The 56,509-nt window shown below is 70.0% G+C and carries 50 protein-coding genes (2 of these 50 running past the window's edge); 16 read left to right on the forward strand and 34 right to left on the reverse strand.

The window, feature by feature from the left end:
* Nucleotides 1-64: the end of a nuclear transport factor 2 family protein gene (locus AC6JA9_RS41960; protein ID WP_141331158.1), read on the forward strand. Its footprint begins 419 nt before the window's first position; 64 of the gene's 483 nt are visible here — the last part of the coding sequence; its start codon lies off the left edge, out of view; it ends in the stop codon at nt 62-64.
* A gap of 53 nt (nt 65-117) precedes the next feature.
* Here the strand turns inward: AC6JA9_RS41960 and AC6JA9_RS41965 are convergent, their stop codons facing one another.
* The 5 genes from AC6JA9_RS41965 to AC6JA9_RS41985 all read right to left on the reverse strand — a co-directional run bounded on the left by AC6JA9_RS41965 (nt 118) and on the right by AC6JA9_RS41985 (nt 3,595).
* Nucleotides 118-546, reverse strand: a complete 429-nt coding sequence (locus tag AC6JA9_RS41965; protein ID WP_426748743.1) for a hypothetical protein — start codon at nt 544-546, stop codon at nt 118-120.
* Nucleotides 543-1,013, reverse strand: coding sequence for a MarR family winged helix-turn-helix transcriptional regulator (locus AC6JA9_RS41970; protein ID WP_223751023.1), 471 nt, complete (start codon nt 1,011-1,013; stop codon nt 543-545). The genes AC6JA9_RS41965 and AC6JA9_RS41970 overlap by 4 nt, the downstream gene beginning before the upstream one ends.
* A gap of 167 nt (nt 1,014-1,180) precedes the next feature.
* Entirely contained in the window at nt 1,181-1,756 is a 576-nt protein-coding gene (locus tag AC6JA9_RS41975; RefSeq protein ID WP_497958835.1) for a hypothetical protein, read from the reverse strand.
* 68 nt (nt 1,757-1,824) lie between these two features.
* Complete coding sequence (locus AC6JA9_RS41980; RefSeq protein WP_370640428.1) at nt 1,825-2,442, reverse strand: DUF2378 family protein; 618 nt, start codon at nt 2,440-2,442, stop codon at nt 1,825-1,827.
* A gap of 40 nt (nt 2,443-2,482) precedes the next feature.
* Nucleotides 2,483-3,595, reverse strand: a complete 1,113-nt coding sequence (locus AC6JA9_RS41985; RefSeq protein WP_483579187.1) for a 3-oxoacyl-ACP synthase III family protein — start codon at nt 3,593-3,595, stop codon at nt 2,483-2,485.
* A gap of 507 nt (nt 3,596-4,102) precedes the next feature.
* Here AC6JA9_RS41985 and AC6JA9_RS41990 point away from each other — a divergent pair.
* Nucleotides 4,103-5,800: an MASE1 domain-containing protein gene (locus AC6JA9_RS41990; protein WP_497958836.1), complete on the forward strand. Its 1,698-nt coding sequence runs from the start codon at nt 4,103-4,105 to the stop codon at nt 5,798-5,800.
* A gap of 92 nt (nt 5,801-5,892) precedes the next feature.
* Here the strand turns inward: AC6JA9_RS41990 and AC6JA9_RS41995 are convergent, their stop codons facing one another.
* The 3 genes from AC6JA9_RS41995 to AC6JA9_RS42005 form a co-directional block, all read right to left on the reverse strand.
* Nucleotides 5,893-6,417, reverse strand: coding sequence for a hypothetical protein (locus tag AC6JA9_RS41995; protein ID WP_223751019.1), 525 nt, complete (start codon nt 6,415-6,417; stop codon nt 5,893-5,895).
* An 801-nt stretch (nt 6,418-7,218) separates the two neighbouring features.
* Nucleotides 7,219-7,779, reverse strand: coding sequence for a vegetative protein (locus AC6JA9_RS42000; RefSeq protein ID WP_245772630.1), 561 nt, complete (start codon nt 7,777-7,779; stop codon nt 7,219-7,221).
* Nucleotides 7,780-7,975: 196 nt separating this feature from the next.
* Nucleotides 7,976-8,140 carry a hypothetical protein gene (locus AC6JA9_RS42005; protein ID WP_254042161.1) on the reverse strand — a complete coding sequence of 55 codons (165 nt, stop codon included), beginning with the start codon at nt 8,138-8,140 and terminating at the stop codon, nt 7,976-7,978.
* A 173-nt stretch (nt 8,141-8,313) separates the two neighbouring features.
* On the opposite strand from AC6JA9_RS42005, the gene AC6JA9_RS42010 reads away from it, so the two are divergent.
* Both AC6JA9_RS42010 and AC6JA9_RS42015 read left to right on the forward strand, forming a co-directional pair.
* Complete coding sequence (locus AC6JA9_RS42010) at nt 8,314-9,162, forward strand: AAA family ATPase (RefSeq protein WP_141331140.1); 849 nt, start codon at nt 8,314-8,316, stop codon at nt 9,160-9,162.
* A gap of 13 nt (nt 9,163-9,175) precedes the next feature.
* Entirely contained in the window at nt 9,176-10,384 is a 1,209-nt protein-coding gene (locus tag AC6JA9_RS42015) for a vWA domain-containing protein (protein WP_497958837.1), read from the forward strand.
* A 4-nt stretch (nt 10,385-10,388) separates the two neighbouring features.
* On the opposite strand, the gene AC6JA9_RS42020 is transcribed toward AC6JA9_RS42015, so the two are convergent.
* The 6 genes from AC6JA9_RS42020 to AC6JA9_RS42045 all read right to left on the reverse strand — a co-directional run bounded on the left by AC6JA9_RS42020 (nt 10,389) and on the right by AC6JA9_RS42045 (nt 17,242).
* The gene (locus AC6JA9_RS42020; protein ID WP_074958616.1) at nt 10,389-10,703 is read right to left on the reverse strand and encodes a hypothetical protein; all 315 of its coding nucleotides are present in this window, start codon (nt 10,701-10,703) and stop codon (nt 10,389-10,391) included.
* Nucleotides 10,704-10,908: 205 nt separating this feature from the next.
* Nucleotides 10,909-12,318, reverse strand: coding sequence for a sigma-54-dependent transcriptional regulator (locus tag AC6JA9_RS42025; RefSeq protein ID WP_483579188.1), 1,410 nt, complete (start codon nt 12,316-12,318; stop codon nt 10,909-10,911).
* Entirely contained in the window at nt 12,315-14,654 is a 2,340-nt protein-coding gene (locus AC6JA9_RS42030) for a sensor histidine kinase (RefSeq protein WP_483579189.1), read from the reverse strand. Before AC6JA9_RS42030 ends, AC6JA9_RS42025 begins: the two co-directional genes overlap by 4 nt.
* 20 nt (nt 14,655-14,674) lie before the next feature.
* Nucleotides 14,675-15,598: a hypothetical protein gene (locus tag AC6JA9_RS42035; RefSeq protein WP_483579190.1), complete on the reverse strand. Its 924-nt coding sequence runs from the start codon at nt 15,596-15,598 to the stop codon at nt 14,675-14,677.
* Between the two features lie 9 nt (nt 15,599-15,607).
* On the reverse strand, nt 15,608-16,318 hold the full coding sequence (locus AC6JA9_RS42040; protein ID WP_483579191.1) for a hypothetical protein: 711 nt from the start codon (nt 16,316-16,318) through the stop codon (nt 15,608-15,610).
* 45 nt (nt 16,319-16,363) lie between these two features.
* Nucleotides 16,364-17,242: a trypsin-like serine peptidase gene (locus tag AC6JA9_RS42045; protein WP_497958838.1), complete on the reverse strand. Its 879-nt coding sequence runs from the start codon at nt 17,240-17,242 to the stop codon at nt 16,364-16,366.
* A gap of 464 nt (nt 17,243-17,706) precedes the next feature.
* Between AC6JA9_RS42045 and AC6JA9_RS42050 the strand changes: the two genes are divergently transcribed.
* The 3 genes from AC6JA9_RS42050 (at nt 17,707) to tkt (ending at nt 21,722) form a co-directional block, all read left to right on the forward strand.
* Complete coding sequence (locus AC6JA9_RS42050; protein ID WP_074958632.1) at nt 17,707-18,027, forward strand: hypothetical protein; 321 nt, start codon at nt 17,707-17,709, stop codon at nt 18,025-18,027.
* A 50-nt stretch (nt 18,028-18,077) separates the two neighbouring features.
* Nucleotides 18,078-19,493: a hypothetical protein gene (locus tag AC6JA9_RS42055; protein ID WP_483579193.1), complete on the forward strand. Its 1,416-nt coding sequence runs from the start codon at nt 18,078-18,080 to the stop codon at nt 19,491-19,493.
* A gap of 168 nt (nt 19,494-19,661) precedes the next feature.
* Nucleotides 19,662-21,722 carry a transketolase gene (tkt, locus tag AC6JA9_RS42060; protein ID WP_497958839.1) on the forward strand — a complete coding sequence of 687 codons (2,061 nt, stop codon included), beginning with the start codon at nt 19,662-19,664 and terminating at the stop codon, nt 21,720-21,722.
* A gap of 283 nt (nt 21,723-22,005) precedes the next feature.
* On the opposite strand, the gene AC6JA9_RS42065 is transcribed toward tkt, so the two are convergent.
* From AC6JA9_RS42065 to AC6JA9_RS42080, 4 genes are all read right to left on the reverse strand, one after another.
* Nucleotides 22,006-23,457: a hypothetical protein gene (locus AC6JA9_RS42065; RefSeq protein ID WP_497958840.1), complete on the reverse strand. Its 1,452-nt coding sequence runs from the start codon at nt 23,455-23,457 to the stop codon at nt 22,006-22,008.
* Between the two features lie 303 nt (nt 23,458-23,760).
* Nucleotides 23,761-24,654, reverse strand: coding sequence for a tRNA pseudouridine(55) synthase TruB (gene truB, locus AC6JA9_RS42070; protein ID WP_497958841.1), 894 nt, complete (start codon nt 24,652-24,654; stop codon nt 23,761-23,763).
* A gap of 132 nt (nt 24,655-24,786) precedes the next feature.
* The gene (locus AC6JA9_RS42075) at nt 24,787-25,968 is read right to left on the reverse strand and encodes an FAD-dependent monooxygenase (RefSeq protein ID WP_473571243.1); all 1,182 of its coding nucleotides are present in this window, start codon (nt 25,966-25,968) and stop codon (nt 24,787-24,789) included.
* 205 nt (nt 25,969-26,173) lie between these two features.
* On the reverse strand, nt 26,174-27,295 hold the full coding sequence (locus AC6JA9_RS42080; RefSeq protein ID WP_223784144.1) for an AAA family ATPase: 1,122 nt from the start codon (nt 27,293-27,295) through the stop codon (nt 26,174-26,176).
* Nucleotides 27,296-27,537: 242 nt separating this feature from the next.
* Between AC6JA9_RS42080 and AC6JA9_RS42085 the strand changes: the two genes are divergently transcribed.
* A complete protein-coding gene (locus AC6JA9_RS42085) occupies nt 27,538-29,196 on the forward strand; it encodes an LVIVD repeat-containing protein (protein ID WP_497958842.1) in 1,659 nt (552 codons plus the stop codon).
* A 13-nt stretch (nt 29,197-29,209) separates the two neighbouring features.
* Here AC6JA9_RS42085 and AC6JA9_RS42090 read toward each other — a convergent pair whose 3' ends face one another.
* The 4 genes from AC6JA9_RS42090 to AC6JA9_RS42105 form a co-directional block, all read right to left on the reverse strand.
* Entirely contained in the window at nt 29,210-30,640 is a 1,431-nt protein-coding gene (locus AC6JA9_RS42090) for a S28 family serine protease (protein ID WP_497958843.1), read from the reverse strand.
* Between the two features lie 122 nt (nt 30,641-30,762).
* A complete protein-coding gene (locus tag AC6JA9_RS42095) occupies nt 30,763-32,631 on the reverse strand; it encodes a M36 family metallopeptidase (protein WP_497960836.1) in 1,869 nt (622 codons plus the stop codon).
* Nucleotides 32,632-32,971: 340 nt separating this feature from the next.
* Nucleotides 32,972-33,709 carry a hypothetical protein gene (locus AC6JA9_RS42100; protein WP_223751008.1) on the reverse strand — a complete coding sequence of 246 codons (738 nt, stop codon included), beginning with the start codon at nt 33,707-33,709 and terminating at the stop codon, nt 32,972-32,974.
* 67 nt (nt 33,710-33,776) lie between these two features.
* The gene (locus AC6JA9_RS42105) at nt 33,777-36,002 is read right to left on the reverse strand and encodes a S9 family peptidase (RefSeq protein ID WP_497958844.1); all 2,226 of its coding nucleotides are present in this window, start codon (nt 36,000-36,002) and stop codon (nt 33,777-33,779) included.
* Nucleotides 36,003-36,078: 76 nt separating this feature from the next.
* Here AC6JA9_RS42105 and AC6JA9_RS42110 point away from each other — a divergent pair, with 76 nt between their 5' ends.
* On the forward strand, nt 36,079-36,984 hold the full coding sequence (locus tag AC6JA9_RS42110) for a LysR family transcriptional regulator (protein ID WP_223751006.1): 906 nt from the start codon (nt 36,079-36,081) through the stop codon (nt 36,982-36,984).
* Nucleotides 36,985-36,988: 4 nt separating this feature from the next.
* Here AC6JA9_RS42110 and AC6JA9_RS42115 read toward each other — a convergent pair whose 3' ends face one another.
* The 3 genes from AC6JA9_RS42115 to AC6JA9_RS42125 form a co-directional block, all read right to left on the reverse strand.
* Nucleotides 36,989-37,198: a hypothetical protein gene (locus AC6JA9_RS42115; RefSeq protein ID WP_223784150.1), complete on the reverse strand. Its 210-nt coding sequence runs from the start codon at nt 37,196-37,198 to the stop codon at nt 36,989-36,991.
* Between the two features lie 183 nt (nt 37,199-37,381).
* Nucleotides 37,382-38,263: an AraC family transcriptional regulator gene (locus tag AC6JA9_RS42120; RefSeq protein WP_141332502.1), complete on the reverse strand. Its 882-nt coding sequence runs from the start codon at nt 38,261-38,263 to the stop codon at nt 37,382-37,384.
* Nucleotides 38,264-38,308: 45 nt separating this feature from the next.
* The gene (locus AC6JA9_RS42125; protein ID WP_223751005.1) at nt 38,309-39,247 is read right to left on the reverse strand and encodes an NAD(P)/FAD-dependent oxidoreductase; all 939 of its coding nucleotides are present in this window, start codon (nt 39,245-39,247) and stop codon (nt 38,309-38,311) included.
* Between the two features lie 326 nt (nt 39,248-39,573).
* Between AC6JA9_RS42125 and AC6JA9_RS42130 the strand changes: the two genes are divergently transcribed.
* Complete coding sequence (locus AC6JA9_RS42130; RefSeq protein WP_223751004.1) at nt 39,574-41,151, forward strand: LVIVD repeat-containing protein; 1,578 nt, start codon at nt 39,574-39,576, stop codon at nt 41,149-41,151.
* A gap of 6 nt (nt 41,152-41,157) precedes the next feature.
* On the opposite strand, the gene AC6JA9_RS42135 is transcribed toward AC6JA9_RS42130, so the two are convergent.
* From AC6JA9_RS42135 to AC6JA9_RS42155, 5 genes are all read right to left on the reverse strand, one after another.
* Nucleotides 41,158-43,173 carry a response regulator gene (locus AC6JA9_RS42135; protein ID WP_426748727.1) on the reverse strand — a complete coding sequence of 672 codons (2,016 nt, stop codon included), beginning with the start codon at nt 43,171-43,173 and terminating at the stop codon, nt 41,158-41,160.
* Nucleotides 43,170-45,731 carry an ATP-binding protein gene (locus AC6JA9_RS42140; protein WP_497958845.1) on the reverse strand — a complete coding sequence of 854 codons (2,562 nt, stop codon included), beginning with the start codon at nt 45,729-45,731 and terminating at the stop codon, nt 43,170-43,172. The genes AC6JA9_RS42135 and AC6JA9_RS42140 overlap by 4 nt, the downstream gene beginning before the upstream one ends.
* The gene (locus AC6JA9_RS42145; protein ID WP_223751001.1) at nt 45,728-46,105 is read right to left on the reverse strand and encodes a response regulator; all 378 of its coding nucleotides are present in this window, start codon (nt 46,103-46,105) and stop codon (nt 45,728-45,730) included. Before AC6JA9_RS42145 ends, AC6JA9_RS42140 begins: the two co-directional genes overlap by 4 nt.
* A 139-nt stretch (nt 46,106-46,244) precedes the next feature.
* Nucleotides 46,245-46,682, reverse strand: a complete 438-nt coding sequence (locus AC6JA9_RS42150; protein ID WP_497958846.1) for a helix-turn-helix domain-containing protein — start codon at nt 46,680-46,682, stop codon at nt 46,245-46,247.
* A gap of 50 nt (nt 46,683-46,732) precedes the next feature.
* Nucleotides 46,733-47,104 (reverse strand): helix-turn-helix transcriptional regulator, encoded by a 372-nt coding sequence (locus AC6JA9_RS42155; protein ID WP_223751000.1) that lies wholly within the window; start codon nt 47,102-47,104, stop codon nt 46,733-46,735.
* Nucleotides 47,105-47,335: 231 nt separating this feature from the next.
* On the opposite strand from AC6JA9_RS42155, the gene AC6JA9_RS42160 reads away from it, so the two are divergent.
* Entirely contained in the window at nt 47,336-48,511 is a 1,176-nt protein-coding gene (locus tag AC6JA9_RS42160; protein WP_141332395.1) for a serine/threonine-protein kinase, read from the forward strand.
* Between the two features lie 121 nt (nt 48,512-48,632).
* Nucleotides 48,633-50,042: a serine/threonine-protein kinase gene (locus tag AC6JA9_RS42165; RefSeq protein WP_497958847.1), complete on the forward strand. Its 1,410-nt coding sequence runs from the start codon at nt 48,633-48,635 to the stop codon at nt 50,040-50,042.
* Between the two features lie 9 nt (nt 50,043-50,051).
* Here the strand turns inward: AC6JA9_RS42165 and AC6JA9_RS42170 are convergent, their stop codons facing one another.
* On the reverse strand, nt 50,052-51,023 hold the full coding sequence (locus AC6JA9_RS42170; protein WP_223750998.1) for a zinc ribbon domain-containing protein: 972 nt from the start codon (nt 51,021-51,023) through the stop codon (nt 50,052-50,054).
* On the reverse strand, nt 51,020-51,973 hold the full coding sequence (locus tag AC6JA9_RS42175) for a TFIIB-type zinc ribbon-containing protein (protein ID WP_223750997.1): 954 nt from the start codon (nt 51,971-51,973) through the stop codon (nt 51,020-51,022). Before AC6JA9_RS42175 ends, AC6JA9_RS42170 begins: the two co-directional genes overlap by 4 nt.
* A gap of 135 nt (nt 51,974-52,108) precedes the next feature.
* Between AC6JA9_RS42175 and AC6JA9_RS42180 the strand changes: the two genes are divergently transcribed.
* The 4 genes from AC6JA9_RS42180 to AC6JA9_RS42195 all read left to right on the forward strand — a co-directional run bounded on the left by AC6JA9_RS42180 (nt 52,109) and on the right by AC6JA9_RS42195 (nt 55,404).
* Complete coding sequence (locus tag AC6JA9_RS42180) at nt 52,109-52,423, forward strand: hypothetical protein (RefSeq protein WP_223750996.1); 315 nt, start codon at nt 52,109-52,111, stop codon at nt 52,421-52,423.
* 176 nt (nt 52,424-52,599) lie between these two features.
* Entirely contained in the window at nt 52,600-53,283 is a 684-nt protein-coding gene (locus AC6JA9_RS42185; RefSeq protein ID WP_141332498.1) for a hypothetical protein, read from the forward strand.
* A 183-nt stretch (nt 53,284-53,466) separates the two neighbouring features.
* Complete coding sequence (locus AC6JA9_RS42190; protein WP_170300510.1) at nt 53,467-53,640, forward strand: hypothetical protein; 174 nt, start codon at nt 53,467-53,469, stop codon at nt 53,638-53,640.
* Between the two features lie 183 nt (nt 53,641-53,823).
* The gene (locus AC6JA9_RS42195) at nt 53,824-55,404 is read left to right on the forward strand and encodes a CBS domain-containing protein (protein WP_223750995.1); all 1,581 of its coding nucleotides are present in this window, start codon (nt 53,824-53,826) and stop codon (nt 55,402-55,404) included.
* A 22-nt stretch (nt 55,405-55,426) separates the two neighbouring features.
* Here the strand turns inward: AC6JA9_RS42195 and AC6JA9_RS42200 are convergent, their stop codons facing one another.
* Entirely contained in the window at nt 55,427-55,966 is a 540-nt protein-coding gene (locus AC6JA9_RS42200; protein WP_223750994.1) for a hypothetical protein, read from the reverse strand.
* A gap of 18 nt (nt 55,967-55,984) precedes the next feature.
* Nucleotides 55,985-56,509 carry the 3' portion of a Kelch repeat-containing protein gene (locus tag AC6JA9_RS42205; RefSeq protein WP_223750993.1) on the reverse strand. It continues 804 nt past the right edge of the window, so the window shows 525 of its 1,329 coding nt (coding positions 805-1,329); its start codon lies off the right edge, out of view; its stop codon occupies nt 55,985-55,987.

The following is a 56,509-nucleotide window of genomic DNA, read 5'->3' on the forward strand; positions in this document are numbered from 1 at the left end:
CCGCGCCCAGGCCCGGAAGACGCTCGACAAGTACATGCGCGAGCGGGGCACCGCCGCTCCCTGAGCAGCCCACCTCACCGGCCCCGCTCCGGCGCGCCGCTCGACCCAGGGCGCGCCTCACACCGCCGGTGGCCTCAGGGGCGTGACGTCGGGCGCCACCCACGCCGTCCTCGCCTCGGCGGAGTCGAGCGTCTGCTTCCGGTAGTGCCTCGCCAGGAGCGTCGCGTCCAGCAGGTGCGGATTCTCCTCCAGCAGCTGCTCGAGCGACCGGGCCTCGGGGGTGAGCTCCATCGCCACCTGGACCAGCTCCATCCACGCCCGGGTGAGCGTCTCATGGTACTTGCCCGCGGCTCCAAGCGCGGCCGCATAGCGCTGGATGAGCGCTCGCACCTGTTGGAGTCCACGGTCGAACCCCTGCTCCTCGCGCAGGCAGCTCCAGGCCAACCTCAGGTGCTCGCGGTGCCCGAACCGCTCGCCCGGATACGTGGCCGAGGCCACCGCCGCCACGAAGGCCGCGTCCTCCAGCTGATTCCAATCCTCGCTCATGTCGACCGGGTCCTCGTCCGCATTCGCCTCGGGCTCTCGGACGGGTGCTCCTCCCGGTCGACCTCGGCGATGGCCTCGAGCCCCGCTCGCAAGCTCTCCACGTCCTCTTCTCCCAGCTGCCCCAGCACCACCGCCTCCAGGGCCTCCAGGCGCCGGTGCACCCGCGTCGCCAATGTCCGCCCCGGCCCCGTCAGGGAGACCTGGAACGAGCGCCGGTCCTCCGGCCGCGCCTCCCGCTTCACCAGCCGCTTCGCCTCCAACCGGTCCATGTAGCTGGTCAGCGTGGAGCGCTTGTGGCCGAAGGCCGCGTGCAGCTCGCTCAACGACGTGTCCCCCGCCTCCAACAGGTACGCCAGCAGGTGGGCCTCCCCCTGCGAGAGCCCCAGCGGCGGCGCCGCCCCCTCCAGGAACAGGCCGATGCGATGCGTGGCCCGGTGCACCTCGAGAACGAATCTGAGCCGCTTCATGATGCTCGCGCAACAATCATTCCGGTTTCGGAATTTCCGAAATCGGAACGAATGTGCCTCCCGGTCCATGCCGGGGCCCGCAGAGGGTACACGGGGTACTCGAGCCGGGACGGCGCTCCCGGGCGCGGGGAGCCATCACCGCGGGAGGCTCCTCCGTGCTCCAGGACTCAGGGCGTGGGGGCCTTGGCTCCCGCCGCCTTGGGCGGTGAGCCCCGGTAGGCGAGGAGCGTGTAGTACGAGCCCGTCGCATACCCCGGCAGCTTCTTCGGGTTGAACGAGCTGGTGCTCGACACCGTGCCGCCCACGTAGCCCGCGGGCATCTCCACCAGCTTCAGCGCACACCCGGCGAGCACCAGGCCCGCGACGGGGACGTCGTTCGACACCACGTTGCAGGTGCCCGTGGCCGCGAAGGTCCCTTCCGGGAGGACGAAGCGCATGTGGGCCGGCACCTGGTTGCCCGGCGCCAGCGGCGTGCCCGGCGTGATTCGCAGACAGGCCGTGGCCGTGCCCACGCTCTTCTGCCCCAGGTCCACCCACTTGCCATCCTGCTCGCGAGCGCGCGGCACGTAGATGCCCGCCCCCAGCTTCACCGTCGCCTCGAACGGCGCCGCCGCGCAGGCCGCCGCATCCGCGGGCTTCGTCGCGTCCTCCTGCGTGCGGAACTGGAAGACCTCCGACTCCGCCCGCGCCTCGAACGCACCCGCGAACATCAACGCCACCACTGCGTCGTGCCACCGCGCCATCGGCACCTCCGTCGAGAGTCCACCCTCCTAACGGCGCCCGGCCCTCCCGTCCGGACGCGCCAGGACGGCTACTGCCAGGACAGCGTGTACTCAGCGTCGAGCGGCCCCGTCTTCTTGCCGCTCACCCGCACCTGCTTGCCACCGACGGCCTCGATGACCGCCTGGAGCACGCCCTCGTGATAGGCCGGCGTCATGAAGTCGCGCTTCATGGAGAAGACACCACTGGTGTCTCCCGTCCACGTCACGCCACGCTCACCGTAGCTCACCGCCGCCTTGTAGCCCGAGTGCAGGTTGCCCAACATGCGCTTCGGGCTGTTCGACGCCAGCAGGAGCAACGTCTTGCCCGCCGCGGAGGACAGGAAGTCCGTCGTCGCCTGCACGCCCATCCGCCGCAGCGCCGCGTCGAAGCCACCCAGCTTGGGCCCCATCACCTGCGCCGCCGTGAAGGCCAGCCTCAGGTACGCCTCCACCGGGTAGTTGAAGAAATCGACGTACTTCTTTTCTCCCGCAGCGGCGAGGCAACGCTGCACCGCGGCCTCGCCATCGAGCACCCTGACCGCGCCAAGTACGCCATTGAAAAACAGTCCTCGCGCGGTGTCGTCGCGCGTCGCCAACGAGACGCGCTCCTCCAGCTCTCGTGCGAGTTGGGGTTCGAGCACGTCCAACTTCAAAGCCATGTCTGCCATCAAACGGTGTCTCCATGGGGGGGAAGGAGGCACCCGAAGTCTACAGCCGAATGAGCTGCGCGCCGTAGTGGATGTTCGCGCCAACGGCCGCCACCAACACGAGGTCCCCTCCTCCGAGGCGAACCCGCCCGCACGCCAGGTCCTCGGCCAACAGGATGAGCATCCCCGCGGCCGACGTATTGCCATACAAGTCGACATTGCAGGCCACCGCCTCCGCGGGTAGCCCCGCGCGCGCCACGAACGCGTCCATCACCCGCTTGTTCGGTTGATGAAAGTAGTACCGCTTCACCTCACCCTTCAGGTCGGGTCGGGGACTCAACACCGCGTCCAGGCACTTCTGCATGTACTCCGGATAGCTGCGCGCCACGCGGAAGCCATCCACCACGAAGGCCATGTCCGCCGGACGCGAGCGCCCCGGCTGGTAGGGCAGCTTCAGCGTCCCGCCGCCCTTGCGGATGACCAGGTCCCCATGCGCGTTGCCGGAGAACGAGGCGAGGATGCCCGCACCTCCCGGCGCGTCCTCCTTCGTCTGGAGCACCACCGCGCCCGCCCCGTCTCCGAACACGTACATGGACAGATAGCCCTGCAGCGTCTTCGCCCGCCCGGGGCCCGGTGGCAGCTCGTCCTGGTACACTTCCCGGTTCACCAGCGGCGAGGTGAAGGCCGACGCCACCACCGCCACCGTGCGGAAGCGGCCCCCGTCCATCATCTTCTTCACCAGGTCCAACACGTACGTCGTGCCGCCGCAGCCATCGTCCACCAGCAGCGCGAACGCGTCCTCGCGCAGCCCCAGGCGCTGGTGCACCGCCATGGCGTCGTGGTTGAAGTGCGGCGCGTCCGGCGTGCACGTCACCACGAACAGCGCGTCGAGCTGCTTCGCGTCCACGCCCGAGCTCTCGAGCGCCTTGCGCAGCGCCACCTCACACATGTCCGTGTTCGTCGCGGGGTAGAAGTGGCCGTCGTCCTCCGGCGGAGGCACCGCGCGCCCCGTCGCCTCGTCGAAGTCCCACAAGAACCGCCGCTCACGGATGCCCAGCTTCTCCTCGATGCGCTCCGCCGGCCACCCGGGGATGGCCTTCGCGATGCGCACGTTGCTCACCCGCCGCGAAGGAACAAATGCTCCGGCACCGACGACACAGACATTGGGTGTCATTCCATGGCCTCGTTTTTTCACAGCCACGCCGGATGGGAGGGATTCCCTGGCCCACTGCATCGAGCAGGATTCACGCCAGATACGAAGCCCTTGAAATGACGGCCTCTCAACCCGGAAGCCGCTTCACTCTTGAAGAGCTTCATGGAGCCACGCGCGCTCAAACCACCGGATTTACAAGGAGGACCGTGATGCTTCAGAAATGAAGCGCCTTGCTGCGGAATTGAAGCAGCGCCGGCGATACATTGACTTCAGGTGCGGCGCCACTCCACTCGACGCGGCATCCCGGAGACCAGCAACGCCAGGGTTGCGAGTGATTGCGCACTCCGAGTGCCGAGACATCTTGGACCCATGGCACTGGACACGCCAGGGCCTCCTGGGGTTCCCGGCGGAGGCCCGGGGATTTCCCGGATACTTCCCGGGGCGCGTGGGAGCATGCCAGTGTGCGCCTCCGAAAGGCGTCGCGGGACCGCGCACTCCCAGAGCGGAGGCCCGGTCGACGAATGGGTCGTGCCCTCGCTCGAGTCCCTCCCCCGCCGCTGGCAGCCCGTCCTCCGGCTGGTGCTCTTCACGGCCGCGTATGCGCTGGGGGCACGGCTGGGCGCGGTGCTGGCGTTTCCTCCCGAGCACGTCTCCGCCATGTGGCCCCCCAGCGGCGTGGCGCTCGCGGGGCTGCTGCTCACCCGGCACCGCGAGTGGCCCGCGCTCGTGCTGGCCGCCATCCTGGTCGAGCCCTTCGCCGTGGGCGCCTCACACGGGCCCGTCACGTCCACCGGGTTCGTCATCGCCGCGGGCAACCTGCTGGAGGCCATGGTGGGGGCGCTGCTGCTGCGCCGGGTAGTCCGCTTCCACCCGTCGATGGACCGCGTGCGCGACGTGCTGGGGCTGGTGGGGCTGGGCGCCCTGGGCGCCACCCTGCTCAGCGCGAGCCTGGGCATGAGCATGCTGCTGTCCGCGCAGCGCCTGGCCCCCGCGGACTTCTGGCCCGCGTGGCGCGTGTTCTGGGTGGGCAACGCCATGGGCGTGCTGCTCGTCGCGCCCCTGCTGCTCACCTGGACCGCGCGAGGGACCAGCGGCTGGAACCGGCAGCGACGACTGGAGCTGGTGGCGCTCCTGCTGCTGCTCGGCGTGGCCACCCACTGGGTGTTCCGCATGCCGCCGTCAGCCGCGCCTCCAGCCACCTTCCATCCAGTGACGTACCTGACGTTCCCCTTCCTGCTGTGGGCCGCGCTGCGCTTCGAGGCCCGGGGCATCACCATGGCCGCCGCGGTGATGTCCTCGGTGTCCCTGCTGCACACCGCCCTGGGCAACGGCCCGTTCGCCCAGTTCGCGTGGCACAACGACAGCCTCACCTTCCTCCAGTCCTTCCTCGCCGTGGCCAGCGTGTCCGGACTGCTGCTCGCCAGCGCCCTCAGCGAGCGGCGCCGCGCCCAGGAGGAGGTCAGCCACCTCAACCAGGAGCTGCGTCAGTCGCTGCAGACGCTCGCCGCCACCCAGGCCACCCTGGTGCAACGCGAGCGCATGGCCGCGCTCGGCGAGCTGAGCGCCACCGTGGCCCACGAGGTCCGCAATCCGCTGGGCGCCATCTCCAACGCGCTCGCCGCCATCCGACGCCTGACGCCCCAGATGGCCACCGGCCCCACGGGCTCCCTGATGGACATCATGGACGAGGAGGTCGAACGGCTGGCCCTGCTCGTCAATGACCTGCTCGACTTCACCCGCCCCGTCGAGCCCCGGCTGCGCAGCCAGTCACTCGGCCCCGTGGTGGAGGGCGCGCTCGTGGCGTCGCTGCGCTCGGGGGCCTCGGGCATCAACGTGTCGCGAGATCTGGACGAGTCCCTGCCGCCCATCGCGCTCGACGCGCACCTGCTCCACGTGGCGCTCACCAACCTGTTCACCAACGCCGTGCAGGCCATGCCCGCTGGTGGCAGCCTGGTCACCCGCATCGAGACGGATGTGCGCTCGGGCACGCCGCACGCCCGGCTCACCATCTCCGACACCGGTCATGGGATGACGGACGAGCTGCAACAGCGCATCTTCGAGCCGTTCTTCACCACGCGCGCCAGCGGCACCGGGCTGGGGCTCGCCATCGTCCGACGCATCGTCGACGGACACCACGGCGAGGTCATCGTCCACAGCACCGTCGGACAGGGCACCACCTTCACCGTGTGGTTGCCCTATGCGGGGGAGGTTCGCGCCGTGGCTTGAGGGTGCGGCTCTCGGGGCGGTCGACCTCACGCCTCCTGGGTTGCTTCACACGGGCACCGCGCTCGACGGTGCCCGCGAGGACCGCTCGACGCTCAGAACGGGATGTTGTCGTCGTCGTTGGGCGGCGGGACGTCGTCCTGGTAGCCACCACCACCGCGGCCACCGTAGCTGTCGCCACCACCGCGACCGCCACCATAGCCGCCGCCCTCGTTGCCACCGCCGCCGCCCTGCTGACGCGCCATCTCCGCCTCGATGGCGGAGAGCAGCTGGCGCTCCTTGTCGTGCCAGCGCGACTTGCTCGGGTCGTTCAGCGAACGACGCGCGCCATTCGCGTAGAACTCCAGGTCCTGCATGCTCGCTCCCGCGACGGGCGCGCCCTTGCTGCGGCCGTAGTTCGGGAACACCATTCCGTCCCCGCCACCGCCGCCACCACCCGCGCTCGGCGCAGACCGACGGGGCGCCGCGGAGGCCGCGTCCGGCGTCGAGCCGATGGACAACTCTCCCATCCGCAGCGTGAAGCCTTCCTCGCTCCTGAACGCCGTGCCCACGCGCACCTGCTCCACGCGACCATCGGGGCGCCGCACCGCCACCGTGACTGGATAGCCTTGCTCACTCATGGCGCCCGAATCCCATCCCTCCCCCCAACCTGTCAACGGCGGCGAAATCGCCCTGTCCGCCAGCCACATGCCCGCCTGGTGAACGCCCTCCCACCTCCGCGTCCCAGGCACCTGCTCGCCGGCTGAACACCCCTCAGCGCGCACCTCGGACTCCATGCTCGGACCGGGGACCGCAGCCGTTCCGAAGGACCTCGGTCTCACGTCGCCACCGTCCCCGCGGCCGTCGCGAGCGCGCCCCTGCTCAGGTTTCGTGGAGACAGGCTCGGGGGGGTGCCCACGTGGAGGGGAGTCCCCCCGGAGTCAGCGCCTCCGCGGGATTCGAGAACCTCGACACATCGTGCGCCCGGAAGCAGCCGTGCTCGCGCTGACCTGGGGCCACTGGGGCGAGGGCGACGCGCGCCTTTCACCCTGCCTCTCGCGGCTCGGGCTTCTCGCCCTGGCGTCCCGGGCCGTGACGAGGTCGGGGCGCGCCACGCTCGTCCCGCCGCGGCGCGTGCGCGTATTCCGCGCTCGGGATTCAGGGCACCCGGGCTCGGCCTTCTGCCCTGGACTCCTTGGCCGTGACGAGGTCGGGGCGGTCCACGCTCGTCCCGCCGCAGCGCGTGTGCGCATTCCGCGCTCGGGATATGGGGCGCCCGGCTCGGGCTCATCGCCCTCGCTGCCGCTGGCACGCTCGGGACACACGGCTCGCATGGCGGCTCATCCGAAGAGCCGCTCGATGCCGTGAAACAAGGCTCCCCTCTCGAGGAGCCCGGTCACCGGGAACTTGTGTGGGAGCCGCGAGACGTCCGCGGCGGGACTTCAGACCAGCGACGCCTGCGCGCCCCTGCCGCCCTTCTTGCGACCGCGCTTGCCCTTCGCCGGCTGGGCCTCGCGCAGCGCCTTGCTCGCCGCACGGCCGCGCGGCAGCTTCACGTCCTGCACCGACTGCGGCTTCGCGTCATCCACCCACGCCGTCGGCCGACGGTCCGTGCGCATCAGGAGCCGCAGCTTCTGATAGTGCGCCGAGCAGTAGCCCTTGGAACGGCTGGGACGCTTGCACCCGATGATGGCGCACGAGCGGGAACCCTCCGCCACCCGGGCCCGCGTCGCCGCGCCCTTCGTCGCCACCAGCGGCAGCTCCACCTGCGCCGCCGGCTTACGACCCGGCTTGCGGCCCCGCTTCGCCGCGGGCGCCGGCAACACCGACGACTGCCGCGCCGCCACCGGCCGCACACCCGCGACCGCACCCAGACGGCTCGTCAGCGGCGCCAGCCGGAAGGTCACCGAGCGCAGCATGTCCAGGGCCTCGAGGCCCTCTTCCAACCGGCTCACCGCCTGCTGCAAGGGCACGAGCTGCGTCTGCAACTCGCGCCGGAACATCTCTCCAAGCTCATTCGCAATGGACATGTGACGGGAGGATATACGCCGTCCTGGGTTCCCGGCGGGAAATCCGCTGCACGGCACGCGCCAAGCGTCGCCTCCGAGCGGATTTCCGCCTCCGGACCCTCCAGGAGGTCCTGCTCCGAGCGAAACCCTCCGACTCCAGGGCCTGGTGAAACGTCTCCCTGAAACAGTTTCAACCCTGGGCGCAGGTCAACGGCTCGGGCCGCGGCGTCACCGGGTCCACCTTGCGCACCGACGTCGGGAGCTCGAACAGCGAGGCCCCTGCCCTGGGGCAGCCCCCCGCCAACGACGCGAGCGCCCACACCAACAACACCGTCAGCACCACCGGGTGACCCACGACACGTGCCTCCTCAGGCTCGGATACCCACCCAGAACGCGGCGGACCGTATTCCTTGGCCTCCTGGGGATACGAACGAGCCTAGCCCAAGGGTCTGACCCGCCCTGGAGGGAGGGGGAGCGAGCGGCCCGGGTCCCCCGCGCGGCCACTCCGGATGTTAAAGGAGGCCCAACATGACCTTGGCCCCTCCTCCCGTCCGCTTCCGAGGCACTGACTCCTACCTCACCCACGAGGGCCTCCAGGCCGCCGTCAATTGTGCCCTCACGCTCCAGCGCCCCCTGTTGGTGAAGGGCGAGCCGGGCACCGGCAAGACGCTCCTGGCGGAGGCCATCGCCGAGGCCCTGGGACTGAAGCTGCTCACCTGGCACGTCAAGAGCACCACGCGCGCCCAGGACGGCCTGTACATCTACGACACCGTGCAGCGCCTGTATGACTCGCGCTTCGGCGACGGGGACGTGAAGGACATCCGGCGATACATCCGCATGGGCCCTTTGGGCGAGGCCTTCGCGTCCCCCGAGCGCGTGGTGCTGCTCATCGACGAGGTGGACAAGGCGGACCTGGAGTTCCCCAATGACTTGCTCCACGAGCTGGACCGGATGCGCTTCCGCGTCACTGAAACCAACGACGAGGTGGCCGCGAAGCACCGCCCCATCGTGGTGATTACGTCCAACAACGAGAAGGAGCTGCCCGACGCGTTCCTGCGCCGGTGCGTGTTCCACTTCATCGACTTCCCGGACGCGGACCTCATGCGCCGCATCGTCGACGTGCACCACCCGGGGCTCGACGCCGCGCTCGCGGAGCAGGCCCTCAAGGTGTTCTACGAGCTGCGCGCCCTCTCCCGCCTGCGCAAGCGGCCCTCCACCAGCGAGCTCATCGACTGGATCACCGTGCTCAAGGCGCAGGGCGTGACGGACCTGAAGCTGGACGAGCAGCTTCCATTCCTCGGGGCGCTCCTGAAGAAGGAGCAGGACCTGGTCTCCGTGGCGGAGGCCTTCGGGCGCGGCCGGCGCACGCGCGCCTGAGCCAGGAGACGGCATGTTCCTGCCATTCTTCTACGAGCTGCGGCGACGAGGCGTGAAGGTGGGCGCGCAGGAGGCGCTCGCCCTGGCCGGCGCGCTGAAGGCGGGGCTGCACGACAGCAGCCTCGACGGCTTCTACCACGTGGGCCGCGCGCTCCTCGTCCACTCGGAGACGCAGCTGGATGCGTTCGACCAGGCGTTCCTCGCGCACTTCCAGGGCGTGGAGACCGCGGGCCTGGAGCTGACGCAGGAGCTGATGCAGTGGCTGGAGGACGCGCGCGAGCGGCCCCAGCTCACGCCCGAGGAGCAGGCGCTGCTCGAGGCGCTGGACCCGGAGGAGATTCGCCGCCTGTTCGAGGAGCGCCTGCGCGAACAGAAGGAGCGCCACGACGGTGGCAACCGGTGGATCGGCACCGGGGGGACTTCACCGTTCGGGAACAATGGCTTCTCGCGCGGTGGCATGCGCGTGGGTGGCAAGGCCGGCGGCAAGCAGGGCATGGCGCTGATGCAGGCGGGGGCGCGCAAGTACGCGGGCTACCGCGATGACCTGGTGCTCGACACGCGGCAGCTGGCCGTGGCGCTGCGCAAGCTGCGCGCGTTCGCTCGCGAGGGCGCGGCGGAGGAGCTGGACGTGGACGAGAGCATCTCCGCCACCGCGCGCAACGCGGGCGAGCTGGAGGTGGTGACGCGTCCTCCGCGCAGGCCCAACACGCGCGTGGTGCTGGCAATGGACGTGGGCGGCTCCATGGACCCGTACGCTGCCACCATGAGCCGGCTGTTCTCCGTGGCGAGCCAGGCGACGAACTTCAAGGAACTGCGAACGTATTACTTCCACAACTGCGTCTACGGAAAGCTCTACGCCACGCCGCAGCTCACCGGCGGCATGACGGTGCCGGAGCTGGTGGCGCAGGTGGGAAGACATCACAAGCTCATCATGGTGGGTGATGCCTCCATGGCCCCGTACGAGCTGGGCATCCGCACCGACGCGGAGGGGCGCTACAAGGCGGACGGGCTGGAGGGGCTGACGTGGCTGATGCAGCTGGCCCAGCACTTCGAGCGCAATGTCTGGCTCAACCCCGAGCCCATGGGCGCGTGGCGCACGGGCTCCATCGCCACCATCGCCCGCGTGTTCCCCATGTTCTCCCTCACCGTGGAGGGCCTGGGTGAGGCCGTGGCCCACCTGACGCGTGGACGCACGGTGAAGGGCGCGATGGCGCGGCGCTGAGGCGTCAGCGGTCACGAGGTGGGGGCGCGAGCAGACCGGCGAGCGCGCCCACCGCCGTGGAGCCCAGCGCCACCAGCATCTGGGGCATGGCCCAGTTCGGCCAGAGCCCGGTCAGCACCACGCCTCCGACGAGGGACGTCAACGCGATGATTCCGAGGAAGATGACCACGAGCCGGTAGATCCATCGGTCCGAGGTCAGCGGCCCCTCGGTGATGCTCCTGGCCGCCTCCTTCGGTGCCTGCTTCGCGAGCTGGAGGAAGTGCTCGTCCGTCAGGTGCTTGCTCAGCACCTCCACGTCGATGATGCGTCGGGCTTCCATGCGGGGCTCCTTGGGGGCCGCGACTTGGGCAGCCGTCTTGTGCCCATCCGCGTGCGCCCATACTGAGCAACCCATATGCCAGCATCACCCTGGGCCTGGACACGGGAGAGCGCCATCCCTGAGTCACTCGTGGAGGCCGAAAACCACCATTCCCGTGGACGATTCCGGGCAGACCTCGCCAGACGAGCGCCTGCGGCAAAGGCGCTCAGTCGTCGACGGAGGTGTCACCCGAGGTGCTCTCGGCACGCCCCGTCAGCCTGCGCTCGATGGCCTTGCGGTGCACACCGAGCAACCGCGCCGCTCCGCTCTTGTTCCCCTCGGCAAGGAGCATCGCCTCCGTGATGAGGGCCTGTTCGACGTGCGCCAATCGGTCACCCTGCTCCGGCAATCGGAGGATGGCCCTGGCGAGCTGCTTGACCGGATCCTCCGTAGCCACGTCTCGCCGCTCCCGCCCCGGAAGCTGGGACAAGGCCTCGGGTGTCACCAGGTCGTCTTCCGCGAAGACCGTGAGCCGGTCCACCAGCGTTCGGAGCTGACGCACGTTGCCGGGCCAGCTTGCTCGCACCAGCACGTCCATGGCCTCCGGTGTGAACCGGAGCTGACGCGACTGCCGTCCCACGAAGTGGGCCAGGAGCGCGGGAATGTCCTCGCGCCGCTCCTCCAGCGAAGGAACCTGCACCTCCAGCACGGCCAGCCGGTAGTACAGGTCCTCGCGAAACGCGCGTTGCTGCACCCGTTCCTCCAGGTCCGCATGGGTCGCCGCGACGACGCGCCCCTGGAAGCGCAGCTCCTCTGCCGCCGGGCCCACTCGCCGGAAGACACCGGTCTCCAGGACTCGCAGCAGCTTGGCCTGAAGACTGAGGGGCAGCTCGGCGATTTCGTCCAGGAAGAGCGTTCCGGTTCCCACCGCGGTGAGCAGGCCATCCTGTCGCCTGTCCGCCCCGGTGAAGGCACCTCGCTCATGACCGAAGAGCTGTGACTCCATGAGGGACTCGGGAATGGCGCCGCAGTTGACGTCCAGCCAGGGCTCCGCGGGCCTTGGTCCCAGGGTATGGAGCGCCCGGGCCACGAGTTCCTTACCCGCCCCCGTACGTCCGGTGACGAGCGCGGGCCGGTCCGAGAGCGCCACCCGGCGCACCACGGAGAGCAGTCGCGTCATCGCCGCCGACGCTCCCACCATCCCCGCTGGAAGTCCTTCCAGCGCCCCGCGAGCCCGGAGAACCTGGACCTCGCGCTCCAGCTTCCTACGGTCCCTCAACCCCTCGAGGATGGGCAGGATGAGCTCCTCGCAGAGCTCGTCCTTGAGGACGTAGTCGTATGCCCCCAGCCGCATCGCGGCTCGAATCTCAGCCATCTCGTTGGAGACCGTCACCACGATGGGCACCGTCTCCGTATCCCGACGAATGTCGCCGATGAGCGTGAGCCCATCGCGATTGCGGGAGTCGGCGTCCAACCGGATGTCGACCAGCGCCACGTCCACCGGGGCCTCCGTGAGCACCTTCCGTGCCTCGGCGAGGCTCGCGGCCTCGCACAGCTCCACGCCCACCATGGGAGACAACACGGAGGTCAGCACCCGACGCGCGCTGCGCTGGTCATCGACGATGAGGATCCTCATGCGACCTCCTGTGTGGCCACGGCCTGGATGCTGCCATCCAGCGGGGTGTGGACCCGGAAGCAGGTCCGGTCGTCCTCGCGATGCACGGTGATGCTCCAGCCGAAGCGACGGACGATGCGTTGGGTGACGGCGAGGCCCAGTCCCAGGCCTCCTTGTCTCGTGGTGACCCAGGGGTCGAAGAGCGTGTCGCGCGCGGCATCAGGCACACCCGGCCCCGAGTCCCAGACCTCGAGGACCCGCTCCGTGTCCGCCCTCCAGGCCCTCACCCCGATGTGCCCCGCGGGTCCCGCCGCCTGCACGGCGTTGCGCAGCAGGTTGGCGAAGAGCTGCACCATGGCATCGGGCTCCGCGAGGAGTGTGAGCTCCGGCAAGACATCGACCTCGATTCCCACCCGTCCCTCCTGGACCTGGTCACGGATGAGGTCCAGTGCTCGGCGGACCCGAGGAAGCACGGGTACGGGCTCGAGTCTGGGCGGCGGGAGCGACAGGCGGCGCAGGGAGGTGAGCATCCGCTCGAGCCGTTCGATCTCCTCCCGGCCGATGTCGATGTCCTCTCCGTCGAGTACCTGCCCCTTGCCGCCCTGGCGCAGCAGATGCCGGAAGAAGTTCAGGGGGTAGGCCATCTCATGTGAGATTTCGGCGCTCAGCAGGGCCAGGGCCAGCCGCTTCTCCTCGTGCGCCGCGTCCACCTGCGTCTGACGGAGTTGCTCCAGCTCGCGCAGCACCTGCGTGTTGTGCAGCGCCACCCCCGCGAGGCTCGCGATGGTGTGGAGCAACTCCAGGTCTTCCGACGTGTAGAGGGCCTGTTGCTCCTTGGGCGCCAGGAGCAGGACTCCGCGGAGTTCGCCGAGCGAGCGCATCGGGACAAGCAGCTTGCGCTCCCATGCGCCCTCCTGCGTCCAGAGATGGGCGCCGGCGCTCAAGCGGGGCCTTGCGTCCTCGGGGAGATGCGGCACGGTGTCGAGCTCGGTGGTATCGAGCACCTGGGCTCGGCTGGTGGACAGCCAGCGCAGGACGACCCGCTCCACCGTGTCGCGGATGGCCTCCGGGTTCCTGGGCGCGGCCAGCTCGTCGCTGAGCTGCTCGACGGTGGGGCGGAACTGGAGGGTGGCGGGGAAGAAGAGCCGGTCCACCCAGGGCTTGCCCACGAGGACCAGCGCCATGAAGACGCCCACGGCGGTCGCTCCCGGGAGTACGTCCGGGACACCATAGGTCGCGAGGAGCTGGGCCATTCCGCGCCAGGTGAAGGCGGCCGCGAGCAGGCCCGCGAGGACCAGGGGCACGGCCATCAGCCGACGCGTGAGCACCGCCGTCACCTCGAGCACGTTCTGGCGGATGAGGCCATGCCCGATGGACAGCGGCAGCGTGGCGATGAGGCAGGGGACCATCAAGTAGAGCCCGCGGCCGAAGAAGACGAAGAACGCGACGAGCACCGGCAGCAGCGCCAGACCCCAGGCCGCCGAGAGGAGCTCCGCGCGCTGGCGGCCCGCGCTCCCTCGGATTCGAGCGAGGATGGAGAGGCCGCAGACGAGCAGCGAGACCTGGGAGAAGTCGTTGACGCGGGCACGCATCCACGCGGTCTCGAGCCCCGCGTGAGGCGCGACGAGCAACCAGACGGCGACACCGAGCGCCCCCGCGCTCAGGGCCGCGAGCGCCGTGCGCCAGAAGCGGCGGAAACGGACAGGACGCTCGGGAAAGGCATAGCCGAGCCAGATGAGCCCCACGCCCGTGCCCAACCGCGAGACGATGAACAGCGGCATGAACACGGCGCGCGTGTGGTAGTCGAACAGGGTGAGCAGGAAGACGAAGCTGGAGATGCACAGCACGCCGTAGGCCACGGCGCCGTCCCTGCGCCCCGCCAGCAGCAGGACGAGCAGGCCGGACCACAGGAGGAACGCGCCCACCACGGCGTAGACGCCGTAGAGGAAGAGCACCTCCTCCGCGCCGAAGAGGCGGAGAGGTTGTTGAAGGGTGAGGGACTGGCCTTGCTGGAGGAAGACCAGCGAGACGTGCGTGCGTCCGGCGTCGTGTGCTCGTTGGATGCAGTCGTGGAGCTGCTGTCCGGGGAAGCGGCCTTGTCGGGCCAGGGCTACGTCGATGGGGACGCCGTCACAGGCGACGACGGGATTGGGATGCCGCAGGGGAAGGCGCTGCTCATTCCACCGAGGCAGGTAGACGGAGGAGAACGCGCCATAGGGGTCCACCAGGAGCGCGGCGAAGGGGGTGCCCCAGGTGCGCCATGCGCTGGAAGTGACGGCGGCCCCCAGGCAGAGCGACACCATGGCCAACAGGGCCACGACGAGGCGCAGTGAGGAACTGGGGCCCGCGGTCATCATTCGTCTCCCCCCACACGACATCAGCCTGTCGCTTCGGCGCGAGTGTCCCTGGCGAGCCCATACAGCGCGGCCACGGACTCTCCGAGGACCAGCGCCGCCAGCTCATTCTGGAACGAATGGCTGTCGGGACGCACGTCGTCGAGGTGCTGAGCACGCTCTGCGAGCCAGGTCCCCAGGTGTGAAAATCCACCCGCCCCCGCGACCTCGGCTCCGAGCCGGGCCACCCTGGGCGCGGCGCGGAGCAGTCCACCCGGTGGTACTCCGAGCGCGGTGGGGAAGCTGACGCCGTGGAGTCGTGCGTCCTCTTCGTGGTCCACCGCATCGTCGAGGCACTGCGAGCTGAGCAGGAGCAGGTCGAAGGCGCGGCGGAAGGTGGGGAGCCGCTCCGGTCTGCCGTGGGCCAGGACGAGGCAGAAGGAGGCCGTTCCCAGCCAAGCCACCTTGCTGCTCACGAGGTCCACGTACTGGGCGATGCTCAGGGTCCGTCGCTCAAGGCAGGCGCGCTCGAGGTCCAGCCCTGTCTCCCATGCACCCAGGACGGCCCGAGTCATGTGGTCCGCGAGTGTCGTGCTCCCCGTGGCCTCCGTGAGGGATTCGCGCCACTGGTCGAAGAGGCACTCCCCCAGCCTGGGCCATTCAGGTCGCTCGGCAACCTGACCGTCCGCGAGACGGTCCATGAAGAGACCGAAGAAGCCTCCGCGCCGGTGGGCTCGGAGATACAGACGCCGTTGCGCCTCGGATACGGAGGGATTGTTCGGACACGTGGTGTCCTCGGAGGCGAAGTCCGGGAGCGACTGGAAGGGCCTGAGCGCGGCGTAGTCCTCCCAGCCTCCGTCGGAGCGCGGTGTCAGTCCCAGGTGGAAAGGGAGCTCCGCGGCCAGTGAGCGCAGGTCCGTCGGGATTGCCAGGACAGACTCGCGGTATTCGAGGTCACATTCGCCCATGGCGGCAGCTCAGTAGCAATTCGGCCGCCTCAAGTGCCTGTGCAGCGGCATCACGCACAACGCAAGATCACCATCGCCATAGGGCTCAAGCTTCACGAGCTGGTTTGGTGCAATCAACCTCTGAAGCTGCGCGATGAAGTCGTCCCCGAAAATCAGTTTGACTCCCGAATGGAGCCTGTCCTGGGAGTCCAGGAGCACATCCGAGTCATAGGCCTCCTGCAGCACGGCACGGATTTTGTCGGGCTCGTCGAAAATGGCGGCCCGCTTCAGCCGCGTAAGCAGCTCATGAGCCAACATACCCGCTTCACTCTGCGCATTCGTATGACTGAGCAAGGCATGATAGGTCAACTGAAGCTCATACGGCCCCACATCAAGAACCAACACGCCACCCAACCGTCGCGGCGTATTGGTTTTGTCGCCCTGGGTATTTCGCAAGGCGACATACGCGGGGTCCACGAGCGCCATCCTGAGTGGAACGAGCTGCGCGCTGAAATCCAGGACAAGATTCTCGCCAGCATGGGCCGACAACACCGAATTGACATCTCCCCATACCGACGGCGGAATACTCCCCATGTTCGTGGGGGCGAGCATTCGACAAAGCTCCTGACGCCGCTCGATTCCAGCAGGCTTCCCGTCCGCCGTCCTCTCTCTTGGCGAGGGAAAAATCCTACTGTAGATGCGCTGAAGCAACTCCTGCCTCACCATCACGTTCTCACTCATTCATCCATCCTCTCCGAGAGCGAAAAACTCAAGACATCCTCATGGCTACCCAGCCAGGCGGCTTCCTCCTAAGTAGACCAAGTGTCCGCCAAACGCCTCGCTGTACGCGGAATCATCTTCGAGAAGAGCTGAGGCCAGGGCATTGGGACTCCCCTCCATCCGCCTCCGGAGGTCTTCGAGAATCGCGCCAATCACAACCCCTTCATTTGCGAGGATGTTGGGATTCCCTGGCTGAGGGAGCTCTCCACCGTTTGCTCCGGACACCACCTCCACCGGAGGAAAGTCAGGATCACGGAACAACTCGCCGCTGTGAAGCGCAACAACCCGCCATGCGTCATCGAAGACCGGGGCTCCCGAAGTACCTCCAGCCGTGTCACAGAGGTACCAAAGGCGGGTCGCCATGTTCTCAAGACCTGACGCAGCCGGATTGCTCAACGTGACGACCTTGTTCTCGCGCAGGGTGACGCGCTTGGACGCGCCCAGCGGGTGTTGGATGATGGCAACCGAGTCTCCCGGATTGAGCCTCAATCCCGCCCTGAGCCTCAACCAGCCCTGGCGACGGAGTTCCACCCCATCACTCGAGCGAGGAGCCACCGCGACCAGGGCATAATCCAAATCAGGGTCCGTGATGAAGCACCGCTCGGGTTCGAGAGCAAAGCTTGCCATCACGCGCGTGGAGCGTTCCCCAAGCTCGACCTGCTCGAAGTCAGCCTGATAGCGCCGCGCCATTTCTTTTGTCTGCAGGACGTGATGATTCGTCAGGAGAAGCTCCGGCCCTACCAGGAACGCTGTCGCGCCATTTGCCATCCAGCCGGGCTGTCCCTGCCGCCGGAGCCTGGCGACAGATTCCGCCGCCCGGAGTCCCCTGGCGAGATAGGAGAGTTCCAGGAAGTCCGCCTTACCGAATCTAGCCTTGGTTGACACAGTGTTTGCCTCCGTCGAGCAGGCTACGAGCCCTGGATTCAAATGCCGCGAGAGGCCTGGGCCCATTGAATCCAGGCATCCCGTCGCGGCGTGACCCAACGCATCAGCCATCACGTTTGTCGTCGAAGCAGCAAAAGCAACCCGCATGCCGCTGTCTTCCGGCAACTCAAGAACCGGATTGACGTGACGTCGCGCCCCAGTCCTCACGAGTGAGGCTCGAGCTGGAGGCCGATGTCCACACCGGGAGCTCCCTGTGGTCGAAATCGTCCATGGCCCTGGCCGTGAATGGACGCAAGCGACCAGTCAAGGCGCCGCCAGCAATCCACGACGGAAGAACAGCAAGGCACACGGCTTGCTCTGTGTCTCAGACGACGAAGCACCTGCCGCTGGGGCGCACCTCACCCGGCCTTCGCTCTCACCACGCTCAGAGAAAAGACAGTCTCGCCCCTCAGGGAGCCACGACCATGCCCACCGAGAAACTGACGTTCAAGATTGAGTGGAAAGAGTCCTCGCCCGCCAAGCTCACCTATCTCATCGACAATGGCTCCATCATCATCAGTCCCGCCGAAGCGGGCGATGACATCTCCGGCACGCGAGAAATCACCTTCACCTACGACGCCCCCAGGTCCGACATCCACATCATCCGGTGGCTGCTCTGGTTTCCCGAGCGCTCACTGTCGAAGCTCGTCGCCACGGCCCGCCGCAACACCGGGAAGAAGTTCGTTCCCCTCAACAGCGAGCCCGGAGAGCAGGCGATTCGCTGGGAAAGCTCGGGTGCGCTGTGACTCGCGGCTGGACGTACCATCTCGTATGGCTCTGGCTCGGCTGGAGCGGAATGGCCGCGGCCCAGCCCGCGCTCGAGCAGCTCAAGCAGGCCAGCCTCCGGGAGCAGGCCTGCCTCTGCAAGAAGCTCGACGCCCAGGTGGAGTTCACACGCATCCGAGAGAGCACTTCTCCCGTGGACGCTGCTTCCTCCGCAGGAGAGGTCCTCTCCCGAGCGGAGGCAGCCATCCAGACCTCCGTGGAGGATACACAGGCAGGATTCACCATCGCGCCCCTTCGATTCATCCTGGACCAGTACAGCCCCATCGACCCACAACTGACGCTCGCCGCGCTGGATGATGGCAGGACGCGGCTGGGCGTCGCCCTCAATGGAGTCTTCAGCCACGCCGATACGTCATCACCCGGCGCCGCCGGGATTTCATTCTGCAGCTATGACGAAGTGGGCTATCGGAAGACGCTCGATGACCTGGGCCGGGCACTGAGTCGCGCTTGTCACCTGGTCGCGACACTCCCGCCTCCACCCTTGGATTCTCCTCCCGACGAGGAAGCCGCCCTCAAACACGAGACCTGGCGAATCGCGCGTCATCTCTGCGGAGTCCCAGGCGCCCGCCCGGTAGCGCCCCCCGAAGCCTCCGAGAACTCCTGCAAAGCAGCATGGACGTTCGAGGATGCCGCCCATCGCGTCATCGGGGCTGCCCGCAACGAAGAAGTGCGCCTCGACAAGAGCAGAGCGGCGGACGAGGAGGAGCGGACCCGATTCCGGGAGCGACTGGCGGCGGTCTCCGATGAGCGCGATGAGCTGGTGCAGCACCGGGTGCCCAACTTCCTTCCCAGTGACAACAGTCTCGCACAGGCCCTCCGTCGGAATGCGTGGGCACGCTCCCGCTTCGTGGTCGGCATCGATGGGCGCATGGACTTCTTCCCCTGGAAGGAAGGCTTCAACCCCGCGCCCAATCCCGAGGAGGAGCCGCTTCCAAAATCCCAGCTCGCCGCCTGGCAGGTCAATCTTGCTGGCTCCTGGGGCCACCAGCGCACCTTCATCAAATTGGGCCTTCGCCTGGAACAAGAGCGCAGCGCACCTACCGATGAACTCCCACCGCTGAGCCCCGGACTGTCCTTCAAGCTCACGTACACCCTGGGCGCTCTCGCCGGCTCGCTCACGGACCCTGCCGGTGAGTTGCTCCCCATCGAAGGCAAGATCCCGCCCCATGTGCTCCTCGGCGTGGAAGGCGCCATCGCCTTCGTCAACAAGCGCACCGCCGTGCATCCCTACCTGGTGGACAACGCCAACGCCGCCCTCTGGCTCGAGTTCCGCTTCACCGAGAAGCTCGCCGTGCGCACGGGCTTCCAGCTCGACGCGAAGACGGTGACCCGGGCCGAGGACACCACCACCACGCCTCCCACGCCCGAGCTCAGCAAGCTCCAGTACTCCGTCCCCGCCTTCGTCCTCACCGCGCTCCAATTCTGAAGGTCCCACCCTCACGGGAAGTCCTCGGAGCCCCCAGCAAGGGCCAGAAAATCCAGGGGCTCGTGGACTGCCGGACGGCGAGCGGGCGGGCCTGGTCCTTTCGTGCGGCGCACCGGCGCGAGTTCCGGCATGGTGCGCCCCACGATTCGCCGGAAGCTCGAGGACCTTATGACCACCGATACGCAGGACCTGCTGAGCATCAACACCATCCGCACCCTCGCCATGGATGCGGTCCAGCAAGCCCACTCGGGTCACCCGGGGGCCCCCATGTCCCTGGCCCCCGTCGCCTACCAGCTCTGGCAACAGGAGCTCCGGTACGACCCGTCCCACCCCATCTGGCCGGACCGCGACCGCTTCATCCTCTCCAACGGCCACGCGTCCATGCTCCTGTACGCCCTGCTCCACCTGGCAGGCGTCAAGCGCGTCACCCGCGACTACAAGGTCGAGGACGCCCTCAGCGTCTCGCTCGAGGACATCCAGAAGTTCCGCCAGCTCGACTCGTCCACCCCCGGCCACCCCGAGTACCGGTGGACCAGCGGCGTGGAGACCACGACGGGCCCCCTGGGCCAGGGCGTCGCCAACAGCGTGGGCATGGCCATCGCCAGCCGCTGGATGGGCGAGCACTTCAACAAGCCCGGCTTCGACATGTTCACCCATGACGTCTACGCCATCTGCGGCGATGGAGACCTCATGGAAGGTGTCGCCTCCGAGGCCGCGTCCATCGCCGGCCACCTCAAGCTCGGCAACCTCTGCTGGCTCTACGACTCCAACCACATCTCCATCGACGGCAGCACCGACCTGGCCTTCACCGAGGACGTCGGCAAGCGCTTCGAGGGCTACGGCTGGCGCGTCCTCCACGTCCCCGACGCCAACGATTTGACGGTCCTGGGCGAGGCGCTCCACACCTTCAAGACGCTGCGCAACAACCAGCCCACCCTCATCATCGTCACCACCCAGATTGCCTTCGGCGCCCCCAAGCTCCAGGGCTCCTCCAAGGCCCACGGCGAGCCGCTCGGCGACGAGGAGATCAAGGGCACCAAGCGCAACTACGGCTGGCCCGAGGACGCGAAGTTCCTGGTCCCCGACGGCGTGCGCGAGCGCTTCCAGGAGCGCGTGGGCGCCCGCGGCAAGAAGCTGCGCGAGGCGTGGGACGCGCGCTTCGTCGAGTACCAGAAGCAGTTCCCCGAGCTCGCCGATGAGCTGACGCGCATGCAGCGCCGCGAGGCCCCCAAGGGCTGGGACTCCGAGCTGCCCACCTTCCCCGCCGACGCCAAGGGCATGGCCACCCGCGAGTCCAGCGGCAAGGTGCTCAACGCCGTGGCGAAGAACCATCCGTGGCTCGTGGGTGGCTCGGCCGACCTGAACCCGTCCACGAAGACGTACATCACCACGTCCGAGTCCATGAAGCCCGGCGAGTTCAAGGGCCGCAACATCCACTTCGGCGTGCGCGAACACGCGATGGGCTCCATCGTCAACGGCCTGTGCCTCAGCAAGGTGCGCGGCTACGGCGCCACGTTCCTCATCTTCAGTGAGTACGAGCGCCCCGCCATCCGCCTGTCCTCGCTGATGGAGCTGCCCGCGCTCCACATCTTCACCCACGACTCCATCGGCCTGGGCGAGGACGGCCCCACCCACCAGCCCGTGGAGCAGCTGGCCAGCCTGCGCGCGATTCCGGGCCTCATCGTCCTGCGCCCCGGCGACGCCAACGAAGTCGTGGAGGCGTGGCGGGTCATCGGCCAGCAGAAGAGCCACCCCGTGGTGCTGGTGCTCACGCGCCAGGCGGTGCCCACGCTGGACCGCACGAAGTACGGCGCGGCGTCGGGTGTGGCCAAGGGCGGCTACGTGCTGGCGGACGCGGCGGGCGGCAAGCCGGAGGTGGTGCTCATCGGCACGGGCAGCGAGGTGCAGCTGTGCCTGGACGCGCACGACAAGCTCACCGCCGAGGGCATCGCCTCGCGCGTGGTGAGCCTGCCCTCGTGGGAGCTGTTCGAGCAGCAGTCGCAGGAGTACCGCGACAGCGTGCTGCCGCCGAACGTGCGCGCCCGCGTCGCCGTGGAGAAGGGCGCCGCCTTCGGGTGGGAGCGCTGGGTGGGCTTCCAGGGCGGCATCGTCGCCATGCGCAGCTTCGGCGCGTCCGCGCCCATCAAGGCGCTCCAGCAGAAGTTCGGCTTCACCGTGGACAACGTGGTGAAGGTGGCCAAGGACACGCTCGCCAAGAACAAGGCGTGAGCCACCGCGCGCCCCACGCGCGCGCCTGAAGAAACGAAGGGCCCGGACCATCCCCCAACGGTCCGGGCCCTTCTTGCTTCTGTCCCTCGGTACCGCATCAAGAATGGGGCTCGGGCCATCCCCCAACAGTCCGAGCTCCCGCTGCCCCCCTTAAAGAGGGGCGCTCCCACAAGAAAAGGCTCCCGAACCATCCCCCAACGATTCGGGGAGCCCGAGGGCTGGCTCCCCCTATGTCGGAGCCGCCCGTTTCAAAGTCATCGCCAGGCCGCGCGGTGTTCGTGAATCAGGCGGCGATGATGCGCGGCGGGAGGACGGGCGTGCTGGCGCGCTCCATCTCCTTGAGCATCTTCTGGAACTCCGTGTTCGCGATGCCCGTCTCGCCCTTGGCCAGCGCGTCCGAGGCGTACTTCCCGTAGAGGTCCACGACCTTCTTCGCCTCGGGCGAGAGGCGGTCGTAGTTCTGCATCGCCCACTTCTGGAAGTCCGCGTGCTCCACGCCCGCGCCCTGCCCGTCGAAGTCACCCGCGCCCTGGTTGATGGCGTCGGTCAGGTCCTTGCCGGAGATCTTCCCGCTCTTGCCGTCCAGGCCCTCGAGCGCGGTGCGCATGGAGTCGTCGCGGAAGGTCTTGTGCTGGGACGCCTCCTTCACCGCCGCGTCCAGCTCGGCCTTGTCGAGGCCACCGGTGCCCGACTTCATGGCGTGCTGCTGGAACGTCTCCAGCACCTTCTGCGCCTCGGGCGTCATGCGGTCCTTGTTCTTCTCCGCCCACTTCTGGACCTCGGCCAGCTCCTTGGGCGTGGCGCGGCCACCGTCGGACACACCCTTCTGGATGGCGCCCAGCATGTCCTCGCCGGAGATGGGGCCGCTCTCCTTGTCCAGCTCCCCCATCGCCTTCTTCGCGCTCACGTCACCGACGCTCTTGAAGTCCTTGAGCATCTTGTCCAGCTCGCCGCGCGACAGGTCCTTGTCCCCGGAGGCCATCGCCTTCTTGGCGTGCTTCTCGAACTTGCCCAGCACCTCCTTGGCCTCGGGCGACAGCTTGTCCTGGTTCTTCTTCGCCCAGTCCTGGAAGGCCTTGAGCTCGTCGCCGGTGTTGTTGTCGCGGTCCTTCACGCCGCGCTCGATGGCGCTCGACATCTGCTCACCGGAGATGGGCTTGGGCAGCGAGTCCAGCTTCGCCAGCTGCTTCTCGGCGCCCTTGTCGCCGATGCCCTTCATGTCCTTCATCATGTCGCGCCAGTCGCCGTCCTTGTGGCCGTTGGCCTGGCGCTCGGCGGCGAACTTGGAGTAGCGGTCCATCACCTGCTTCGCCTCGGGCGTGAGGCGGGCCTGGTTCTTCTCCGCCCACTCCGAGAACGCGCGGTACTCGCCTCGCGCCGCGTTGCCGTCACGGTCTCCCGTGCCGCGACGGATGGCCTCGGTGAGCTGGTCCGCGGTGATGGGGCCCTTGGTCTTGTCCAGCTTGTTCGTCTCGCGCAGCGCCCCCGTGTCCAGCGGGCTCCACTCGTTCGGCAGCGGGCGGTTGGCGACCCCACCGCGCGAGGAGCCCGCGTCGAAGCTGTCACCCCCGGCGCGCCCGTTCTGGCCCTGCTGCTTCATCGCGTTGCGCAGCTCCTTGAGGAGCTTGTGCTCGCGCTCGAGGACGCGCTCGAGCTTGCCTTCGAGCTTCTCCAGCTTCGCCTCGGTGCGGTTGAGCTTCTGCAGCGCGGGCTTGAACGTGGTAGCGATGGCCATTTGGGGTCTCCGTCGTGTGCCGTGGTGAGCACCCCTATTGCGCGTCCCGTGCCACAGACGCCTACCTTCACTTCTTCTTTATTTTCAGGGAGTTACGGCGCACCTCGGTGGAGGTGGGGGGTGGTGACACCTGTCACCACCGGTGACAACAGTCACCAGCTGGAGGCCCGTTGGGTGGTGACTGGAGTCACCGGATCCTCGCCCTGCCTGTCAAAGAGCCGCACCCGCCCCCGTGTCCCGGGACGCACAGGACATACGGACGACCCTCGAAAGCAGTTTCATGTGCCGGACAGCGAGCCCTGCTCACAGGCCGCCGCGCAGCTCCGACTCGCTCCACAGCGCGCCGTCCCGCTCACGCAGCAGGAACACGAGCCGGCCCTGGTGGAAGCCCCGCACCGGCGCCTCCGGGTCCGGGAAGCCCGTGGGGAGACGCCAGTCCGGTGGGTTCGTGCCGATGAGCGGAATGGAGCGCTCGCGACGCAGCTCGCCGACCTCGTGGTCCGTGAGCGGACGCACTCGCGCCCAGGGGAGCAGCTCGCGGCCCGTGGTCAGCACCCGCGTTCCGGGCTCGGGGTCGGCCCAGGGGCCGATTCGTGTGCGGCGCAGCGTGGACAGGTGCGCGCCACAGCCGAGTGCTCGACCGAGGTCTCTCGCGAGGGAGCGCACGTAGTAGCCGCCCCGGCAGGTCAGCGTGAGGCGGCTGGTGCGCGGCAGGTCGTGCGAGAGCCAGCTCGCGGAGTGGAGGTACACGCGCGATGGAGGCAGCTCGACCACTTCACCCCGGTGTGCCTTGCGATACGCGGGCTCGCCGCCGACCTTCTTGGCGCTCGTGGCGGGCGGGACCTGCGCTCTCCAGCCGAGGAACGGGGCGAGCGCGGCGTCGAGCTTCTCGGGCGTCAGGGATGATGTGTCCCCCTGGGAGACGGGGCGGCCATGCAGGTCCCCCGTGTCCATCTCCGTGCCCCAGATGACGTCCGCTTCGTAGGTCTTGGGCACGGCGTGCAGCAGCTCGAACAAGCGCGTGGACTGTCCCACGAGGATGAGCAGCAGCCCTTCCGCGAACGGGTCCAGCGTGCCGCCGTGACACACCGGCACGCGCTTGCCGGGGACGGCCCGGGTCTCCTCGAGGAACGACTGCACCACCGAGAAGCTCGTGGGGCCCACCGGCTTGTGCACGCGATAGAGGCCCGGCGTCATGAAGCCACCCTGCACGGAGGATTGCGCTTGCGCGGAGTGAGGGCTGACACGCTCGGAGACCCGGGGAGGTGGGCAGCATCGCGCCTGCCGGTGGGGTGTGTCACCGGAGAACGGCGCCGCCGTGGACTGGGGCTATGCAAGGAAGTCGTGGGCGACCACGGAGCGCAGGTGCTGGAGCGCCACCGCGTGCGGGAGGGCCTGCATCAACACGTCTCTCGACCATCGTGCCACGGGGTTGCGGAGGTAACGGAGTGACCCGGCTCGCCGGCTCATGTCGGCGACGTGCTTCGTGCGGGGCCGGCGCGTGGCCTCATAGGCCCGCAGGGCTCCGCGCAAGTCGCCGCCTTCGCGCAGGTGCTTCGCCAGGACCAGCGCATCCTCGATGGCCTGACAGGCCCCCTGCGCCAGGTCGGTCACCATCGCGTGCGCGGAGTCTCCCAGCAGCGTGACGGGCCCTTCTCCCCAGCGCGACAGCGTCTCCAGGTCATGGATGTCCGTGCGGAGGATGTCCGACTCGCGCGTGGCCTGGACCAGGGACTCGACGGGCGCCATCCAGCCGCGCACGTGGCGCAGCACCGCTTCGCGATGGCCGCCCTCCTCGTCACGTCCACCCTCGGGGGCTCGGGCCATGAGGAACCAGTACATCCGCCACGTCCCCTCCGGACCCCGGCCGAGATGACAGATGCCGAAGCGGGTTCCCTGGCCGTAGAACTCGAACTGACTGCCCTCGGGAATCATCTCCGTCGGGACAGTCACGATGCCGCGCCATGAGGTCCGACCGCTGTAGCGGACTCGCGACTCCGGGCGCAGTTGTTGGCGGATGACGGAGCGCAGGCCATCCGCTCCGACGAGGCAGTCGCCCCGCGCCTGCTGACCGTCCGCGAACTCGACGCGGACCTCGTCGCCCTCCACGTGGAAGCCCGTGCATGCCGCCGCCATCCGGACGTTCTCCGGTCCGAGCGCTCGCAACAGCACCTGCTGGAGGTCCGCGCGGAGCAGCGTCACCGTCGGCTGCCCCAACTCCTCGCAGAGCGCGTTCACGTCGAGTCGCGAGAGCACCTTGCCGTCCCACCGGTGCATCACCGTCTGTCGCCACCGGGCTCCCATTCGAGCCACCTCGTCGGACAGCCCCAAGAGAGAGAGGGCCCACATCGCGTTCGGCCAGAGGGAGAGCCCCGCACCGAGCGCCTGGTAGTCCTCGGCGCGCTCGTACACCTTCACCCGGAGCCCTGCTCGACGGAGCGCGAGGGCCGCGCACAGCCCACCCACGCCGCCACCCACGATGATGACTTCACGCGCTGGCACGAGCGACATGCCTCCTTCTCAGGAACGGTTCCGAAGCGGCTCGACTCTATCGCCCACGTGGACTTGTGGCTGGCCAGGACATCAGGCGCGCTGATTGACGGTGTCACTCACGGATGAGGGATGTCCGCGCGGGACTCGCGGCTGGTCATGGCCTCGGGCGCACGCACGGACTGATGGAGTGTCCACGAGCGCGGCGGGTGGAATGAGGATGGGCTCACGCATCATCGTCGGGCTCGTCCTCATCATCCTCCGAGCGTCCCTCCACCTGCGTGGCGCCGTCCTTCTTCACCAGGTACACGGGCTCGCAGCGAGTGGCGCTCGCCACGGTGCGCGCCAGCAGTTCCGCGTGCGTCGTCACCCAGACCTGGGAGGTCTTCGACGCCTTCGCGAGCAGTCGGCCCAGTGGCTCCAGCAGGTCCGGGTGCAGGCTCGTCTCGGGCTCGTTGAGCGCGAGGAACGCGGGAGGACGCGGGCTGAGCAACGCGGCCAGCAGGCAGAGGTAGCGCAGCGTGCCGTCGGACAGCTCGGCCGCCGCCATGGGGCGACTCAGTCCGGGCATGTGCAGGAACAGGCTGAAGCGGCCCTCCTCCGAGCGGACATCGAGCCTGGCGCCCGGGAACGCATCGTCGATGCCTTGGTCCAGGGCTCGGTCGTCCCCGATGTCGAGGATGGTCATCAGCGCCGCCGCCAGGTCCGCGCCGTCATGCGCCAGCACCGGCGTCCTCACACCCACGCGAGGATGACGCATGGGCGCGTCCGGGTCCGTGCGGAAGTGATGGTAGAAGCGCCACGAGGCGAAGGTGCGCTGAACCTCCGACAACCGAGGGAAGCGGTGCGGCTCACCCAGTTGGTCCAGCACCGACTCCGCGCTCCAGAGGTGGGTGGGAAACACCACCCGCTTCCCATCGGCGTCCCGCATGAAGGCCGTGCGGTCCTTGCGCTCCATCAGCACCACCTTGCGCCCTCCGGAGAGGGCCCACAGGTGCTCCGTCTTCACCTCAGGGTCCAGGCGGAAGGGGTCCGGCATCTTCGGGACAGGAGGAACGATTCCGCAGGTCAGCTCGTACGCAAGCTCGCCCAGTTCCACCTGCACCGACAATCGCACGGGCTTCTTCGCCATGCGCGGCCCAGCCCATAGCACGCTCGGCGTCCCGCCCTCCTCCGCGAGCGTCCGCGCCAGCCTTCCCTCCGCGGCCACCGACAGCAGATACAGCGCGCGGTACAGGTTCGTCTTGCCGCTCCCATTGGCGCCGACAATGACATTCATCGGCCCGAGTTCCATCGAGAGCCGGCGCACCGAGCGGTAGCCCGATATCTGCAAACGCGTGATGGGCATCGAGCGCCCACCCTACCGCGCCCGCCTCGCGCCGCAACCCGAACACTCCGCCGGGGCGGCTCGCACTTCGAAGTCTCGACACACCGCGCACATCCTCGCGCCACCCACCACCACGAGCCACTCGTGGCGCCGAGTCCACATCACACGGCAACCACTTTCCCATCCAGGCGCCATGCCCCTCGCACCGCGACGTATCCGCGAAAGGTCGCCTCGCGCGACCTCTCCCCGGCCGAGGTCCACGGATGACTCACCCTCCCCGCTCACATCGAATCCTGGCGTCCCTCTGCGTCCTCACCCTCGCCCTGTGCTCCGGCTGCGACGACGACGACAAGCCCCGCCGCGCGGCTCCTCCCGACGCGAGCGAGTCGTCCCAGGACGACGCGGGAACTCCCGACGCGGGCACGCCCTGGGACGGCACCGCCACCCCACTCGAGGAGCGCGGCAACTGGGTGGACCCGGGCCGCGCCTCCGCCTGCGACTTCGACACCGCCGACGCCTCCACCTCCCCGTGCCAGGAGCCGTCCCGCTTCGACGTGTCCTCGTGCGACCCCACCGCGCTCGCCGCCCTGGAGCAACACGGCATCTACATGGTCGACCTGCGCACCGAGCGCACCCTCGGCGATGGCGGTACCCTGGCCACGGGCGCCTTCACCTCGTTCCGACTCAGCGAGGACGGCACCCAGGACACGATGATGGGTCAGCCCCTCCTCACCCGCGACACGCGGGACGGCGGGTTCTCCCTCGTCTCGCGCACCGTGACGAACACCACCACCACGCTGAGGGGCTGCGACACGCTCGCGCCGGACCGCATCACCGGCTGCTTCGCCCGCTGCTTCGGCGCCGGCGCCATCCAGAAGGGCACCTTCACCGCCCACCGCGTCGCGAAGTGGTCCGGTGAACCCGAGTCCTCCGGCGGACTCACGCTCCTCTCCGAGACCCACGTCGCCACCGGCGAGCCCGTGGACGTGTACGTCGCCAAATCCCACGCCTACGTCGTCTCCATGCGACGCCTGGGCCGCAACGGCGGCCTGTCCGTCTACGACGTCAGCGACCCGCAACACCCCGTCTTCAAGACCTCCATCAGCCTGCCCCAGGACAACCTGTGGAACGCCGCCTGGGCCCACGGGGACGCGCTCTACATCGCCAGCGCCGACTCGGGCACCGTCGTCTACGACATCTCCAACCCCGCCGCGCCCGGCTTCGTGCGCAACCTGCCCTCCGGCACCTACGGCGTGCACACCCTGCTCGTCGATGGCCAGCGGCTCTACGCGATGGCTCCGGAGAGCGGCACCTTCGTCTACGACGTGACGAACCCGCTCGACCCGGTGCTCCTCACCAACATCTCCCTGCCCGAGCCCCTCTCCCTCGCCGGGCCCCATGACGCCTTCGCCTACCAGGGACGCCTGTACATCAGCAACGCGAACGGCGGTTACTCCATCATGGACGTCACGGACCTCGAGGACGTGCGGCACCTGGGCCAGTTCGTCCACGGCAACAAGGCCTTCGCGCACCACAGCGCGGTGGGCACCTTCGCCGGTCGCACCATCGCCTTCGAGGGCGGTGAGGGTCCCGGCGCCCACCTGCGCGTGCTCGACGTCACCGACCCTGCGCACATCGTGAAGATTGGCGAGGTACGCAAGCGCAACATCACCTCCATCCACAACCTCATCCTCCGCGGCCAGACGCTCTACGTCGCCTGGTACCAGGAGGGCCTGCGCGTGTTCGACGTGAGCAACCCCACGAGCCCCCGACAGGTGGCGCACCACAACACCTATCGGGAGACCGACCCCGAGCGCACCGACAGCCCCTTCACCGGCGCCTACGGCGTGCGCGTGCCCGGGGACGGGCACGTCTACGTGGTCGACTCCTCGCGCGGGTTGCTCATCTTCGACGAGCCCTGAGCCCCCTCCGGACTCAGCGCCCGCGGACGTGACGCAGCAGCTTCTGGTACCGCGCGCCCTGCTTCTGCTCGGAGACCTCCGGCACCTGCACGGGCGCGCCGGCCCAGTCGGACAGCCGCTCGAAGAAGAACGCGCGCTGCGGCTCGGGCAGCGCCGTCAGCGTCCCGTAGAAGCCGATGCCCTCCGGGTCCACGATGCGGTACGCGTCGTTCCACGGGCTCACGTGGAACGCGGAGGCGCTCCACGGGCTGAGCGCGCCATCCAGGATGAGCACCTGCTTCGCGTGCAGCCGCGCCCACACCTCCAGCGACAACAGCGGCACCGGGTTGTAGAACTTCGTCACGCCCAGGGGCGGCAGGAACGTGGGCACCTGTCCGCCCGGGTAGCGCAGCAGGTCGCGCAGCTCCGCCTCCGGATACAGCGGCGCGCCCAGCTCCGTGGCGCTCTGGTAGCTCTCCGGCTCACCGAACGTCGCCAGCGCCTGGTCCGAGAAGACGTACGCCGGGCCCGCCACCAGGTCCACGAAGCCGAACAGCTCCTCCGCCGACACCGTGGGCTCCGGGATGCTGTCGCAGTCGTACGGCGCCAGCCCCAGGTACTCCCAGAAGTTGAACGACAGCCGCACCACGCTGAACTCCAGCGACTTGTCCACGCCCAGCGTGTCGAAGGTGAAGCCCCACTCCACCTGCGCCGCCAGCAGCGGCGCCAGCTCCTCGCGCCGAGCCAGCGCCGCGCGCTGCACCGCCGTCAGCTTCGCGCGGCACGTCGCATCCCCCACGTTGCGCAGGAAGTGCGCGGCCCGCGCGTCCTGCAGGCCCAGGCTGTGCCGCTCCGCGTACGCCAGCGTCCCCTGCACGTCGTTCGGGAAGTAGTAGCGGTGCAGCAGCGCCGCCGTGCCGCCGCGGAACACGCCCGTGGACAGCCACCGCCCCGTGTAGAGCGTCTTGAACACCTCCACCACCCGGTGCGCGTCCGCCGCGGACTGCCACACGTCCAACAGGCGCCAGTCCCGCGAGGCCGGCGTCGAGGTGCCGTAGAAGCGGTGCTCCACCGTCACCTGGTTGCCCTTGAGCAGGTCCACCGGCTCCGCGGCGATGGGCTCCGTGAAGAGCTCCGCGCCCTCCGTGTCGATGACCATCGGCGCCGTCGTCGACCGGTGGAACAACGTCATGCGCTGCAGGAACTTCTCCCCCCGCGGACGGCGATGGTCCGCCGGCTGCTCGAAGTCGAGCGTGAAGAAGCGGAAGTCCTCGAACCGCTCATCCCCCAGAATCGTCACCCCCGGCAGCGCCTCCAGCCGCGCGCGGATGTCGTCGTCGATGGCGCGCCCCGCCTGCCCCACGTCCTCGGGCGCGCCCGCGGGCCCCGCGTCACCACACGCCCCCGCCAACGACACCACCAGCGCGCCCACCACGCCCCGAAGCCGATGCCTCCGTGCCAACATGTCTTGCTCCTCTCGATGGAAACCCTCACAGGGGTGCCTCAAACCCTGCCCCGGAGTTTTCCTGGGATCGACACTGTTTCTCGAATCAAGAGGACCACCGTCCAGGACGTGTCGGGTGGTGCTCAGCGCGGGGTGCGCGAAGGAGCGTCGTCGCGGCCCCTGACGAAGTCGCACGAGGACGGCACGGCATGGCCGTTGACGGCGACGGCGTTGAAGGCGGTGGCGTTGGAGCCCAGGCCGAAGCCCGCGAAGGCGCGCCACATGCGGCAGACGTCCTCGCCTCCGTGCAGCGTGTGCGCCGCGCTGATGATGGCGTCGCGCGTCTGGAGGAAGGAGGGGTTGCAGGGGGCGCGCTTCAGGCCCTCGATGAAGTACAGCAGCATGCGCTGGTTGCCCGCGCCGCCCTGGGCGTCCTGGAGGTTCGCGTCGAAGCCCCACTGCGTGACGAGTGCCCAGTACACCTCCCACAGGGCCTGCGCGAACACCGCTCCCACGCCGTGGGGCACGGGCAGCGTGTTGCTGCTCTCGTAGGTCCAGGTGTTGCGCAGGGAGTCCAGCGTGTACGGCTGCGGACGGAGCCCCGCGCCCGTGATGGCCTGGTTCAGGAGATAGGTGCCCACGCCGCGCGGCGTGTTCGCGGTGTCGCCCGGGCGCGCGGTGAACACGAGCGCCAGGAAGTCGCTGAGCCCCTCGCCGGGCTGCTGGCGGTTGGTGAGGCACGAGACGATGGAGGGCCCACCGACGAGCCGGTTGGAGACGCCGTGGCCGTACTCGTGGGCGATGATGCCGCTGTCGAGCGAGCCGTCCCGGTCCGGGTCCGGCGCGGTCCACAGGTAGAGCTGCATGCGCGGACGCACCCCGTCCGGCGGCGTGAGGAAGTTGGCGTTGTTGATGCCACCGCCGTCCTGCGCCTCGGCGCGCACGTCGTCGTTGCCCAGGCCGCCCCGCCCCAGGTTGTTGACCTGGAAGTTGCCGGCCACCTCGTCGAAGCCGTACGGGTACAGCACGTCGTGCAGGCGGTTGTTCCAATAGAACAGGTTCACGACGGACGCCGAGACGTACGTGGACGGCGCGCCCGTGAGGTCGAGCGGGAAGACGCAGTCGAGCCTCACGCCACAGTCCGGCTCTCCCGACGTGGGCGGCAGGTTGTTCGCGTCGCGGTCCTCGTACGCATGGACGTTGTTGCCGCGCGGCGTGGTGTACTCCGCGCCCGCGACGCCGTCCGTGTCGTGCCAGCCGTGGGGTGACGCCTCCGTCGCGCGTCCATCCGCGGGCGGCAGCGGGGCCGTGTGGTGGGGGCCCTCCACCGGCATCGGGTAGACCTTGTATGAATCGCTCGCGACCTGGTCGAAGCGCGTCCAGACCTCGCCCGTCTCCGCGTCCACCGTCAGCTCGTAGGCGTGCCGTGCATCCAGCGTGTGCACCAGGAAGCGCCACACCCAGCGGGACTCCCCCCGACGCAGGGGCAGCACCGCGAGCGACGCGTCGATGGGCTCGCTCGACAGGCCCGCCACCTCGACCCGGGTGCGCCGCGCCGGGCCCGGCTCCGCCTCGAGCGCTCGCGGCGCTCGGGCCAGCGGCACCCCCAGGTGCTTCGCCGCGCTCCGGACCGCCTCGGCGGCGCCCAGGCGAGGCGTGGTGCCCACGAGCGTCGACTCCACCGAGGGCTGCAGGTCGCTGTGCACCGCGAGCACGCGCCCCTCGCGGTCCACGTTGAGCTGCAGCCGCGCATTGTAGACCTCGATACCGTTGTACCTTTGTCTCAGATACAGGTGCGTGGCGCCGCTGGGCCTGGAGTAGACCCGGTCAGCCACCTCCAGGTCCGCCACGTCCGCGAGCTCCAGACCCAGGACGTCGAGGTTGCGCTGGACGAACGCCAGCCCCACGGCCAGCGCGTCTCCCGGCGCGGGTTCGGAGAGCGCGCCCACCAGGTTCACCAGCGAGCGCACCCGCCCCGTCGAGGGGTCCACCTCCACGCGGAGCTCCGGCACCGCGCGACGCAGGCGGGCCTCCGCTTCACCTTGGACCGCGGAGACGCGCCGGCGCGGGCCCGCGTTGTGCGACAGGCGCGCGTCGTGGTGCCGCTCCGTCGGGTCCCGCGGGGTGATCGCGCGGGCGGAGGGAAGCCAGAGCACTCCCGAGACCAGCACCGCGCAGACGAGGGACCGGCGGACATCACGTGAGGACATGTCGTGTTCCTGGGTCGCGACGGAACAGCCCCGACATGGGGCGGTCGCGCACCGGGAGGAGACACGCGTCACCCGGAGGCCTCCAATGCGCTCCCGCGTGACTTATCGACTTCCTGGCGGAAGCCCTCGGCGACGCCCGGACTCAGTCGTCATAGAGGACACTCCACTGGTCATCGTACGTCTCGGGTTTGCCCTTGGGACGCAGGTGCGCGAAGGACAGGGTCACCTCCACCTCGAACTCGCGCTTCTCGGGAGGCGTGCCCAGGTAGACGTACTTCGTCCTGTTCTTGATGCAGGCATCGAGCATCCGCACGGACGTCTTGGGGAGGACGTGGCCCCGCATGCCCTCGCCGTTCGCGTCGAACCGCGCGTGGAGCGTGAAGCGGCGAGGGATGGTGCCGTCCCGGAGGATGGCCTCCTTGCCGCAGTAGTCGTACTGGCGCAGCTTCTTCGCGAGCTGGAGGGCGCCCCAGGCCTCGTTCGTCCTGGGCATCGGCGGAGGCGGCCGCTTGACGGGCTTCTCCACGATGATTTCAGGCACGGGCGGCGGTGCCTCCACGATGGGAGGAGGCGGCGGCGGAGGCGTGACGATGGGGGGCGGGGGCGGCGAGACCGGCCTGGGCGTGACGACCCGGGGAGGGGGCTCGTCGTGAGGGGACAGCGCCAGCATCAGGGTGGCGGCGAGCAGGCCGCCCGTGAGGCCGATGCCCAGCAGCCCCCAGGCGACGATGACCTTCGTGTCGTTCGACGACCTGGGCGCCGGGACCTCCTTCCACCCGAGGGGGAGAGGGTTGTTCGAGAGCCGGGGCCGGTCCGCGCCGCAATGGCCGCACGTCGACTCACGCTCCACGGACTTGAGGAAGGGGGCACCGCAGTTCACACACCGAAGACGGACTCTGGCCACGGCCGGAGTCTACCCCAGGGTGCGTTCGTGCCCCAGGCGCCGTTCACCGGGGCTCGCCCAGCGTGCGCAGGAAGAACAGGCCCACGTCGTCCCGGGAGTAGCGACTGGCCGCGCCCCGCGGGGAGTGGGGCTCGCCAGGCATGAGGAGCAGCTCGAAGCGCTTGCCCGCCTTGATGAGCGCGTCCGCCATCCGCATCGTCACCGAGAGCGTGGCGTTCACGTCGCTGGTGCCGTGCATCAGCTTCAGCTGCCCCTTCAGCTGGTGCGCGAGCGCGAGGTTGTCGCCCGCCGCGTAGCCCTGGGGATTCTGGTCGCGCAGGCCGAGGTAGGGCTCGTTGATGATGGCCTCCTCCTCCAGCGCGCCCGGCGCCACCGCATAGCCCGCCTTGAAGAAGTCCGGCGCCGTCAGCATGCCTCGCAGCGTGAAGTAGCCACCCCATGAAGCCCCGTGGAGGCCCACTCGCTCCAGGTCCATCCACGGACGCGTGGACGCGGCCTGCTCCAGGCCCGTGACATAGTCGGGAATCTCCGTCTGCCCCACGCGGCCGTGGTTCGCGTCCTGGAAGGCCTTGCTCCGTCCGGGCCCTCCGCGCGGGTCCAGCAGCACCACCACGAAGCCGAGCTGCGCGAGTGCGCTGGCCGTCAATGACTCGTGGTTGCCGATGTAGCTCCATGGCACCACCGAGAGGAAGGGCCCCGCGTAGATGTGCGCGATGACGGGGTAGCGCTTCTTCGGGTCGAAGTCGCGCGGCTTGTAGAGCACGCCGTGCAGGGGCGTGACGCCGTCGGCCGCCTTGACGAGCAGCGGCTCCGGCTTCGTGCCGCCGAGCGCCTCCAGCTCGCTCGCGTCCGACGTGGTGAGGCGCACGCGCCGGCCCCCCTTCACGGAGACCAGCTCCCGGACGCGGGGCTGCGTGCGCGAGGACCAGGTGTCGACGTAGTACTGGCCCGAGGGGGACGGCGTCATCCGGTGCATCCCCGAGCCCGGGGACAGCCGCGTCAGCGCGCCGCCCTTCAGGCTGCCCCGGTAGATGAGCTGCTCGTAGGGCGCGCCGCTGTCCGCGGACGCCAGCACGTAGAGCGCGTCACCGGTGGGCGCCAGGGACACGACCTGGTGCACGGGGAAGGCCCCCCGCGTCACCTGCCGCACGAGCTTCCCCGCGCGGTCATACGCGTACACATGACGCCAGCCGTCGCGCTCGGACATCCACAGGTAGCCGCGCTCCGAGGGCAGCGCGGTCACCTGCTGCTCGAAGCCGCCCACCGCGAAGTCGAGGCCCGCGACGAACGTCTCCGGGCGCTCCTCGCGCAGCACGTGCCGACGCTGGGCACTCCCCGGCGTCACCGCGGTGAGGTCCAGCCGCTTCGCGTCCCGCGAGAGGTGGAGGCACAGCGCCTCCGTGCCCTCGGGGTTCCAGCCCGCGAAGAAGTCATACGTCTCACCCTCGACGGGGGCGACGCGCGTCACGCTCCCCGTCGTCACGTCGACCAGGTGCAGCTCCGAGCGCGGCAGCGGCGTCCCCACCTTCGCGTACGGCACCGTCGTCACCTTCTCCAGCGCGGTGGAGTAGTCCACGACGGGGACCCGGTGCACCGCGCGCGTGTCCTCGCGCCACACCACGAGGTAGCGACCATCCGGCGACCAGGCTCGCTCGGGAATCCGCCAGTCGAGCCGCTCCTCGCCCTGGCGCTCCACCACGGTGGCCCCATCCGCGCCCAGCACCGCGAAGCCGCCCTCCTTCCGCACCGCGAGCGAGCCTCCACGCGGCGCGAGGACATGCTCGCGAGACAGCGTCAGCGCGGCCCGGTCCTGGGGCGACAGCCGCGTGACCTTGCCTCCCGACAGGCCCAGGCCGAAGGCCTTCCCGTCGAGCTGGAACACGATGCCCTGCTCATCCGGCGCCAGCGCGACGTCGTGGAAGCGCGGCGCCGTCACCGGCCTGCCCAGGAGCGCGGAGAGCTGGCGGCGCAGCGCTTCCCCGGACACGAGCGGCTCGAGCTCGCCCGTCCTCGCGTGCGCCAGCACCCACGTCCCGCCGTCCTTGCCCTCGCGGGCCCAGAAGACCACGCGGTCTCCCTCGCGCAGCCACCGGGGCGGTACCAGGCTGTCCCGCACGAGCTCCACGCGCCGGAGGTACCGGTCCGCCAGGTCCAGCCTGGCCTGGGTGCTCGTGTCCGGGACGGGCGCGAAGACCGGACCGGGCGGGTCCGCGAGGACGGGCGCACCCGTCAGCGTCGTGAGCATCAGGGCGAGGAAGGAGAGTCGCATGCACCGATGCTAGGGAGCCGCATCCTTCACGACCAATATCTCTTTCAGCACCCATCCAGACGGATATCGTCTCGATATGGAATTCCGTCAGCTCCAGCTCTTCATCGCCGTGGCGGAGGAGCTGCACTTCGGACGCGCCGCCGCGCGCATCGGCATGGCGCAGCCGCCGTTCAGCCAACAGATCCGCCGGCTGGAGTCCGAGCTGGGCGTCGAGCTGCTCACGCGCACCAGCCGCCACGTGGCCCTCACCGCCGCCGGGGCGCGGCTGTTGGAGGAGGCTCGCGCGCTGCTCGCCCGACGCGTGGACGCCACCCACGCCGTGCGCGAGGCCGCGAGCGGCGAGTCGGGCACGCTGCGCGTCGGCTTCGCGGCGTCCTCGGCGTTCGGCGTGCTGCCGGACATCGTGCTGCGCTTCCGCACGCGCTTCCCCAAGGTGAAGCTGGAGCTGGATGACAGCGAGACGCTCAACGTCGGCGCGGCGCTGGCCTCGGGGGAGCTGGACCTGGCCATCCTGCGCGCGCCCTTCCGCCACGAGGGCCTCACCGTGGAGCGGCTCCTGCGCGAGCGCTTCGTGCTCGCCCTGCCCGCCCGTCACCCTCGCGCGAGGCAGCGCGTCGTGGCGCTGTCCTCGCTGGCGCACGAGCCCTTCGTCCTGTTCCCCCGCCACTCCGCGCCCGGCCTGCACGACCTGGTGACGAGCATGTGTCTGGCGGCGGGCTTCTCCCCCAACATCCGACAGGAGGCGCGCTCGTGGCCCTCCGTCGTCGGCATGGTGGAGGCGGGGCTGGGGCTGACCATCGCGCCCGCGTCCTCGCAGGCCCTGTGCCCCAAGGGCGTCGTGTTCCGCCCCCTGAGCGGCGCGCCCGGCCACGCGGAATTGGTCGTGGCCTTCCCTGGACGGCGGCCGTCACCCGCCGCGCAGCACTTCCGCGCCCTCGCTCACGAGACGGTGTCCCGCTCGGGGCGCGACACGTCGGACTGAAGGCTCAGGACGCGGTGGGCCCGCTCTTGCGACGACCCTTCCTACGGGACGGGGACTCCGTGTCGTTGGCCGCCACCTGCGGGCCCAGGTTGAACCAGAACGGGCACAACAGCGGCGGCGCGCCGCCTCCCTCCGGAGCGGAAGACCCCTCCTCGGGGTTGAGACACACGGGCCGCGCGGCGCCCCTGCCTCCTCGACTCGCTCGCGTCGCCATCAGCGACACCGCCCGTGCTGTCCCGCTGCTGCGCTGAAGCATGGGCACGCAACCGCCCCTCGGGGAGCAGCCCTCGAAAGGCTTGCTCCCGATGAGTCCCTCATCGGCGTCGGCATGCCCCGGAACTACCCAGATGACAGTTTCCTGTCAATCCATTCGCCCCACGAAATAGAGAACGTGCGTTCAGCGCACCCCTGGCGCCATGCGTCGCCTCCATGCGGCGGGTGTCACACCATGCACGCGACGGAAGAGTCGGATGAAGTGCGTCACATCCGCGTAACCCACCCGGTCCGCGACGATGTCCACGCGCTCGTCGGTGTGGCGCAGCCGGCTGCGGGCCTCGGCCATCCGGCACTCGAGAATCCACTCGCCCACGGTGCGGCCCGTCTCCTGGCGCACCACGCCCGCGACGTGTGGCGCCGAGCGGCCCAGCTCCTTCGCCACCTTCGCCAGGGACAGGGGCTCCAGGCAGTGGGTCTCGATGTACGTGAGCGCCCGGCGGCTGAGGCCCACGGAGGCGGGCTCGGTGAGGGCCTCGGGGGAGGCCATCCGCTCCAGCTCGATGAGCACCAGGCGCAGCAGGGACAGGCTCGCCTCTTCGTTGCCGCGCTCGTTCCGGGTCTGCTCCTCCTCCATCAGGCGCATCCAGCGCAGCAGGCGGCGGCGCTGCACGCTGGTGGGACGCAAGACGGGGTGGCAGCCCGCGCGCACGCGCAGCAGCGGCCCCAGGCGCGCCTCGCGCTCCTCGGCGTTCGCGGAGAGGGCCTCGGGATAGAAGCCCAGCCCCAGGCCCTGCGCGTCCGAGTGCTCATGGCCATGCGCATCTCCCGGTGGGATGAGGTGCACGTCGCCCGCGCGCAGCACCAGGTCCCCCGCGTGCCGCACGTGTGACTCGCCCTTCAACACCAGGACGATGGCGGCGTACGCGTGGACCCTGGCGCGGGGGGTGACTCGCAGGGGCGCCACGGGCCCCAGCGTGCCGACCCACGTGAGCCGCCGCTTCTCCTCGAAGTCCTGGCGCAGCGTGGAGGGGGGATGCACACAGGACTGCTCGGTGGACGCCATGGGGTCGTTCTCGTAGCGGTTGGCGGGGCCGGGCTCAAGCCGGCGTCAGGCCGGGTGCGCCAGGCCCAGGGCGTCCATGTTGAGCAGGTGGTTCAGCGTGTAGGCCGCCATCGCGCCCGCCGACGCGGCCACCAGGGCCCCTTGAAGGCGCGTGGTGAGGTCTCCGGCCGCGTAGATGCCGGGCACGGAGGTCTCCAGCGTCGGGCCCACCTTGACGAAGCCCAGCTCGTCGAGCGCGAGCCCCAGGCCCTGGACCAGCGCCGTCTGCTTCTGGGGCGGGTGCGCGAAGAGGTACTCCTGCGGCACGCGGGTGCCGTCCTCCAGCTCCACCGCCTCCAGGTGCTGGCCATCCTGGGTGGGGATGAGGCCGCGCACCTTGCCCTCGACGACGCGCACCTCGGCGCGGCGCAGGGACTCGCGCTGCTCGGCGGTCAGCGCCAGGTGGCCCTGGGTGTAGAGCGTGAGGTTGGAGGTCCAGCCCTTCAGGAAGAGGACGAAGTCGACGTACGGGTGATGGGTGTTCTCCTCGGGGACGAGCACGCCCCAGCCCCGGTCCCGAATCTCCCAGCCGTGGCAGTACGGACACTGGAAGACGCTGTGCGCCCACAGCTCGCGGAAGCCGGGCTGGTCCGGCACCTGGTCCACCAGGCCCGTCGTCAGGAGCACCTTGCGGGCCTCGACGACCTGGCCGTCGCCCAGCGTCACCTGGAAGCGTGTCCCCTTGGGCTCGATGCGCTCGACGCGCACGTTGCGCACGTCGACGTCGTAGGGGCGCAGCTGCTCGCGGCCGATGGCGCGGAACTCCGCGGGGGGGATGCCGTCCCGGGTGACGAAGCCGTGCATGTGCTCCGCCCGCTCGTTGCGCGGAGCGCCCGCGTCGCACAGCAGCACCCGCTTGCGGCCCCGTCCCAGGATCAGCGCGGCACTCAGGCCCGCCGGGCCACCCCCCACAATCACCACGTCCTTCACCTGTGTGTCGTTCATGGTGAAGAACTAAACGGGAGCCCTCGCTCGCGGGAGAGCGCCGATTCAGGGCGAATCGGCGCATCGTCGGGTCGGCCCGGCTCCCCGGCCAGGCGTGCGGGTCAGCGCCTGCTGGCGTCGGGGGCGTTCGGGATGTGTCCCCGTGGACACCGGGCGTCCCGCATCCGCCGTGGCGGGTGGGTGCGAACACAGGGCACATCCCCCAAGACGTATGGCGTTCACCACTCCGCGGCGGCGTGCGCTTCCCGAGCGGACGACCTCATTCCTACAATCCTGGAGCGGGAGCTCGCTGGCCGGCGCGTGGCTCTGCACCCGGGAGGTACGCGATGCGGCCCGCGCTGCCAGCGTCGATGGCACTGCTCGCCTGTCTGGCGACGGGCTGCGCGTCGTCGGATGAGCCCCCTTGGGATGGGCGCTACACGCCGCTGGAGGAGCTCGGCGACTGGAGTGATTACGGGCCGCTGTCCGTCTGCGGCGTCGTCGAGAGCGGGGCCGCGTGCGGCAGCCTGGAGTCCTTCGACCTGTCCGGCTGTCGACGCCACACGCTGGAGCAGCTGGAGCGCATGGGGGTGTATCGCAGCCTCCTGCGCATCGATGCGCGCAACGGCGCCCCCGCGCGCTTCGTGCCCATGGGCGGGGGCTTCAAGCTGAACGCGGCGGGGACGCCCGAGCAGGTGCAGGGCGCCAACGCCGTGGCGGGCGTCTGGGACGCGCGGACGCTGTTCATCGCCAGCGAGACGCCGGATGGGGGTCTGTTCACCTTCGCGGGCTGCAACGCGGTGAACCCTCGCGTCGTCACGGGGTGCTTCACGCGGTGCCGGGACGGGGTGCTGGTGGAGTCGGGGACGTTCCGCGCCGAGCGCGTCACGCGCTTCCAGGGCGAGCATGAAATCTCCGGCGGGATGCGGCTGGTGTCCGAGCGCGCGGTGGGCCTGGGTCCGGCCGTGGACGTGCAGCTCATCGACCGCCATGCGTATGTCATCTCGCAGGACCGGCGTGGGCGGCCGGGGGGGCTCACGGTGTTCGACGTGAGCGACCCGGCGGTGCCGCTGCGCGTGGCGGAGCTGAGCACGCCAGGGGACACGGACTGGCGGGGCGCGACGTTCAAGGGCGGGATGCTCTACGTCGCGAGCGCCAGCTCGGGGGTGGTGGTGCTCGACGTCTCCGTGCCCTCGGCGCCGGTGCTGGTGCGCCGCGTGTCCGCGAGGGCCTCGCCGGGAGTGTCGATGGTGAGCGTGGACCGGGACCGGCTGTATGCCGTGTCCACGGACGCGGCGGTGGGCACCTTGATGTTCGACATCAGCGAGCCCGCGGAGCCGCGCTTGCTGGAGCGCATCGTCTCCGGCATGCGCATGCCGGACCAGCCGTCCTCCCGGGGCCCGGTGAGCTACGAGGGCCGGCTGTATGTGAATCACCGGGGCGCGGGGCTGCAGGTCGTCGACGCGCGCGCGTCCTCGGGGGTCCGGGTGCTGGGGCACTACACGTATCCGTACGCCAACAGCCGAGCGAGCGCGGTGGGCACGTTCGGCGGGCGCATCGTGGCCTTCGAGAGCAGCCTGGGCATGGGGGCGCGGCTGCGCGCGCTGGATGTCAGCGAGCCGCGGCACATCGTGAAGATAGGGGAGTACGGCCTGCGCGCCGTGGTGTCCCCGCGAGCGATGGAGCTGAGGGGCTCGCGGCTGTACGTGACGTACCACCAGGAGGGGCTGCGCGTGCTGGACGTGAGCAACCCCACGAAGCCGCGCGAGGTGGCGTACTTCAACAGCTTCCGCGAGACGGACCCGGGACGCGGGGACTCGATGGAGGAAGGCGCCACCGGGCTCCAGGTGCCCGGGGATGGCCATGTCTATGTCGTGGATACGTCGCGCGGACTGCTGGTGCTGACGGAGCCTCCGGGGGAGTGACGCCGCTCACACCTCGATGCGGTTGCGCCCGTTCGTCTTCGCGCGGTTGAGCCGTGCGTCCGCGACGCGCAGCAGCGCCTCCATCGTCGCGCCATCTCCTGGCGACTCCGCGATGCCCGCGCTCATCGTCACGCGGAACGACTCGCCGCCGTCACCGTCGAAGGTCATCTCCGCCACCTCCGCCATCGTCCGCGACAGAATCGCCTTCGCGCTCGCCGCCGTCTCCCCGAGCAGCCCCACCACGAACTCCTCCCCTCCCCAGCGCCCGCGCACGTCCTCGCGCCGGAACCGCGCGCCCAACAGGCGCCCCAGCCGCGTCAGCACCCGGTCCCCCGCCAGGTGCCCGTACTTGTCGTTCACCCGCTTGAAGTGGTCCACGTCCAGGAAGCACAACGACAACGGCCGCTGCTGACGCTGCGCCTCCGACAGCCGGCTCCTCACCCCCTCGATGAACGGCCGCCGCAACATCAGCCCCGTCAGCGCGTCCCGCTCCGCGCGCTCGCGCGACAGCCGCGCCCGCTCCAGCCGCGCCTGCACCCGCGCCCGCAGCTCCTCCTTCAACACCGGCTTGGAGATGTAGTCGTCCGCCCCCGCCTGGAACGCCGCCAGCCGGAACTCCAACCCCAGGTGCGCGGTGATCAGCAACACCGGCAGCTCCTGCCACGCCGGCATCGACCTCAAAATCCGACACAGGTCGAAGCCGCTCGGCCCCGGCATCTGCACGTCCAACAGCAACAGGTCCGGCCGATGCTCCGCCAGCGCCTCCATCAACCGGTGCGCGTCCCCCAACCCCACCACTTCAATCTGCTCGCTCGCCAGCGCGTGCACCAGCGCCGCAATCGCCTCCGGGTCGTCGTCCACCACCAGCACCCGCGAGCGCTCCGGCCGCCGCGCCGCCACCATCCGCTCCGCCGCCGCCGCGAAGTCCGTCGCCGTGAAGGGCCTGGGCAGGAACAACGAGCCCCCGGCGTGCGCCGCCGCCACCCGGTCCTCCAACCCGCCCGACACCCCCGTGAACCCCAACGGCAACGAGCCCAGCCCCTCCGTCGAACGCAGCTCGTGCGCCGCCTGGATGCCGCCCATCTCCCCACCCAGGTGCATGTGGATGAGCACCCCGTCCACCCACTGCCTGCGCGCCAACACCACCGCCTCGCCCGCCGTGCGCGCCGACAACACCCGCACCACGTGCGCGCGCCCCAGCCGCTGCGCCTCCTCGAGGACCGCCGGGTCCTCGTCCACCACCAACAACACCCCCTCCGTCGGCAACACCGCCGAGGGCCCCTCCTTGCGCGCCGGCGGCGTCACCTGCACGGACGCCGTCGCCGCCAGCTCCCGGAACGTCACGTCCACCAGGCCCCAGTCCCTCCCCGCCCGGAGCGCATCCTCCAGCCGCCCCGCCGCCAGGCTCACCTCCGTGAAGCCATAGCTGCCCGCCGTGCCATGCAGCTTGTGCGCGACGACGCCCGCCTCCTCCAACGCCGCCCCGTCCCCCGCGCGCGCCGCCGACAAGAGCGCCTCCAGCCCGCTCACCTTGTCCTTCAGCCGCGCGCCGTACTCCTGGTTGAGCGCCACCAGGCTCGCCGCCAGCTCGTCGCGCACCAGGTCCACGTCCGCCAGGGCCCGAGGCCCCGCCGGCGCCGGCGGCAACGCCTTGGTGAAGAGCTGATTCACCCAGAGGTACAGCTCGTCCGGCCGGTACGGCTTGTGGATGATGCGCGCCACCTTGAGCTGCCGCGTGAGCAGCTCGTGGCTCTTCAGGTCCTTCCAGAACGCCGACGCGAACAACACCGGCAGGTCCGGCTGCTGGCCGCGCAGCTCGCGGATGAAGTCCGCCCCCGTCACCCCCGGCAGCAAGCCGTCCACGATGGCCGCGTCCACCGGCACCTTCGCCAGCACCGCCCGCGCCTCCGCCGCCGTGCGCGCCGTCTCCACCCGGAAGCCCTTCTCCCGGAGGAAGGCGCACACCAGGCTCTGCAAGTCCTTGTCGTCCTCGAGGAACAGCAGCGTCTTCGCGTCGGTCATGAAACGGCCCTTGTCTCCAGCTCGCCGTCCTTGCCGGACAGCAACTCGTGCAGCAGCTCGCGCACGGAGGCCACCAGCTCCTCCTCCGACGAGCGCGCCTTGCTCAGGTGCCGCGTCATCCCCAACGTCAGCTGCCGCTGGTCCGCGCGCGACAGGTCCCGCCCCGTGAAGACGATGAGCGGCGTCGTGCGCCCCCGTCCCCGGCGCAGGATGTCCACCACCTCGAACCCGTCCAGCCCCGGCAGCCCCACGTCCAGCACGATGAGGTCCGGCGGCGTGCGCCGCGCCAGCTCCACCGCGCTCTCCCCATCCGCCGCCTCGAACACCTGCACCCGCCCCAGCCGCTCCAGCCTGGCGCAGATGACCCGCCGCGTGGCCACGTCGTCGTCCACCACCAGCACCCTCGCCTGCCCCGGCCGCCGCATCGCGTGGCGCAGCGCGCTGAGCAGCCCCGACTCCTCCAAGGGCTGCGACATCCAGTCCACCACCAGCGGCGTGCCCACGCCCTCGCCCTCCGACGAGCGCCCCGACAGCGCCACCACCGGCAGCGCCCGCGTGCGCGGCTGCTCCCGCAAGGAGCGCACCCAGTCCAGCGCCTGCCCGTCCGGTATCCGCGTGTCCAGCACCACCGCGTCCGGCGGCTCGGCCTCCAGCACCATCTGCGCCTCCGCCAGGCTCACCGCCCGCACCACGCGGTAACCCTCTTGCGACAGCAACCCGCGCAGCAACGCGGACAGCTCCCCATCCGCCGTGGCCACCAGCACGTCGTGCCGGCTGGTGTCGCGCGCCGTCGCCGCCGCCACCACCGCCGGGTGCGAGCCCGACAGGGGCCTGGCGGCCTCCAGCGTGAAGGTGAAGGTGGAGCCCTTGCCCAGCGCGCTCAGCACCTCGATGCCGCCGCCGTGCTGGTTCATGATGGCCTGCGAGATGGCCAGCCCCAGGCCCGTGCCGCCCTTGGAGCGGGTGTCCGAGCCGTCCAGCTGCTGGAAGCGCGCGAACAGCCGGTCCTTCTGCTCCTCGGGGATTCCGGGCCCGGAGTCCACCACGCTGAAGCGCACGCGCCCCGGCACCTCCGGCAGCACGCGCACCACCACCTCCGCGCCGCCGGTGGAGAACTTCACCGCGTTGGAGACCAGGTTCGTGAGCACCTGGATGAGCCTGTCCCGGTCTCCGCGCACGCGGGGCGACTCCTCCACGTCCGCGCGCAGCACCACGCCCGCCGCGTCCGCCACGCCCCTCAGGCCGCTGAGCGTCGCCTCCACCAGCTCTCGCGCATCCAGCGAGGCGAGCTTCAGCTCCAGCATGCCCGCCTCCATCTTCTCCAGGTCGAGGATGTCGTTGATGAGGCGGATGAGCCGCTCCGTGTTCGAGCGGGCGATGCGCACCATCTCCAGCGCCGGCTCCGGCACCTCGCCGACGATGCCGCCCTCGAGCAAACCCAGCGAGCCGCGGATGGACGTCAGCGGCGTGCGCAGCTCGTGGCTCACCGTGGAGACGAACTCGTTCTTCATCCGCTCCACCTCCTTGCGCTCGGTGATGTCGCGCACGAAGGCGGTGAAGCGCGCGGGCCCCTCGCCCGGCACCCGCACCAGCGTCAGCTCCGCGGGGAACATGCTCCCGTCCGCGCGCAGGCACGGCGACTCCAGCCGCGTGGCCACGCCGGACGTCTCGCCGAGCGCGGCGGAGACCTCCTCGCGCTTGCTCGCGGGCAACGAGGCCGGCAGCGCGAGCCCCAGGAACTCGCGCCCCACCGCCTGGGCCGCCGTGAGCCGGAAGACCTTCTCCGCCGTGGGGTTGAGCTCCAGCAGCCGCCCCGCCTCGTCGATGAGCAGGATGCCGTCCGGCGCCGCCTCCAGGATGGCCGCCTTGCGCGCCTGGGTGGTGCGCTGCGCCTCGCTCGCGGCGACGAGCTCCCGGCCGCGCTGCTCCACGCGCTCCTCCAGCGCCGCGTTGAGCGTGGCCAGCTCCCCGGACGCGCGCGACAGCCGCACCAGCACCACCACCACGTACGCCCCCAGGAGCAGCGACGCCGCGAAGAAGACGACGCGCGTGCGCTCGTTGGCCACCTGCGCCCGCTCGTGCAGCTGGATGAAGGTGCCTACCAGCCGCTCCGCCTGCGCGCTGGCCGAGCGCTCCAACAGGGCCTGCATCGCGGCGTCCGCCCCTGGCTGCTCACCCCGGGCCTGGGCCGCCCGCGAGCGCTCCAGGAGCAGCCGGTTGTCCTCCAGCGCGCCCAGGTACGCGTCCAGCGACGAGGCCATCACCCGCGCCTCCTCCTCCGACAGGAAGGGCGGCACGTCGCGCAGCGACTCCGCGCGGGCCTTCAGCGCCGCGAAGGCCTGGGCGTGGGAGCCATGGCGCTCGGGCAGGCCCAGCCGCTCGCGGAGCACGTCCTGCTCCAGCTCCGCGCTCGCCAGACGCAGCTGCTGCAGGCCCGTGCGGTACGCGTCGATGCGGGCGGTGCCCCAGGGGCGGCCCACCACGAACAGGGCGCACAGCACCAGCAGGGCCCCCACCGCGAGGGCGACGGAGCGCTTCGACAGGCGCGTGCCGCTCACTCCGGCACCAGCTTGCGAATCTCCTTGGGCAGCGTCATGGGGTCGAAGGGCTTGCTGATGACGCCCACCGCGCCGAGCCCCAGGTAGCGCTCCACCTCCTGCTTCTGGACCTTGGCGGTCATGAAGATGATGGGCGTGCTCGACGTGGCCGCCTGCTTGCGCAGCTCACCGAAGGTGGTGGGCCCGTCCATGCCCGGCATCATCACGTCCAGGAGGATGAGGTCCGGCAGCTCCTCGGCGGCCTTGGAGAGGGCCTCGGCGCCCGACGCGGCGAGCACCGTGTCCCATTTGCCCACCCGACTCAGGCTCAGCCTCCCGATGGCGCGGATGTCCTCTTCGTCATCCACCAGCATCACCTTGCGAAGGGTCGTCATGGGGGCGGACCTCCTCTGGGGGGTAAGGGTGTGCTAACCCACGTGCGGGGAACCTGGGGAGTGGACGTCTGTCCAGGGTTCCGCGTCGGGGATTCAACACCCGACGCCCGCGCATTCCCAGCCTCCCGGCGCCGGACGCCTAGCCGGTCGCCTTGCGCCGCCGCGCCGGACGGGCCTGCTTCACCGGGGCGGCCCGGGGCGGCATCACCGACACGACGGCGTTGACGACGCGCGACACCGCGCGCAGCTGCGAGGGCTCCAGCTCCCGGAGCTTGCGCGTCATGCGACGCAGCTCCAGCGGGTCCTCGCGCTCCGGCTTGCGCGTCACGGGCGTCAGCGGAGCACCACCCCGGCCGACCCCCAGCAGCGTATCCGAGGAGACCTGGAGCACGTCACACAGCCGCTTGAGCGTCTGCGTGCGAGGCAACATCCGGCCACGCTCCAGCCGGCTGTAGACCTCCATGGCCATGCCGACGCGCTCGGCCACGTCGCCCTGGGTGAGGCCCAGCCGCAGGCGAGCGGTCCGCGCCGCCCCTCCCAGGATGGCCGCGAGCTTGTGGTCGACGGGCTCACGCATGATGGGGGCAGCGTCGCACGGCGCGCGGGGGAGGCAAGTTTCCCGTCCCCTCAGCGCCGCCGGAGCGCGAGCGCGCCCTGGACCACCTGCACCACGGCCCTGAGCGCCTCCGGCTCCAGCGCGCGCAAGGAGCGCAGCAGCCGCCGCAGCACGGGCGGGTCCTCCACGCGCGGGCCCACCGGTCCACGGACCGCCACGGGCGCGCCCTCCGACAAGCCCAGCAGCGCGTTCGCATCCATGCACAGCACCAGGCACAGCCTGCGCAGCGTGGTCACGCTGGGCAGCACGCGTCCGCGCTCCATGCGGCTGTAGACCTCCATGGCGATTCCCACGCGCTCCGCGACGTCCGCCTGGGTCAATCCCAACCGGGCCCGCGCCGCCTTCGCCGCCGTCCCCACGGTGATGGCCAGTTCCTCGTTCATGGTCCCCGCGCCTCTCGGGCAGTCTCCCTACCACATCGTCCGCGCCGCACCCTACCTCACGAGGGGGACAGGCTACCCAAAAAGAAGGCCGCCATGCTAATGACGTCAGGGGTTGACCCAGGTCATCCGGATTCGCTGGCGGGGTTTCGATTTCCGGAGAGGGATTCGACCTTGAAGGTCCTGGGTGTGGTGATGCCCTCATGGGTGGGGACAGACGGAGAGGATGGGACGATGAGCGACCTGGAGGCGATGCACCCGCTGCTGCTCCAACCCTCGGAGCAGCTGGGGGCCCTGCGCATCATCCGGAGGCTGGCGACCGGGGGTTATGGCGCCATCTTCCTGGCGGAGAGCGAGACGAAGGGCACGGTGGCGCTGAAGTTCGCGCTGGAGGGCCCCTCGGAGAACGACGAGGCGCGGGTGGACGCGCGCACGAAGCGGGAGGCCCGGCTGCTGATGCACCTGGCGCACCCCAACGTGGTGGAGCTCTTGGGCTACCGGCGCTGGCCGGACGCGCACCGCGGCTACCTGTACCTCATCATGGACTACGTGGAGGGCCCCACCCTGGCCAGGTGGGCCACCACGGAGAAGGCCACGCCGCGCCGGGCCGCGCAGGTGTTCGCGTCGCTGGCGCTCACGCTGGACGCCATCCACGGCGCGGGGGTGGTGCACCGAGACCTCAAGGGCAGCAACATCATCGTCCGCGCGTCGGACGGGGAGCCGGTGCTGGTGGACTTCGGCTCGGGGGACCACCCGTGCGCCCCGTCGCTGACGGAGGACCGGCTGCCTCCGGGCACGCCCAGCTACCGCAGCCCGGAGTCGCTGCGCTTCTGGATGGGGCCACGCATCCCCGGCGCGCGCTACCGGTTCGCGCCCACCGATGACCTGTACTCGCTGGGGCTGGTGCTGCACGAGGTGCTCACGGGCACCTTCCCCTATCCGGCCCACCTGCCGCCGTCCGCGCTGCTGGCCAGCATCGAGTCGGCCGTGTTGCAGCTGCCGTCCGTGCTCAACCCGCGCGTGCCCCGGGTGCTGGATGGCATCGTGCTGCGGCTGCTCGACAAGCATGCGGGCGGACGGTTCCCGAGCGGCGCGGAGCTGTTCGGCGCGCTCTCCGCGGCGCTGGAGCTGGCGGACGACACGTGGGACCAGCCGCTGTTCCCGCCCCGGCCGCCCCACGAGGCCGTCACGGAGGAGGACGAGTCCCTGTTCGATGGGGACGAGGAGGGCCGGGAGGTGCGGCAGTGGATGCGCTGGCCGGACTGGCCCGGCGCGAGCTCCGCGTCGGGGTCCGCCCGCACGCCCTCCACCGAGCCGGTGGCCCCGCCCGTCGCGCCCTGGCGCTCCTGGCTGCGCCGGCGGCTGCACGTGCTCAAGGGGGCGCTCAAGCCCTGGCGCGGGAAGGACTAGGCATCCAACACCTGACGTCCAATGGTTGTCGCCCGACCTCGGATATTCCATCACGGCCGGCTTCGTGTTACCTGGGGCATCCTGTAGCGCCCAACTCACTTCCCAGGTTGAGAGGCAGGCCATGACGACGCCCGACACGACGACGGAGGATTCTCCCGGAGGACCGCGCCGGCCGCGGGTGCTGTTCAACGTGGGCGGCACGGTGTTCGAGTTCGTGCGCAAGCTGGAGGTGCGCTCCACCGGAGAGCTGTTGATGCTGGTCCGGCGCCGCTACCGGGACGGGCAGAGCGGCCTGGTGGTGGTGAAGCGGCTGCGCAGCCCGGCCACCTTCGTGGAGCGACGCAGGCTGGTGGAGGAGGTCAGCCTGACGTTCCGCTTCAAGCACCCCAACATCGCGCAGGTGCACCAGATGAAGGTGTACCGGGGCGCGCCCCACGTGGTGATGGAGTACGTGGAGGGGCGGTCGCTGGACACGCTGTTGAACCTGACGGCGATGCGGCGGCGGCCCGTGTCCGCCGCGCTGGCGGCGTTCGTGGTGGCGGAGGTCGCGGACGCGCTGCACCACGCGCACCTCGCGGTGGATGACTGGAACCGGCCGCTGGGCATCGTGCACCGGGACGTGAGCCCCCGGAACATCCGGGTGGGGACGCATGGGGACGTGAAGCTGACGAACTTCACCGTGGCCTCGTCGCGGCTGGTGGGGCGGGAGGAGACGAGCCGGCCGCTGGTGAAGGGCGACGTGGCCTATGCGTCACCGGAGCTGCTGCTGCGCGCGCCGGTGGATGCGCGCTCGGACTTGTTCTCGCTGGGGTTGGTGTTGCTGGAGCTGCTCACGGGGCGCCACCCGCTCGCGGTGGAGGACACGCCGCCGCCGCCGTTGCCGGAGGGGCTGACGTTGGAGGCGCAGGGGCCCACCTGGATGCCGGTGGACGAGGTGGCCGCGCGGATGACGAGCCTGGAGCCGGAGATGGTGGCGCGGCTGGTCGCGGACGTGCCGGAGGGGCTGGCGGCGGTGGTGCTGCGCGCGCTGCGCAGGGCGCCGGAGGAGCGGTTCCAGACGGCGGAGGAGATGGGCTGCGTGCTGCGGGGGTGGCTGAGCGCGCACGCGCCCGGGCAGGGGCGCCATGCGACGGCGGAGGAGATAGCGCGCGTGGCGATGGAGGCGACCAGCCGGCGCAATCAGGCGGAGCTGCTGGAGGGTGGGCTGCATCCGGAGGACCTCACGGCGGAGGAGGCGTCGGTGCCGCTGGAGCCGGGTGGGCGCGCGGAGCTGGACGCCGAGGGCTCGCTGGCGGAGGAGGCCGCGCGGGTGTTCGGGGTGCCGGGCAAGCGCGGGGTGACGCGCGCCCGCGTGGAGGAGCCCGCGCCTCGCGATGGGGAGGAGGCGTGGTGGACGTCCAGGGTCGAAGCGGAGTCGGTGGCCTCGCCCGTGCGGAGCGGGGCCGTGGAGGCGCCGTGGCCGGAGGATGACGTCACGCCTCCGGGTGGGAGCAAGCCGCTCGAGCCGGACGACGAGCCCGACGCGTCCTGAGCGCTCGCGCTACATCCTCCCCGCGATGAGCATCGTCAGCACCAGCGCCGCGAGCACCGCCAGCACCACGCCGAGCACACGCCACGCGGAGATGGGGGACTCGCCGAACACCACCTCCGCGTCCTGGCCATGCACCAGGACGCGGTACGGCTTGTCGCGATAGCGATACGCCAGCACATACACCGGCAGGGCCCACCGCGTGGTGCGCAGGCTCGACAGCGCCACGGCCACGCGCACGTTGCGGTAGCGACGGCCGGGGATGTCTCCACTCGACTGCACGTGCTCGCTCGCGAGCCGCTCCACGGCCTGGAACACCCTGCGCCTCGCCCCCGAGCGCGTCGCCTCGAAGCGCTCGACGCTGGCGCCCTCCGGCCCTCGCGCCTCACCCACCGCCTCGTCGAAGCGGTAGTGCGGCGTGAGCTTGTCGCACTCGTCCATCTTCAAGCCGCGCGACGCGGCGACCAGGATGTTGGAGAAGTCCAGGTGCGTCTGCCCCGCATGCGGCGCCCAGTCCGAGCGCCGTGAGCCCGCGTCCGAGTCCGCCGTCCAGCTCACCTCGACGCCCGCCTTGAACACCCACGCGGGCCACCACATGGGCCGCATGGACTCCAGCGACGCCTCCTCTGCCAGCCCCGAAGGCCGGAAGAACGCCTTGCGCCCCAGGAAGCGCGACAGCGCCTCGCTGGCCACCGACGGCTCCACCGAGAAGGGCAGCCACCCCTGCGCCTGCTCCACCGGGTCCACCGTCATCTCCACATGCGTCACCGCGCCGCAGTAGTCACACCGTGGCGCCCGCGCCTCCACCGAGTACTCCACCGACGCGCCGCAGCTGTCACAGCGCACCACCCGCGCCCGCTCGACGGCGGCCTCCTGCCTGGGCGGCTCCGGCGTCGCGAGGCCACACACCGGACAGCGCAGGTCATCCACCTCCAGCTCGCACGCGCACCGCTCGCACGGCGACACGCTGACGGCCGCGCTCATCGGCCACCTCCCTGGAGGAAGAGCCACAGGCCCAGCACCCCCAGCAACCCCACCACCACCGCCGCCGCCACCTTCCACACGGACAGGGGCGCCTTCCCGTGCACCTCACCCGTCTGTCCATTCACCAGCACGCGCAGGGGCTCCGCGTCCTGGGCGTAGCGCACCGCCAGCACCCAGACGGGCAACAGGCACACGTCCAACGACTCCCAATCCAGGTGGCTGTCGTGACTCAGCTCCCGATGCGAGTCCCCGGGCATCAGCGCCGCGAGCTTGTCCAGCAGCCGCCCCGACACCTCCTCGCGCGCCTTCTCCAGACACGCCTGGAACGTCAGCGTGGGCTCCTCCGCCACCCAGCCGGACACCAGCGCCGGCGTGTAGCGCGCCAGCCCCCGCAAATCGAACGGCTCCAGCGCCTCCAGCTCGTCGTTGTGCAAGCCATTGGACGCGGTGACGAGCACGTCCGCCACATAGCCGGAGACCTGGCCGCTCAACGGGCGCCACTCGGTGCGCGTCACCGTGCGCGTGCGCGTCACCGTCTTCCCGTTCTCCGTCGTCGTGTAGCGCTCCTGCTCCTGGTAGTTCTCACCGATGGAGGCCTGGAACCGGGAGGTCGCCAGCGCGCTGTAGAGGTAGGCGGGCACATAGACGCCGTGCACGTCCCCCGGCTTCGCGTCGCGAATCCCCGAGCGACAGAAGCGGCTGCGCGAGCGCAGCCAGTGCGACACCTTCTCCCGCGCCGCCGCGTGGTTCAGCGAGAAGCCCAGCGCGAAGCGCGGCTCGGGCACCCCGGGCGTCGGCGGGCGCTCCACCACGGAGGGCGCGGCGCAATACGGGCAGCGCGTGGTGCGCAGCGAGGGCTCCAACACCAGCATCGCGCCACACGACTGACACCCCAGCCGGAGCCTCGGCTCCGTCAGCGCCGCGGCCGGCTCCTCGTGCCCCAATGCCATCACCCCGCTCCTTGTCGAGACGCAGCGGACAGGCGCTCGCCCGCCCGCTCGCCGTGCGGACTTCTGCGCCACGACGATAGCCGGGTTGCCGGAGGCATTCCGCGTCATGACTGTATCCAGACGGAGGATTCCATCATGGCGAAGGACCCGCGACGACAGCCCGCCACCCAGCCCGCCGAGGACTTCTACGGGCGCCCCACCGGTCCCCGGGGCGAGCCCGCGCCCCGCGAGGAGCGTGAGCCGCCCCGCGTCCCGCCCTCCACGCCCGACGACGACGCGCCCGAGCGTCACGGACGCGCCCACCCCATCGACCCCGCCGAGCGCACGCCGGAGGCCATCCTGGACGACATCCCGGACGGCGACGGTCCCCGCAGCGACGCGGGCACCAATCCTCTTCCCGACCTCTACTGGACCGCCTTCCCGGGCAGCCTGGAGGAGGAGAAGGACTGACTTCACGGCCGGCCCGAGGGGGCTTTCCCGAACCCTCCAGGTCCCCTCGGGCCACGGCCTCTTCTTGATTGAGTGTCTGGTGACCCCGCGCGCAATCCCTCACGCCCCGTCTGGAATGTCAGCCCCTCCCTGTACTGTGTGCTCATTCGCCAGCACATCCAGGGGGAGGAAACTCCATGGCGGAAGTCCGTGAGCTGCCTCGTGTATCCGTGAACAAGCTGGGTGAGTACCTCACCGCCACCCCGGCTCGTCGCAAGCGCATCATCTACGACCAGAAGCACCCGCCCGAGCAGCAGTATCTGCGCTACCCGGAGGCGTCGCTCGCCATCACGGACTTCCTGTGTCGTGACCTGGACCCGGCCATCCTCCGCGAGCACCAGCGCCGCTTCGCGTGCAGCGTGCCGCAGTCGGAGTTCGAGGCGCAGCGGCTGCATCTGTGCTCGGAGGCGCTGGAGCGCTTCGCGGACCTGGTGCCGTGGCTGGGGCTGGAGGACACCATCATCAGCCCCGTGGGCGCCGAGCCTCCCGTGCTCGAGATGGCGGGGGTCACCATCAGCGTGCGGCCGGAGGTCGTCCTGCAGCGCATGGACCGACATGGCAATCCACGCGTGGGCCTGATGAAGCTCTACTTCTCCAAGCACCATCCGCTGGATGAGCGCTCCGGGCAGTACATCGGGACGATGCTGCAGCGCTTCGCCGAGCAGCACCTGTGTCAGCTGGGTCCGTCGGACCACCGGATGGTGCAGGTGGTGGACGTGTTCGCGGGCACCCTCTTCACCGCGCCCCGCGCGCATATCCGCCGACTCAGTGACGTGGTGCTCGCGTGTGAGGAAATCGCGGAGCGCTGGGCCGTCCACTGAACGAGCATTCGCTGCACGGCGTCCGCGCTCGGGAGCGTGGTGGAAGATTTCCGTGGGCTCGCGTGAGTCGTGAGACACGGTGAGTCATGTGAAACATGACGCTTCTCGGGTTTCCGGGCGGGGCCTACGCTCTGGCGTGCCGGTCGATTCGGCGACCGGCCTCACCCCTACGGGAGACGCATCATGAAGAGCCACAAGGTGAAGACTTTGAAGGAGCTGTTCGTGAAGGACCTCGCCCGCATCCACGGAGGCGATGGCAGCGCCACGTCCACCTCCTCCACCGAGACGCAGAGCACCTCGCCCCAGGTCTCCACCACGCAGGCCTGTTGCGAGGAGAAGAACGACCCCTGCTGCTAGGGCGCGGTCGTCCTTCGGTTCGCTGAAGCTCGCGCGTGTCTCCCTTGCTTGGGGGCACGCGCGTTTCTTTTCGCGGGGGCCCGTGTCGAGCCCTCCGGTCGGGGGGCGTGTCCGGTGCAGGGCGGCGCGGGTGTTGGCTCGTGGGAAGTCGGTGCGCGGGGCCGATGGGAAGCGGACACTCGGGTGGGTCCGCGTGGGTGTGGCGGGTTGGTGGAGCGCGGGGCCGTCACCAGCGTGCGCCGCATGGCGCATCGAGGCATGGACAACGGCAAGGATGAGGCGCGGGGGGCCGCCGCTCGGCCCGGGATGGAGACGGCTCGGCCGGCGGACGCGGCGCCGCCTGGGTCTCGTGAGCGGAGTGAGTCCGATGTGTCGGGCTGGAACCCCGCTCGGGATGAGGCGCCTTCGTCGCGGGAGGGACGCTATCACCGCGCCGCTTCGCTGCGCATGGCGCAGCCCCGGACGGCGGTGGAGGACCGCTCCGACGAGGCGTGGGCGAGCGGAGGTGTCCAGGGCGGGCCCTATGGGCGTGATGACCGGGATGACCGCTACGCCACGGGCGTGGGGCCTCGGGCACGCATGGGGACGCAGGACCAGGAGCTTTCGCCCCAGCCCGCGGATTACCGGTCCTGGAACCGGGAGGGGTACGGCGGCGAGGAGTCGCGGATGCGCGGGGACGCGCCGGGTGCGGTCTCGGGTTGGCGGGCTCGCGAGGAGGCGCCGCTGCCGCTGGAGACGAGCACGCTCCATGAGCCGCCGCGCCGGAGCGAGGGACGCGCGTTCCACACGGGCGATGTCGACACGGAGCTGGGGCTCGCGGAGGAGACGCTCGAGTTCGAGGCGCGCTCCCACGTGAGCCGCCCGGGTGAGCGCGCTGGGAGCGGATGGCGTGGCAGTCGCGACCTGGCCGCGCCGTCGCGTCGGCACTCCGACTCGGAGCGCGCAGAGGGTGGATGGCGCGGCGCTTCGCCCTCACGTCAGCACTCCGATTCGGAGGGTGGCGTGCGCGGCGGTCGCGACCTCTCCGCGCCTTCGCGGCAGCACTCCGATGAGGGCTGGCGCGAGGAGCGAGAGATGTCCGCGCGGTCGCGTGAGCGCTCCGGTGTGGTGCGTCCGGAGGAAGGCTCTCGCGAGGGCCGTGAGGTGTCTTCGTCCTCGCGAGGAGGTTCTCGTTCGGAGCGCACGTCCTCGTCTTCGCGTGGCACGTCTGGCGTCGAGCGCTCGGAGCGCGCCTTCGTCGCGGACCACATCCGCGAGGACCGGAGCCAGGACTACCGCGCACCGCCGCTCGGCATGTCCCAGCGATGGCAGCGGGAGCCGCTGACGGCTCGCGACGTGATGACGCGCAACGTGCGCTCGGTGCGGCGTGACAGCCCGCTGCGCGAAGTGGCTCGCATCATGAAGGACGAGGACTGCGGCGTCGTCCCCATCGTCGACGAGCAGGGCCGCCTGGTAGGGCTCGTCACGGACCGGGACCTCGCGCTGCGCGCCTTCGCCGGTGGCAATTCACCGGAGCAACTGCGCGCCGCGGACGTGATGACCGAGGACGTGGAGGCGGTGACGCTCGACGAGAGCCTGCATGGTCTCATCGACATCATGGCCCGCCGGCAGATTCGCCGGCTCCCCGTCATCGAGCGCGATGACCGGCTCGTCGGCATCATCTCGCTGGGAGACATCGCCCAGCGCGCCGACGCGGACGAGGAGCTGCAACACGCCCTGGAGCGAATCTCCGCGCGCCGCTCGTTCTGGACGCGGCTGCGCTGACGTCACCTCGAGGAAGCGGAGCTCACGTCGCCATCAGTCGGCGGAGCTCCGCGTCCTCGACCCACCACACGCTGGACACGGGAATCACATAGAACCCCTGGTCCGCGAGTTCGAGGAGGACGGGCGGAACCCAGCCGTAGACGAGGCCGCCGTGGACCTCTGTGTAGTCGCCCTTCCACTCGCTGTCGTGCGCGAACCAGGTGTCCCAGCCGGGGATGTCGTAGTCATCCAGGTAGCCATTTGACGGCTGCGTCGCCGCGCCACACAGGTCCGAGTCGAAGTGTGTCGCGAACACCCGCCCGCCCATCAAGTCTCCGAGCGGCGGCAGCGGCAGCTTCAGCCGCTCGAGCGCCCGGCGACGTCGCTCGACGATGAAGTCCACCGCCTCCGCGGGCACGGCGGGCGCGCTCAACAACTGGAACACCAGCGTGTCGCCGTCATGCCCGCAGACCGGCGGCATCAGCTCCACCGAGCGCGTCGTCACCCCGGCCCTGGCGGCCTCGGCGCGTGGCAGACACCACGCGATGGTCTCCGCCAGCCGCCGCTTGAATCCTGTCACCATGCGCGCCTCCTCCGTGCGTCAGGGCCAGTAGCGCTCGGCGGACTTCAGCGCGGCGCCATTGGAGCCGTGCCCGCCAATCACCAGCACCGAGCCATCATCGAGCAGGGTCGCCGTGTGTCCCGCGCGCGCCGTCGGCAGGGCGGGCCGGAGCACCCACTCGAGCTGGTTCGAGTCGAAGAGCTCCACCGTCGACAGCGAGTCATAGTCCGCCTCCGAGCCCCCCACCACCAGCACGTCCCCCGACTTCAGGGTCGTCGCCGTGTGCGCGAAGCGCGCGTCGAACATCGCGTCCATGGGAATCGGGGTGTTGCCGCTGCCCTCCTCGGTCGGAATCAACTCGGTCGAGGAGAGGGCGATGACGGAGCCCGCGCCATCCCCTCGCTTGCCGCCCGTGATGAGCAGCTGCGCGGCCGCCTCGCCCTGCCCTATCACCGCCGCGGCATGAGCGTGCCGAGGCTCCAGCAAGGGACCACCGGCGACGCTCCACCCCTCCCCTGGCGTGTACACGTCGTAGCTGCCCTCGGTCCGACTCGCGTTGTAGCC

This window comes from Myxococcus sp. MH1 (genome assembly GCF_059738865.1).

Bases quoted from the DNA above. Each gene is read 5' to 3' on its own strand.
- AC6JA9_RS41965 (WP_426748743.1), bottom strand. From the start codon at position 546: ATGAGCGAGGATTGGAATCAGCTGGAGGACGCGGCCTTCGTGGCGGCG.
- AC6JA9_RS41970 (WP_223751023.1), bottom strand. From the start codon at position 1,013: ATGAAGCGGCTCAGATTCGTTCTCGAGGTGCACCGGGCCACGCATCGC.
- AC6JA9_RS41975 (WP_497958835.1), bottom strand. From the start codon at position 1,756: ATGGCGCGGTGGCACGACGCAGTGGTGGCGTTGATGTTCGCGGGTGCG.
- AC6JA9_RS41980 (WP_370640428.1), bottom strand. From the start codon at position 2,442: ATGGCAGACATGGCTTTGAAGTTGGACGTGCTCGAACCCCAACTCGCA.
- AC6JA9_RS41985 (WP_483579187.1), bottom strand. From the start codon at position 3,595: ATGACACCCAATGTCTGTGTCGTCGGTGCCGGAGCATTTGTTCCTTCG.
- AC6JA9_RS41995 (WP_223751019.1), bottom strand. From the start codon at position 6,417: ATGAGTGAGCAAGGCTATCCAGTCACGGTGGCGGTGCGGCGCCCCGAT.
- AC6JA9_RS42000 (WP_245772630.1), bottom strand. From the start codon at position 7,779: ATGTTCCGGCGCGAGTTGCAGACGCAGCTCGTGCCCTTGCAGCAGGCG.
- AC6JA9_RS42010 (WP_141331140.1), top strand. From the start codon at position 8,314: ATGACCTTGGCCCCTCCTCCCGTCCGCTTCCGAGGCACTGACTCCTAC.
- AC6JA9_RS42015 (WP_497958837.1), top strand. From the start codon at position 9,176: ATGTTCCTGCCATTCTTCTACGAGCTGCGGCGACGAGGCGTGAAGGTG.
- AC6JA9_RS42020 (WP_074958616.1), bottom strand. From the start codon at position 10,703: ATGGAAGCCCGACGCATCATCGACGTGGAGGTGCTGAGCAAGCACCTG.
- AC6JA9_RS42025 (WP_483579188.1), bottom strand. From the start codon at position 12,318: ATGAGGATCCTCATCGTCGATGACCAGCGCAGCGCGCGTCGGGTGCTG.
- AC6JA9_RS42030 (WP_483579189.1), bottom strand. From the start codon at position 14,654: ATGATGACCGCGGGCCCCAGTTCCTCACTGCGCCTCGTCGTGGCCCTG.
- AC6JA9_RS42035 (WP_483579190.1), bottom strand. From the start codon at position 15,598: ATGGGCGAATGTGACCTCGAATACCGCGAGTCTGTCCTGGCAATCCCG.
- AC6JA9_RS42040 (WP_483579191.1), bottom strand. From the start codon at position 16,318: ATGAGTGAGAACGTGATGGTGAGGCAGGAGTTGCTTCAGCGCATCTAC.
- AC6JA9_RS42050 (WP_074958632.1), top strand. From the start codon at position 17,707: ATGCCCACCGAGAAACTGACGTTCAAGATTGAGTGGAAAGAGTCCTCG.
- AC6JA9_RS42055 (WP_483579193.1), top strand. From the start codon at position 18,078: ATGGCCGCGGCCCAGCCCGCGCTCGAGCAGCTCAAGCAGGCCAGCCTC.
- tkt (WP_497958839.1), top strand. From the start codon at position 19,662: ATGACCACCGATACGCAGGACCTGCTGAGCATCAACACCATCCGCACC.
- AC6JA9_RS42065 (WP_497958840.1), bottom strand. From the start codon at position 23,457: ATGGCCATCGCTACCACGTTCAAGCCCGCGCTGCAGAAGCTCAACCGC.
- truB (WP_497958841.1), bottom strand. From the start codon at position 24,654: ATGACGCCGGGCCTCTATCGCGTGCACAAGCCGGTGGGCCCCACGAGC.
- AC6JA9_RS42075 (WP_473571243.1), bottom strand. From the start codon at position 25,968: ATGTCGCTCGTGCCAGCGCGTGAAGTCATCATCGTGGGTGGCGGCGTG.
- AC6JA9_RS42080 (WP_223784144.1), bottom strand. From the start codon at position 27,295: ATGCCCATCACGCGTTTGCAGATATCGGGCTACCGCTCGGTGCGCCGG.
- AC6JA9_RS42085 (WP_497958842.1), top strand. From the start codon at position 27,538: ATGACTCACCCTCCCCGCTCACATCGAATCCTGGCGTCCCTCTGCGTC.
- AC6JA9_RS42090 (WP_497958843.1), bottom strand. From the start codon at position 30,640: ATGTTGGCACGGAGGCATCGGCTTCGGGGCGTGGTGGGCGCGCTGGTG.
- AC6JA9_RS42105 (WP_497958844.1), bottom strand. From the start codon at position 36,002: ATGCGACTCTCCTTCCTCGCCCTGATGCTCACGACGCTGACGGGTGCG.
- AC6JA9_RS42110 (WP_223751006.1), top strand. From the start codon at position 36,079: ATGGAATTCCGTCAGCTCCAGCTCTTCATCGCCGTGGCGGAGGAGCTG.
- AC6JA9_RS42115 (WP_223784150.1), bottom strand. From the start codon at position 37,198: ATGGCGACGCGAGCGAGTCGAGGAGGCAGGGGCGCCGCGCGGCCCGTG.
- AC6JA9_RS42120 (WP_141332502.1), bottom strand. From the start codon at position 38,263: ATGGCGTCCACCGAGCAGTCCTGTGTGCATCCCCCCTCCACGCTGCGC.
- AC6JA9_RS42125 (WP_223751005.1), bottom strand. From the start codon at position 39,247: ATGAACGACACACAGGTGAAGGACGTGGTGATTGTGGGGGGTGGCCCG.
- AC6JA9_RS42130 (WP_223751004.1), top strand. From the start codon at position 39,574: ATGCGGCCCGCGCTGCCAGCGTCGATGGCACTGCTCGCCTGTCTGGCG.
- AC6JA9_RS42135 (WP_426748727.1), bottom strand. From the start codon at position 43,173: ATGACCGACGCGAAGACGCTGCTGTTCCTCGAGGACGACAAGGACTTG.
- AC6JA9_RS42145 (WP_223751001.1), bottom strand. From the start codon at position 46,105: ATGACGACCCTTCGCAAGGTGATGCTGGTGGATGACGAAGAGGACATC.
- AC6JA9_RS42150 (WP_497958846.1), bottom strand. From the start codon at position 46,682: ATGCGTGAGCCCGTCGACCACAAGCTCGCGGCCATCCTGGGAGGGGCG.
- AC6JA9_RS42155 (WP_223751000.1), bottom strand. From the start codon at position 47,104: ATGAACGAGGAACTGGCCATCACCGTGGGGACGGCGGCGAAGGCGGCG.
- AC6JA9_RS42160 (WP_141332395.1), top strand. From the start codon at position 47,336: ATGAGCGACCTGGAGGCGATGCACCCGCTGCTGCTCCAACCCTCGGAG.
- AC6JA9_RS42165 (WP_497958847.1), top strand. From the start codon at position 48,633: ATGACGACGCCCGACACGACGACGGAGGATTCTCCCGGAGGACCGCGC.
- AC6JA9_RS42170 (WP_223750998.1), bottom strand. From the start codon at position 51,023: ATGAGCGCGGCCGTCAGCGTGTCGCCGTGCGAGCGGTGCGCGTGCGAG.
- AC6JA9_RS42175 (WP_223750997.1), bottom strand. From the start codon at position 51,973: ATGGCATTGGGGCACGAGGAGCCGGCCGCGGCGCTGACGGAGCCGAGG.
- AC6JA9_RS42180 (WP_223750996.1), top strand. From the start codon at position 52,109: ATGGCGAAGGACCCGCGACGACAGCCCGCCACCCAGCCCGCCGAGGAC.
- AC6JA9_RS42185 (WP_141332498.1), top strand. From the start codon at position 52,600: ATGGCGGAAGTCCGTGAGCTGCCTCGTGTATCCGTGAACAAGCTGGGT.
- AC6JA9_RS42190 (WP_170300510.1), top strand. From the start codon at position 53,467: ATGAAGAGCCACAAGGTGAAGACTTTGAAGGAGCTGTTCGTGAAGGAC.
- AC6JA9_RS42200 (WP_223750994.1), bottom strand. From the start codon at position 55,966: ATGGTGACAGGATTCAAGCGGCGGCTGGCGGAGACCATCGCGTGGTGT.